We start from the raw sequence: 57671 nt of genomic DNA on the forward strand, positions 1-57671 counted from the left end.
CATCATAAAAATCGAATGCATATTGCTGTGCCTTTGAGCTGATCGCATTTATCAGCAGGCCAGTAAACAAAATAGTCCTCAAAATGTAGATACAAACGCTGCTTTTCAAATCGCACGATATTTGGTTACATTAAATTTACTTATTATTAATTTAAAAACAACAATTTCTTTATGTGGCTAATGTTGATTGTGCTTAACAAATAGTTAATATGGAACAGACTACAGAAAACTAAGTTTTAGAAAGTATGTTTTTTAATAAACTCCGATCACTTCGGTAATAAATTCTATAAATAACATTTCATTAATACCAATTTAATATGGCTGGCCTACTTTTGTGGCATAAATATTTGGTTAGTATTTATAAAGTTTAGGTTAGTTGATAATAAAAAACCCAGATGGATGTCTGGGTTTTTTTATTGCCTAAATTAAAGGTTCTTGCCAAGTTTTTCCAAAATCTCTGCAGGAATACTATGTGTATCAACTACTAAGAAACCATCTAAACAATCAGAGAACTTAGGGTCAATATTGAAAGAGATGATCTTTGCATTCAGGTTCATATACTGCCTTAATAATACCGGAATTTTAATATGGGTGTTTTCGATGTCCCCAATAATGCTATCCAGATCTTTAAAAGATTCGCTGCTGTCAACCAAGGTATCGGTAGAAATTGGCAATAAATCTGCTTTAAATTTGTTTCGCGGTTTAACATATTTGGCCATTTCATAATCGAAATGGTTTTTGGTAATGTAATCCACAATTAAGGCCTTGCTAAATTTCGAAAAATTGTTGCTGATACTTACCGGGCCAAACATATAGCGATACTGTGGGTTATCAATCAGGTATTTTAAAATTCCTTTCCACAATAGGAAAAGTGGCAGCGGTTTACCCTGGTACTCTTTTCTGATCCATGATCTGCCCAATTCAATCCCCTGTCTCAACATCGGGTAGAACTGATCTTTCATTTTAAAGAGTTCAGAAAGATAAAAAACCACGGCGCCCCATGCTTTCTAAAATCTCATCACCCTTCCCGATCCGGTAAGCGCCCACTATATTTTCTAAATCCTTATCCCATATAAATAGATGGTTATAGTAGATATCGTAATTGTCCAGGTCGATTTTTTTGTTGGTACCTTCGCCAACTTCACGGAAAGTGATTTCACGCAGGCGACCGATTTCCCTTAAAATATTCGGGATTTTTAAAGTTGGTACAATATATACCTCATAATTTTTCTCCGTCCAAACCCTAAAATCTTCCAGCGCCGCGACTTCATTTTTAATTAAGAGTCTCGAAGTTTCTTCAATTACCTCCGCAGGTTTCTTTTTAATCTTAAACAGATTTAACGGGTTAAAAAGTTTTTTCTCTGTATCTAAACCAATACCAAGCGCATAAGTACGGGCCCTTAAAAAGTCCATCAGCTTATTACTGCTGTTCATATGCGAAATTTCAGATACAGCTATTGGCTTACCTATCCGTACCTTAATGGTGCGGCCATGTTTATTTAAAAACTCCGATGGTAGTTTTGCGGTACGCAGGGTTGGGTGTATAAAACTTAAAATATTAAAGAAAACACCATTATTGCCATGGAAATAAATGGGTACAACAGGTACTTTAGCTTTGGCAATCAGTTTTCCAACCACGGGGTGCCACATCCTATCAGTTACCTGCTGCGCATCTAATTTGAAAGTAGAAACTTCTCCTGCAGGGAAAATGCCGATCGGTGTTCCGTTTCTAAGCAGGTCAAAAGTAGTTTTTAATCCGCTGATGCTGGAAGAATGCTGCACATTTTCGAAAGGATTTACCGCTACAAAGAACTCATCAAGGTTTGGTATTTTTTTCAAAATAAAATTCACCATTACCTTGGCATCGGGCCTAACCGTGCATAATAGTTTAACTAAAGCTAAACCTTCCACGCCGCCATAAGGGTGGTTTGCAATGGCAATGAAAGGGCCGGTTTTCGGAATGCTATTTAAATCATCATCGTCAAATTCGATAGAAACACCAATGGTTTCTAGTATCTTGTCTACAAATTCTAAGCCTTTAAAATGTTGATTTTGAGCAAATACATCATTAATGTCGTTCAGTTTCATGATCTCCATCATCAAACCTGCTAAACCTGGGACACCTAGCTTATCTATCTTTGTTGCTTTCGCAAACTCAGATGTAGTTATGATCTTCATATAAATTCTTAGATTGTTGATAGGCAAAACCTGTTCAGTTTTGCAATCCCAAAAATAAGATTTATATTTATAATCCACATGTCATATCGCATCAATGAGAACTTGGTTCAACGAAAATTTTGGTGTTAGCAAAAGTGAATTTAACGGGTTACTTTTCCTGGTGGCAATTATTCTTGTAATTAAGTCTATTCCAGTTATATATGGCTATTTCCAACCAGTTTTAAAGGATGATCCGAATCTTTTAGCACAAATTCAACAGATTAGCATAAACAGACCAAGCGCATGATCGTGCTGTGCGCGACCAGGTTGAAGCATCCAGCCGCAGAAAAACAGTTAAGCTTTTTAAATTTGATCCCAATACTTTAACTAAGGATGGTTGGGAAACTTTAGGCCTGTCAGCAAGACAGGCACAGTCGATTGTGAATTATACCGATAAGGGAGGCAGATTTTATAAACCTGAAGATCTTCAGAAAATGTACACCATTTCACCGGAAATGTATAAAAGGATATTGCCTTACGCCCATATACCCGAGTCAGTTAACCTTTCCAGAAACGAGTCCCCTTCCGAAAGAAAAGAATACGCTAAAAAAAATCCGGTTATTGTTGATATTAATACGGCAGACTCTACTCAATTAGATGACATTAAAGGCATTGGTGGAACGTTTGCCCTTAGAATTCTCAAATACCGCGAACGTTTGGGTGGTTTTTACAAAAAAGAACAACTTCTTGAAGTTTATGGTTTAGATTCTGCTAAATATGGTGAAATTAAAGATCAGATTAAAATTGGCAATGCCCCATTAAAAACGATCAATATCAATACTGCAAGTTTTGACGATTTAAAGCGTAATCCGTATCTTACTTTTAAACAGATCAATGCCATTATTCAATACCGCAGGCAGCATGGAAATTATACCGGCGTAGCTGATTTAAAAAAGATCATTCTTTTAAATCAGCAGGTGATTGATAAGATTACGCCTTATATTTCTTTTTAGAAAAAGTATTATTTTTTTGTTTGGAAAGCAGAAACGGTGTTCCATAGTAAAATTTCTTCCTGCTCTGCGCTTTACTCCGTTGCACTCTGTGTTCGCTGCGATCAGGTTTATTTACAAGGGACAGTGCTGTAAAACCCATGGAAATTTTAAAGGCATAGTAAAATTTTGCGCTTTGCAACCCCAAATCTCCTTACCGGCCGGGCCACCTAAACCCGATTAAGCGGAATAGCCCACAGCGCAGCGAGGACTATAAGCGAAAGCGGGACTGAAGCAGCCTAAACGCTTCCGAACCTGCTTTCCTGAAAATGAAAATATATTTTTCTTTTGGAAAGCAAAACCCGTATTTAAAGATTTTAGGCCGTTAATATTTTATCCTTATTCAATTGAAATCTATTTTTCGAAATATTCAGTCATCGTTGTAAAAAAGTAGAAAAAATTTTCTTTCTTAATTTTCAAGGTTTAAAATTAACCTATAAACTTATTGAACCGAATACCATTTCATTCTGTGAGGGCACAAATATTTAATGGTAATTAACTATCAAATAATTGTTTATAATTGCCTCAACTAACTATAAAAATATATTTAATGAGCGTAAGCTTCGATTTCTCAGCAACTGAAACTCAGCAAAGTGTAAAGGCTATGGTCCGCGATTTTGCAGAGAAAAACATCCGTCCACATATTATGGAATGGGATGAAGCACAGCATTTTCCTATAGAATTGTTTAAGCAGCTCGGCGGATTAGGCTTGATGGGCGTTTTGGTCCCCGAAGAATATGGCGGCTCAGGTTTAGGGTATCAGGAATATGTGGATGTGATTGTAGAAGTAGCCCGGGTTTGTGGTTCAATTGGCCTGTCATTAGCCGCACATAATTCTTTATGTACCGGCCATATTCTGGCATTTGCCAATGAAGAACAGAAGCAAAAATGGCTGCCTAAACTGGCAACAGCCGAATGGATTGGCGCATGGGGGTTAACTGAAGCCAATACTGGCTCGGATGCCTTAAGAATGATGACTACTGCTGTTGAAGATGGCGATGATTACATTATAAACGGTGCAAAAAACTGGATTACCCATGGTAAAAGTGGCGATATTGCAGTGGTGATGGTCAGGACAGGCGAGCAGGGAAGTTCAAAAGGGATTTCAGCCATTGTAGTAGAACGTGGTACACCGGGTTTTACTGCTGGAAGAAAAGAAAATAAACTTGGCATGCGGGCATCAGAAACCACAGAGATGATTTTTGACAATTGCCGTGTACCCAAAGCCAATCTGCTGGGCAATGTTGGCGAAGGTTTTAAACAGGCCATGAAGGTTTTGGATGGAGGAAGAATTTCTATTGCAGCCTTGTCTTTGGGAATTGCCAAGGGTGCTTTTGATGCTGCGGTGGCCTATTCCAAACAGCGACAACAATTTGGACAGCCAATATCCAGTTTCCAGGCCATTAGTTTCAAACTTGCTGATATGGCCACAGAAATTGAAGCAGCGGAGCTATTGATCCGCCAGGCCGCTGATTTAAAGAACAGGCATCTTCCAATGACAAAAGAATCGGCTATGGCAAAATATTTTGCTTCAGAGGTTTCGGTTAAGGTAGCTACAGATGCCGTTCAGATATTTGGTGGCTATGGTTATACCAAAGATTTTCCGGTAGAGAAATTTTATCGTGATAGCAAATTATGCACAATAGGCGAGGGCACATCAGAAATACAAAAGATTGTGATTGCCCGTGAAGTATTATCAAGGTAAAGGGTAGACGGTTAGGGTTTAAGGCTAATGTCAATGACTTAAAGCCCATACCCTAAACTTTACACCTTAGGCCATAAACCTTATTAAAAACCAAATATATTATGAGTAATCCGGACGGTTTAAACACCTCCGGATTTTTTTTGCTGAAAATTTTAAAACCTCCCGTCTGGATGTAATGTTTTTACTAAATACTAAATACTAAATACTAAATACTAAATACTAAATACTAAATACTAAATACTAAATACTAAATACTAAATACTAAATACATTAACAGTTTTCAGTTGGCGATTTGCAGTTACTAATAAATAGCTACTTAACTAATAAACTATGAACAGCGACTGGCAGTTACCAATGAACAAATGACTACTTAACTAATAAACTACAAAATGGCAAAATATTCAGAAAAAGCTGGTGAGAAAGTAGAAAAAACCATGCACGAAATGAAAGAAGGTAAGCTTAGAAGCGGATCAGGTAAAAAAGTCACTTCCAAAAAGCAGGCAATTGCCATTGGATTATCGGAAGCCAAAAAAGCAGGGGCAAAGGTGCCTAAAAAAGGTTAGGAGGTGGAAGGTTTATGGTTTAAGGTTAAAACTAAACATCGAAATAAAAATTTTCCCTAAACCCTAAACCCTAAACCCTAAACCCTAAACCCTAAACCCTAAACCCTAAACCCTAAACCCTAAACCCTAAACCCTAAACCCTATTGAGGTATATCCTTTGAAGTTAAAATGCTATCTACCACATAAACGCTAAACCCGCGCCATGGCAAGGTATGTTTATATTCTTTGTAGTGTAATTCATAAAACTTGCCACTATTGGCCATCATTTTTTCAGCGATTTCCTCATTGGCGATAGAAAATTCAAATTCGTTGTTTTGCAGGGTTCCTGTTTGTCGCGATTTTATGCCGCTCTGAATTAATTTGCCTTCATAGGTTTTAAATATGTAGCCTTTCTTCACTACATAGTTTAATTCGCCTGCTTTAACACCTTCTCCAAAAACAAAGAAATACCGATAGTAGCCGATTGCTATTAATGTAATTACGACTATTACAGCGATAATTGAGCCTACTTTTTTGCCTGTTGTCATAAATGTAATGTATATATAAATGTAGGTAAACAACAGTTTAGTTTAATCAATGATTGAAATAATTTTCTTTTTTATAAAATCTTTCTCGTTTTCAATATTTTGCTTACATTTGCAGCCCCGATAACCCGGGGAAATTTAAAAACCACGAGAGGAGGTATTTCAGCGTTATGATCATTATCAACATTAAAGACGGCGAATCATTAGATAAAGCCCTTAAACGTTTCAAGAAAAAGTTTGAAAAAACTGGTGTATTGAGAGAACTACGTAGTCGCCAAGCATACGAGAAAAAATCCGTTGCTCGCCGTACTGAAATTAAACATGCTGTTTACATTCAGAATATGAATCAAGATACAACTGCATAGTTGTTTAAGATATAAATACGTTGAAATCCTTCTGATGTTAAATCGGGAGGATTTTTTGTTTTAAAGGAATCAAAAACTTACAATAAACAAGTCGTTAATGATTTCTTTATATCAAAACTATTTGTAACTTCATATCAATGCCCATAAAACGTTATTGAATGTTGCAAAAAAGTTTTATTACCTATTTAACTCACGAGAAGCGCTATTCCCGGCATACCATTACCGCTTATCAAAAGGATTTAGATCAGTTTGAACTATTTATCCAGGCATCTGGAATGGACGTTACTGAAGTTAAACATCAACAGCTTCGTGATTATCTGGTTGAACTGATGGAGGATGGGCAATCAGAAAATACCATTAACAGAAAAATCTCTGCTTTACGGAGCTTTTATAAATTTTTACACAGATCAGGAGAAATCGATCAAAATCCTACGGTTCTAGTTAAAGCACCCAAAATACCCAAAAGGCTGCCGGTATTTGTAGATGCACAGAAAATGGATCATTTACTGGATTCGCAGAATTACTTTGATGAAAGTTTCCCATCTGTTCGCGATCATTTGGTTATCGAACTGCTTTTTGGAACGGGTATACGTTTAGCGGAATTATTGCAGTTAAAAGATACTGATATTGATCTTTATTCGGGAACGATTAAGGTATTAGGTAAAAGGAACAAAGAAAGAATCGTGCCGATAAACAAACAGCTTATCAATCAGGTAAATACCTATATTGAGTTAAAAAAGTTGCAAAACTTTAATAACAATTTACTAATATTAATCGTTACCAATACAGGTGCAGCGGCATATCCGAAATTAATATACCGTATTGTTACCTCATACCTAAACCATGTATCAACCAATGAAAAGAAAAGCCCCCACGTGTTGCGGCATAGCTATGCCACCAGCCTGTTAAATGCAGGAGCAGATCTAAATGCAATTAAAGAACTTCTTGGGCATGCCAGTTTAGCGGCTACCCAGGTTTACACGCATAATTCGATAGAAAGATTAAAAACAATTTATAAACAAGCCCATCCAAAGGCATAAAAAAAGGAGGAAAAATGAAAATCGGAGTTCAATCAATCCACTTCAATGCAGATAGTAAGTTGTTAGATTTTATACAAAAAAAAGCAAATAAGCTTGATCAGTTTTTTGACCAGATCATTAGCGGAGAAGTGTATTTAAAGTTAGAGAACGTAGAGGACGAGGCAAATAAAATCAGCGAGATAAAACTCATTGTACCGGGAGGTACCCTCTTTGCTAAAGAACAATGTAAATCATTTGAAGAAGCCACCGATCTGGCCATCGAATCGTTAAGAAAGCAGATTACTAAACATAAAGATAAAACACGTGCAAAATTAAGTGAGCACAAAGCAATTTTAAGTGAGATTGAAGCGACTGATTATTAGCAAAATCACTTAATTATAAAAAAAAGTAAAAGAGTGGCGCGGTTTAATGCGCCGCTCTTTTTTGTTTAGTTTGTTATACTTTTCGTCATGCTAAACTTCCGCCCGGACAGTTGTTTCAGCATCTTTTCTGCTAGGTAGACCCTGAAATAAATCAGATAACCTAAGTTCATTTATCCGCTAAATATAAATGCTTATTTTTAAATGTTTGTATTAATGAGATCGTCGTGCTGAATTTATTTTACAAGTAGTGCTAGTGTTTTTAATTGCCTTGTAGCTACTGCGTGGTCAGCATCTTTCTTGTTAAGCCGCCTTGCTATCAAGACCCTGAAACACCCGTCCGACTGATCGGGTGGAAGTTCAGGGTGACGACCATCATGCAATGCGCCTAATAATCCAAATTAAAGCATTATTAATCGAATTCAGGTGGATAGCTATCGGATTAGGGTGATGATAATTAACGAAATCGGAAGCTATTCGTACAATTTCTATAAACCAATTTTAATTTTCTATGCAATTCTCCGTACAAAACTCTATTCAAACCATAGAATTTAACCTTTATTTGGCTTAATTTTATTTTTTATCCGCAGTTAATAATTGTGATTACAGTTTGTAATCCTGTTAACATTGAAAACGACTATAAATAAATGAAAAAAATATTCGATTTTAAGAGATTGATTATGAAGCTTCTTAAGGTGTATGACGAGCTTTGATCTCCATAACTTCATTATTTTTTTTTAAAATTATTTTGAAGTGAAATATAAGTGTGTATATTTGCATTCCCTTTCGGAAACGGTGTCAGGCCAGGGAAGAAAAGGATAGTTCTGTGAAAAGATAAAAGTTTTAAAAAAACACGTTAATAGTATGAAAAATGAAGATTTTTCGTATCATTGCAGAAAATTTAAAGCCTCCTTAGCTCAGCTGGTAGAGCAACTGACTTGTAATCAGTAGGTCATTGGTTCGATTCCGATAGGAGGCTCTTTTTATGTTAAAGTGTTAGCATTTTAAAGTAAAAAACGGGGAGATACCAGAGCGGCCAAATGGGACAGACTGTAACTCTGTTGTCGTAAGACTTCGAAGGTTCGAATCCTTCTCTCCCCACACTTTAAATGAATGACCAAATGTTTTAATGGCAGAATAAATCTCTCATTCTTTCATTCAATCAATCACTAGTTTTAAAAGCGGAAGTAGCTCAGTTGGTAGAGCGATAGCCTTCCAAGCTATAGGTCGCGAGTTCGAACCTCGTCTTCCGCTCTAAAAATAAAGTGAGCAGTTAATGGTTGTCAGTTTGGTGGTTTACTAAAACTGAATGCTGAAACTAGAAACTAAAAAGCCGAAGTAGCTCAGCGGTAGAGCACTTCCTTGGTAAGGAAGAGGTCGTGGGTTCAAGTCCCATCTTTGGCTCAAGAATAATAAAGCTTTGTTAAATCTGTTTAATATGCAGGGTAGACAAGGTTTTTTGTGTTGCATTGCATCAAAACAATTAATAAAAATAATAAAAAGTTAACCTACTAATTAGTTATAAATAAAATGGCAAAAGAAAAATTTGACCGCAGTAAACCGCACTTAAACATCGGTACAATCGGTCACGTGGATCACGGTAAAACAACTTTAACAGCGGCTATTACAAAAGTTTTAGCTGATGCTGGTTTAACTGAGGCACGTTCATTCGATTCAATTGACTCTGCTCCAGAGGAAAAAGAAAGAGGTATTACAATCAATACAGCTCACGTTGAGTATTCAACAGCTAACCGTCACTATGCACATGTTGACTGTCCAGGTCACGCGGATTACGTGAAAAACATGGTTACTGGTGCTGCTCAGATGGACGGTGCAATTATCGTTGTTGCTGCTACTGATGGTCCAATGCCACAAACTCGCGAGCACATCCTATTAGCTCGTCAGGTTGGTGTACCTTCATTGGTTGTATTCATGAATAAAGTGGATATGGTTGATGATCCAGAATTATTAGAACTAGTTGAAATGGAAGTTCGTGAATTATTATCATTCTACGAATTCCCAGGTGATGATATTCCTGTAATCCAAGGTTCTGCACTAGGTGGATTAAACGGAGATGCTAAGTGGGTTGGTAAAATCATGGAATTAATGGATGCTGTAGATAGCTACATTCCAATTCCTCCACGTTTAACTGATCTTCCTTTCTTAATGCCTGTTGAAGACGTATTCTCAATTACTGGTCGTGGTACTGTTGCTACTGGTCGTATTGAGCGTGGTGTAATCAACTCTGGAGATCCAGTTGAGATCTTAGGTATGGGAGCTGAGAACTTAAAATCTACAGTAACTGGTGTTGAGATGTTCCGTAAAATCTTAGATTACGGTGAAGCTGGTGATAACGTAGGTTTATTGTTACGTGGTATTGAGAAAACTGATATCCGTCGTGGTATGGTAATCTGTAAACCAGGTTCGGTAACTCCTCACACTGATTTCAAAGCTGAGATTTATGTTTTATCAAAAGCTGAAGGTGGTCGTCACACTCCATTCTTCAACAAATATCGTCCTCAATTCTATTTCCGTACCACAGACGTAACTGGTGAGATCTCACTAGCTGAAGGAACTGAAATGGTTATGCCAGGTGATAACGTTACAATCACTGTTAAATTAATTAACGCGATTGCAATGGAAAAAGGTCTGCGTTTCGCTATCCGTGAAGGTGGTAGAACAGTAGGTGCTGGTCAGGTAACTGAAATCTTAGCTTAATTTTAAGCTACAACAATACAAAAAAGAGCTGGTTTAGGCTAGCTCTTTTTTTAAATACACGGGAATAGTTCAACGGTAGAATAGAGGTCTCCAAAACCTTTGATCAGGGTTCGAATCCTTGTTCCCGTGCTTAATATTGATTGAGTACAATAATGAGTGAATGATTGAATTTGAGGCTTAGTTTTCAAGTAATCATCCACTCATTTACTCATTCATTCATTCAATAATTTGATATGGCTAAAGTAGTTGAGTTTATAAAAGAATCGTACGATGAAATGACCCAGAAGGTTACATGGCCTACCTGGAGCGAACTGCAAAGTTCTGCAATTCTTGTATTGGTGGCTTCTTTAATTATTGCATTGGTTATTTTTGCAATGGATAAAGGATCTACATTTGTGTTAGATACTTTTTATAAATCACTTTCTAATTAATATTTACTAATGAGCGATCTAAAGTGGTACGTTGTAAGGGCGGTTAGCGGTAAGGAAAAGAAAGTAAAACAGTACATTGATGCTGAGATCAGCCGTTTAGGTTTCTCTCATTTGGTTCCACAGGTTTTAATACCAATGGAAAAGTATTACCAAATGAAAGATGGTAAAAAAATTGCCAAAGAACGTAACTTTTATCCAGGTTATGTTTTAATCGAAGCTACATTAGATGGAGAATTAGAACATATCATTAAAGGGATAAACAGTGTAATCGGTTTCTTGGGCGATAAAGCTGGTAATCCGATCCCAATGCGCCAGGCAGAAGTTAACCGTATTTTAGGTGTGGTTGATGAGATGAGTGAGCAAGGTGAAACCATGAATGTTCCTTATTATGTTGGTGAAGGCATTAAAGTAATGGACGGACCTTTCAATGGTTTTTCTGGTATTATCGAAGAGGTAAACGAGGAGAAGAAAAAACTAAAAGTAATGGTTAAAATCTTTGGTCGTAAAACACCACTTGAACTTAACTACATGCAGGTAGAAAAAGAATAGTAAAAATACTAGATATTAAAAAGCTCCGAATAATCGGGGCTTTTTTTATGGTCATAAATTTGTTGAAAATTGTGATCGTAATAGGTAATAATTTTTAACATCTTTTAGTTAAATATACCATAAACGAATTCAGATCTTGGTTTTGCATAAAAACTACAATAAAATTAATTTTATTAATACTATTGTTTTACTGTAAGTTAATCCATATCTTTGCAGTCCTTTAAGCTTTATAGGAGCTATAAGGAAATAAATGTTACATGCTTCCAATATTTAACATTGAGTTTTAAATAAACAAAAAACACAAAATGGCAAAAGAAGTCAGTGCAATGATCAAATTACAGATCAAAGGCGGAGCGGCAAATCCATCGCCACCAGTAGGACCTGCATTAGGTGCTAAAGGGGTGAACATTATGGAGTTTTGCAAACAGTACAACGCTCGTACCCAAGATAAAGCAGGTAAAGTATTGCCAGTTGTAATTACTGTTTATGCTGATAAGTCATTCGATTTCATCATCAAAACCCCTCCGGTAGCTATCCAGTTAAAAGATGCTACTAAATTACAGAGTGGTTCTGCTGAGCCTAACCGTAAGAAAGTTGGGTCGGTGACCTGGGACCAGATTAAAGTTATTGCTGAGGATAAAATGCCTGATTTAAATGCATTTACAATCGAATCAGCAATGAGTATGGTTGCTGGAACAGCACGCAGTATGGGAATCACCGTTTCTGGTGACGCACCCTGGAACAATTAATTAAAAAACAGTTTACAACAGTGGCGAAATTAACTAAAAATCAAAAAAAGGCACATGCTAAAATAGAAGCTGGTAAAGCTTATACTTTGAAGGATGCTGCTGCTTTGGTAAAAGAAATCACTACTACTAAATTCGATGCTTCAGTTGATATTGATGTATCTTTAGGAGTAGATCCGCGTAAAGCCAATCAAATGGTACGTGGTATTGCTACTTTACCACACGGAACAGGTAAAACTGTACGTGTTTTAGCTTTGGTAACTCCTGATAAGGAAGAAGAAGCGAAAGCAGCTGGCGCAGACTTCGTAGGTTTAGACGAGTATGTAGCTAAAATTGAAGGTGGTTGGACCGATGTAGACATTATTATCACTACACCAGCTTGTATGGCTAAGGTAGGTAAATTGGGCCGTGTTTTAGGTCCAAGGAACTTAATGCCTAATCCAAAATCTGGAACAGTAACCAACGAAGTTGGTAAAGCTGTAACAGAAGTTAAAGCAGGTAAAATTGATTTTAAAGTAGACAAAACGGGTATCATACACGCCTCGATAGGAAAAGTATCATTCCCAGCAGACAAAATTTATGAGAATGCACTTGAGATTATTCAAGTAATTTCTAAATTAAAACCATCTGCTGCAAAAGGAACTTATTTTAAGAGCATTCACGTGTCTTCAACAATGAGTCCTGGGATTGCAATTGAAACAAAATCAGTAGCGGGGATCTAATCATGAACAGAGAAGAAAAAAACGAAGTAGTTTTAGAACTACAAGGACAAATGCAGGAATTTGGCAATTTTTATATTGCTGATACTTCCAGCCTTTCTGTTGAGCAGATTAATAACATCCGTCGCAAATGTTTTGAAGGCGATATCGTAATGAAGGTTGCTAAAAACTCTTTAATCCGCAAAGCGATTGAAGGTTTAGATGGCGATGCTTCTGAGATATACGAAGCGCTTAAAGGTTCATCATCATTATTATTCTCAAAAACAGCTAACGCTCCGGCTAAGTTGATCAAAGCTTTGAGAAAAACATCTGATAAACCAGTGCTTAAAGCAGCGTTCATAGATTCATCAGTATATGTTGGCGATGACCAATTGAATAACTTAGTAAGCTTGAAATCAAGAGAAGAGCTTATCGGTGATATCGTTGGATTATTACAGTCGCCAGCTAAAAATGTTCTATCTGCACTTCAATCAGGCGGTAGCAAAATTGCAGGAATTGTTAAAACTCTTCAGGAAAGAGAAGGTTAACGGACACCTTAAGTTCGCAAATTAAACACAATTATTTTTACGTAAATTTTTAAAATCTTAATAAAATGGCAGATTTAAAAGCGTTTGCTGAGCAATTAGTAAACTTAACAGTTAAAGAAGTTAATGAATTAGCTCAAATCTTAAAAGATGAGTATGGTATTGAGCCTGCAGCTGCTGCTGTAGTTGCTGGTCCTGCTGCTGGTGGTGATGCACCTGCTGCTGCTGCAGAAAAAACATCTTTTGATGTAATCTTAAAAGAAGCTGGTGGTCAGAAATTAGCAGTTGTGAAACTTGTTAAAGACTTAACTGGTTTAGGTTTGAAAGAAGCTAAAGACTTAGTAGACGGAGCACCAAAAGAATTAAAAGCTGGTGTTGCTAAAGACGAAGCAGAAGCTCTTAAAAAACAATTAGAAGAAGCTGGAGCAGTAGTTGAGATTAAGTAATCACTTAACTTAGCTAAGCTAAAAATGTATTAGACACCGACTGAAAATGTCGGTGTCTTTACCTGTTTATAAACATCTCATTTTGTTTGGTTAATGAGCCTGTTTGAAATTCGAACCAAACAAATAGTTTATTCTTAAACTAAAATCTTTTAGTCCATTGGCAAAGACAGTCGAACAAAGAGTAAATTTTGCAACAAGTAAGCACATTATAGACTATCCGGATTTTCTGGATGTGCAATTGCAATCATTCAGAGAATTTTTCCAGATAGATACCACATCAGACGATCGCTCTAGCGAAGGTTTGTTCAAAGTGTTTGCTGAAAACTTTCCAATAACAGATTCAAGAAATATCTTCGTATTAGAGTTTCTTGATTATTTTGTTGATCCGCCACGTTATGATATACACGAGTGTATTGAGCGTGGATTAACCTACAATGTTCCATTAAAAGCAAAGCTTAAGCTTTCTTGTAATGATGTAGAACATGAAGATTTTGAAACCATTATACAGGATGTGTACTTAGGTACGATCCCGTATATGACACCAAAAGGTACATTTGTAATTAACGGCGCAGAACGTGTTATCGTTTCTCAATTACACCGTTCTCCAGGCGTGTTCTTCGGTCAAAGCCGTCACACTAACGGAACCAAATTGTACTCTGCACGTGTAATTCCTTTCAAAGGTTCATGGATCGAGTTTGCTACAGACGTTAATAACGTGATGTATGCTTATATCGATCGTAAGAAAAAATTCCCGGTTACCACTTTATTACGTGCTATCGGTTACGATTCTGATAAAGATATCTTGGAACTTTTTGATCTCGCTGACGAAGTGAAGGTTAGTAAATCGGGTTTAAAGAAATATATCGGTCGTAAATTGGCGGCAAGGGTATTGAAAAAATGGGTTGAAGATTTTGTTGATGAAGATACTGGTGAGGTAGTTTCTATCGACCGTAATGAAGTGATTCTTGAAAGAGAAACCGTTTTAGAAGACGAACACATTGATATGGTTATCGAAGCTGGCGTAAAAAGCATCATCTTATCAAAAGAAGATGGCGCAAGTCAGGCTGATTATACCATTATATATAATACCTTACAAAAGGACACCTCAAATTCAGAAAAAGAAGCTGTAGAAAACATCTATCGTGCTTTGCGTAACGCAGAACCACCTGATGAAGAAACAGCCCGTGGTATCATTGATCGTTTATTCTTTTCAGATAAACGTTACGATTTAGGAGATGTTGGTCGTTACCGCATTAACCGCAAATTGAAAATGAATACCCCTGATGAGGTTAAAGTATTAACAAAAGCTGATATTATTGCGATTGTGAAATACCTGATCAAGTTGATCAATTCAAAAGAGGAAGTGGATGATATTGATCACTTATCTAACCGTCGTGTACGTACAGTAGGTGAGCAATTGTACGCCCAATTTGGTGTTGGTTTAGCCCGTATGGCCAGAACCATCCGTGAGCGTATGAACATTCGCGATAACGAGGTGTTTACACCAACTGATTTGATTAACGCCCGTACGTTATCATCAGTAATTAACTCTTTCTTTGGTACCAACCAGTTATCTCAGTTCATGGATCAAACTAATCCATTGGCAGAGATTACGCATAAACGCCGTTTATCGGCTTTAGGTCCGGGTGGTCTATCACGTGAGCGTGCCGGTTTCGAGGTACGTGACGTTCACTATACCCACTATGGCCGTTTATGTACGATTGAAACGCCGGAGGGACCGAATATTGGTTTAATTTCATCACTTTGTGTGCATGCAAAAATCAATAATTTAGGTTTCATTGAAACACCGTACAAACGTGTTGAAGATGGTAAGGTAGTTGTAGACTCTGATGTTATTTATTTATCTGCAGAAGATGAAGATGGTAAAACCATTGCTCAGGCTAATGCAGAGTATGATGATAAAGGTAACTTTACTACACCACGTGTTAAAGCGCGTTACGAGGGTGACTTCCCGATTATTGAGCCTGAGAAATTAGACTTGATGGACGTTGCACCTAACCAGATTACTTCAATTGCTGCTTCGTTGATTCCGTTCTTGGAACATGATGATGCGAACAGGGCTTTGATGGGATCGAACATGCAACGTCAGGCCGTACCATTGTTACGTCCCGAGGCACCAATTGTTGGTACAGGTTTGGAAGGTCGCGTTGCACGTGACTCAAGAACCCTGATCAATGCAGAAGGTGACGGTGTTGTAGAGTATGTTGATGCTAACGAAATTACCATTAAATATGAGCGTAACGAAGATGATCGTTTAGTTTCATTTGAAGGTGATAGCAAAACTTACCGTTTAATTAAATTCAAAAAAACCAACCAGAATACTTGTATCAACTTGAAACCGATCGTTAAGAAAGGTCAGAAAGTAACTAAAGGACAGGTACTTTGCGAAGGTTATGCAACTGAAAATGGTGAATTGGCCTTAGGAAGAAACTTAAAAGTGGCGTTCATGCCATGGCAAGGTTTCAACTTTGAGGATGCGATTGTAATCAACGAGCGTATTGTTCGTGATGACGTTTTCACTTCATTGCATATCGAAGAGTTTGAATTAGAAGTACGTGATACTAAACGAGGAGAAGAGGAATTAACACCAGATATCCCGAACGTTTCTGAAGAGGCTACTAAAGACCTTGATGAAAACGGTATTATCCGTATCGGTGCTGATGTAAAAGAGGGTGACATTTTAATTGGTAAGATTACGCCGAAAGGAGAATCTGATCCTTCACCGGAAGAGAAATTACTACGTGCAATTTTTGGTGATAAAGCAGGTGATGTTAAAGATGCGTCTTTAAAAACTCCTCCTTCTATCCAGGGTGTAGTAATTGATACTAAGTTATTCAGCCGTGCTAAGAAAACTACAAAAGCTGAGGAAAAATCAGCGATTGAGAAATTAGACAAAGGATATAACAATATCACTGAGAAATTAAAAGCAGAATTAGTTGACAAGTTATTCGCTATTGTAAACGGAAAAACATCGCAAGGTGTATATAACATTTACAAAGAATTGTTAGTTGCTAAAGGTGCTAAGTTTACGCAGAAAATTTTAGCTGAGCTTAATTATGAGCACATCAGCCCTAACAAATGGACAACTGATGATGATAAAAATGAGCTGATTAAAATGTTGCTTCACAACTACGGTATCCGTGTTAACGAAGAGCTAGGTGCTTACAAACGCGATAAATTTGCGATCAGTGTAGGTGATGAGCTTCCTTCAGGAATCGTACAGATGGCAAAAGTTTATGTAGCTAAAAAACGTAAATTAAAAGTAGGTGATAAAATGGCAGGTCGCCACGGTAACAAAGGTATTGTTGCACGTATTGTACGTGATGAGGATATGCCTTTCTTAGCTGATGGTAGCCCGGTTGATATTGTGTTGAACCCATTGGGTGTACCTTCACGTATGAATCTTGGTCAAATCTATGAAACCGTATTGGCATGGGCCGGTAAAGAATTGGGGGTTAAATTTGCCACGCCGATTTTTGATGGTGCTACGCACGATGAGGTTGAAGAGTGGATTGCTAAAGCAGGTGTTCCTGCTTCAGGAAAAACCTACTTATACAATGGTTTAACTGGTGAGCGTTTCGATCAGACTACAACTGTAGGTATCATCTACATGTTGAAATTAGGTCACATGGTTGATGATAAGATGCACGCCCGTTCAATCGGACCATACTCATTAATTACACAACAACCATTGGGTGGTAAAGCCCAGTTCGGTGGTCAGCGTTTTGGTGAGATGGAGGTTTGGGCATTAGAGGCATTCGGTGCAGCTAATATTCTTCAGGAGATCTTAACCGTTAAGTCGGATGATGTAATCGGAAGAGCCAAAACTTACGAAGCCATTGTTAAAGGTGAAAACCTACCAACACCAGGTGTACCAGAATCGTTCAACGTATTGGTACATGAGTTACGCGGATTAGGTTTAGATATTACATTAGATTAATTAAGGTAGAAGGTTTAAGGTATAAGGTGAAAGGTTTTAAACCCTACGCCCTAAACCTTAAACCCTACGCCTTTAACCTTACATAAGTATGTCTTACAAAAAGGATAATAAATTAAAAAGCAATTTCACATCCATCACGATTAGCTTATCGTCTCCAGAGATTATTTTGGAACGTTCAAGCGGTGAGGTGTTGAAACCAGAAACCATTAACTACCGTACTTACAAACCTGAGCGTGATGGTTTGTTTTGTGAGCGTATTTTTGGTCCGGTAAAAGATTACGAATGTCATTGCGGTAAATACAAACGTATCCGTTATAAGGGTATTGTTTGTGATCGTTGTGGTGTTGAAGTAACTGAAAAGAAAGTACGTCGCGAGCGTATGGGACACATCGCTTTGGTGGTTCCTGTTGCGCACATCTGGTATTTCCGTTCTTTACCAAATAAAATCGGTTATTTATTAGGTTTACCTACTAAAAAATTAGATTTAATTATCTATTACGAGCGTTACGTAGTGATCCAGTCAGGCTTAATGGCTGAAGAAGGTATCAACTACATGGACTTCTTAACTGAAGAAGAATATTTAGATATCTTAGATAAATTACCTAAAGAAAACCAATATTTAGATGATAAAGATCCTAATAAATTCATCGCCAAAATGGGTGCTGAAGCATTGGAAGATTTATTAAAACGTATTGATTTAGACACTTTATCTTACGATTTACGTCACCAGGCTGCTAACGAAACTTCTCAACAACGTAAAAATGAGGCTTTAAAACGTCTTCAGGTAGTTGAAGCTTTCCGTGGTGCCAATACACGTATTGAGAATCGTCCTGAGTGGATGATTGTTAAAATTGTTCCGGTTATTCCACCAGAATTACGTCCGTTGGTTCCATTAGAAGGTGGTCGTTTCGCTACTTCAGATTTAAATGATTTATACCGTCGTGTAATTATCCGTAACAACCGTTTAAAACGTTTGATCGAGATTAAAGCACCAGAGGTAATTTTACGTAACGAAAAACGTATGTTGCAGGAAGCTGTAGATTCGTTGTTCGATAACTCACGTAAAGTTAACGCGGTTAAAACTGAAGGTAACCGTGCCCTGAAATCGCTTTCAGATATCCTGAAAGGTAAACAAGGTCGTTTCCGTCAGAATTTATTAGGTAAACGTGTGGATTATTCTGCTCGTTCGGTAATTGTTGTAGGTCCAAGCCTTAAATTACACGAGTGCGGTATTCCTAAAGATATGGCTGCTGAGCTTTACAAACCATTCATTATCCGTAAGATGATTGAGCGTGGTGTGGTAAAAACAGTTAAATCTGCTAAAAAAATCGTTGATAGAAAAGATCCATTGGTTTGGGATATTTTAGAAAATGTACTAAAAGGTCACCCGGTGTTATTAAACCGTGCTCCTACATTACACAGACTAGGTATTCAGGCTTTCCAGCCAAAATTAATTGAAGGAAAAGCGATCCAGTTACACCCATTAGTTTGTACCGCATTCAACGCCGATTTTGACGGTGACCAGATGGCTGTGCACTTACCATTAGGTAACGCAGCAATTTTGGAAGCCCAGGTATTAATGTTAGCTGCACACAACATCTTGAACCCTGCAAATGGTACGCCAATTACGGTACCATCACAGGATATGGTTTTGGGTCTTTATTATATTACTAAAGGCCGTAGAACAGATGAAACTAGAGTGGTTAAAGGACAGGATTCCGCTTTCTATTCTCCAGAGGAAGTTATTATTGCTTATAACGAGAAAGAATTAGACTTGCATGCGTTTATCAAAGTAAGGGTAAATGTTAAACAAGCTGATGGTTCTATCGTTAACAAATTAACTGAAACTACTGTAGGTAGAGTATTATTCAACCAGATGGTTCCTGAAGAGGTTGGTTATATCAATGAATTATTAACCAAAAAATCTTTAAGAGATATTATTGGTGAAGTAGTGAAAATGACTGGTATGGCGCGCGCTTCTCAATTCTTGGATGATATCAAAGAATTAGGTTTCAAAATGGCATTTCAGGGAGGTTTATCGTTCAATTTACAAGACGTAAACATTCCGGTAGAAAAACATACTTTATTAGAACAGGCAGCTGCTGAAGTTGAAGAGGTAAGAAACAACTACAATATGGGTTTCATTACCAACAACGAGCGTTACAACCAGATTATCGATATCTGGACCCGTATCAACAACAGGCTAACTACTTTTGTTATGACTCAGTTATCTTCAGATAACCAAGGTTTTAACTCAGTTTACATGATGCTTGATTCAGGTGCGCGTGGATCTAAAGAGCAGATTCGTCAGCTTTGCGGAATGCGTGGTTTGATGGCGAAACCACAAAAATCGGGTTCGGGTGGCGATATCATTGAAAACCCGATCTTATCAAACTTTAAAGAAGGTTTATCGGTATTAGAGTACTTTATCTCTACTCACGGTGCACGTAAAGGTTTGGCGGATACGGCGTTAAAAACGGCAGATGCGGGTTACTTAACCCGTCGTTTACATGATGTGGCACAGGATATGATTGTCAATGATGACGATTGTGGTACTTTAAGAGGTATGTACACAACGGCATTAAAAGACAACGAAGATATTGTTGAACCATTATATGAACGTATTTTAGGTCGTACATCATTACACGATGTATACAATCCTTTAAATGGCGAGTTATTGGTAGCTGCTGGTCAGGATATTGATGAGGACGTAGCAAAAGCGATTGAAGAATCGCCGCTTGAAGGTATCGAAATCCGTTCGGTATTAACCTGTGAGTCTAAACGTGGTGTTTGTGCATTATGTTATGGCCGTAACTTAGCATCTGGTAAACGTGTTCAAAGAGGTGAGGCCGTTGGTGTAATCGCAGCACAATCAATCGGTGAGCCGGGTACACAGTTAACACTTCGTACTTTCCACGTGGGTGGTACTGCATCAAACATTGCTGCAGAATCGAATATCGTAGCTAAGTTTGATGGTGTTATCGAATTTGAAAATATCCGTACCGTAGATACACAAACCGAAGATGGTACCGTACAGGTGGTATTGGGCCGTTCAGGTGAGTTTAGAATTGTTGAGCCAGGAAGCGGTCGTGTGATCGTAACCAACAACATTCCATACGGAGCTTTCTTATTTGTTAAAGAAGGTGATAAAGTAACCAAAGGCGACAAAATCTGTTCATGGGATCCATATAACGCGGTTATCCTCTCAGAATTTGCCGGTAAAGCACAATTCGATGCCATTATCGATGGTGTAACTTACCGTGAAGAATCTGATGAGCAAACTGGTCACCGCGAAAAAGTAATTATCGATACCCGTGATAAAACGAAAAACCCTTCAATTCAAATCGTTGACAAGAAAGGTGAGTTTATCAAAGGTTATAACATTCCGGTGGGTGCGCACGTTTCAGTTGATGAAGGCGAAGCAATCCAAACTGGTCAGATTATAGCTAAAATCCCGCGTGCAACAGGTAAAACCCGAGATATTACGGGTGGTTTACCTCGTGTAACAGAGTTATTTGAAGCCCGTAATCCATCTAATCCAGCTGTAGTAACTGAGATTGATGGTGTGGTAACTTTAGGTGGCGTTAAACGTGGTAACCGTGAGATCACAATCGAATCCAAAGATGGTGAAGTTAAAAAATACCTTGTTCCATTGTCGAAACACATCCTGGTACAGGATAACGACTTTGTGAAAGCAGGTATGCCATTATCTGATGGTTCAATTTCTCCTGCTGATATCCTTGCCATTAAAGGACCTGCTGCAGTTCAGGAATACTTAGTAAATGGTATCCAAGAGGTTTACCGCTTACAAGGTGTGAAAATTAACGATAAACACTTCGAGGTGATTGTTCACCAGATGATGCAGAAAGTTCACATCGAAGATCCTGGAGATACCATTTTCTTAGAAAATAATGCAGTAGACCGTTGGGACTTCTCGGAAGAAAACGATGCCATGTACGACAAGAAAGTTGTTGAAGATGCAGGTGACTCAACTGAATTCAAACCAGGTCAAATTGTATCATTACGTAAGTTAAGAGATGAAAATTCTCAATTAAAACGTAAAGATTTAAGACAGATTACGGTTAGAGATGCAAGACCGGCAACTGCAAGTTCTATCTTACAAGGTATTACCCGTGCGTCATTAGGTACCAAATCGTTCATTTCTGCGGCTTCGTTCCAGGAAACTACGAAAGTATTAAATGAGGCAGCGATTGCAGGTAAACGCGATAATATGTTAGGCCTGAAAGAGAACGTGATCGTTGGTCATTTAATTCCTTCAGGTACTGGTGTACGTGGTTACGAGCGTATCATTGTAGGTTCACAAGAAGAATACGATAAATTGTTAGCTTCGAAACAAGAAGAAGTAGAAGCTTAATATTTTTGATATTTCGTTTTAAAACTCCCTCCATATTGAGGGAGTTTTTTGTTTGGAATAGAATTTGTAACTTTAATAAAAAAATTAAAGCGCATGAGTGTTACAGAAATTCAACTCTTTCAGATATTAAAAGCTAAACTGGGCGAACAGGAAGCAGAGCAGTTGGTTTCTTTTGTGAAAGAAGAAGTAAGAGTTGAATTGGATAATAAGAAAGAGATTTTAGCAACAAAAGAGGATATTGGCAATACTAAGGAAGCGCTGGCTAATGCCAAAGCTGAAATTATTAAGTGGATGTTTATTTTTTGGATCGGCCAAATTGCAGTTACTGTGGGTATAATCTTAACTTACATTAAAAAATAGAAAGTCAAGAGTTTTAAGAATTTTCTTTAATATTATATTTTAAATTCCGCCACTAAGCAGCGGATTTTTTTATTTTTGAACCATTATGGAAGAACAACAAAACGAGAATCAATTAAACATAGAGTTATCAGAAGAAATTGCTGAAGGGATTTTTTCTAACTTGGCTATCATCACCCATTCCAATACGGAATTTGTATTGGATTTTATCCGCGTAATGCCCGGTATACCGAAAGCAAAGGTAAAATCGAGAATTATTTTAACTCCAGAACATGCAAAACGCTTGTTAGTAGCATTGGAAGATAACATACAAAAATTCGAAGCCGTAAACGGACGTATTAAAACACAGGAGGAACCGCCATTTCCGATGGGTTTTGGTGGACCAACTGCTCAGGCTTAAAGCGCATAAAATTCTTACGAACAAAAGTTTGTTTGTTATGTTAGCATAGTATATATTTGTGATATAACCATTTATAAATGAAAAAAATTTTATTGAGCGTATTACTTTCTGCACCATTATGGGTTTTGGGGCAGGGTTTCCAGGTTAATTTACAAGGTCAGAAGCAAATTGGTATGGCAGGTGCAGGTTCTGCACTGGCTTTAGATGAAGCTTCTGTATTTTATAATCCAGGTGCAGTAACTTTCTTAGAGAAAAACTCAGTTTCAGCAGGAGTAAACCCATTATTATTTAAATCAGCATTTAAACAAACAGGTGCTAATGTTCAAGAGGATGTGAAAAACAAAATTGCCCCTCCTTTCGAGTTTTATGCTGTTTGGGGTCCGAAATCGAATAAGTGGAAACTGGGTTTAGGTATTTATACTCCATTTGGTGGTTTAGTTGATTGGGGAAATGACTGGTCAGGTAGATATGCATTAACCTCATTAAATTTAAAAGCCATTTATTTCCAACCTACTTTAAGTATAAAAATTACCGATCGTATTGGTATTGGTGCTGGTTTTGTATACAACCATGGGGATGTTAATCTTCAACGGGCTTTACCTGTTAATTTTCCTGATGGACGGTCTGGACATGCTACTTTAGAAGGAACCGGAAAAGGTTATGGATGGAATGCAGGCTTGTATATTAAAACCTTGAGCAATATTTCATTTGCGCTCGTTCACAAATCCAAAGTAATTACCAAATTAGATAATGGTACCGCAGAATTTGATGTGCCAGGTTCATTAAGGTCCTCATTCCCTGCAGGAAATACATTTAGTGCTGAATTACCTCTACCTGCAACTACAAGCCTGGGTATAGGTATTCCACTATCGCAAAGTACTACATTGGCATTTGATGCGAGCTGGGTACAATGGCATATTTATCAGGATTTATCATTTGATTATGCTACCAATACCCCGGCACTGGCTGATACAAAATCTGCCCGTAACTATCGGGATGGTTCTTCGTTCAAACTAGGTATTAATCACCAGGCTTCAGAAAAATTAGCTTTAAGGGCTGGTGTAGGTTATGCACTTTCACCTGTACAGGATGGCTATGTAACACCTGAAGCACCAGATGCGGATCGTTATATTTTAAGTGCCGGTTTAGGTTATACACCTACCCGCCATTTCGAAGTAAATGCATCGTTCTTTTTTGAGGATGTTAAATCGCGTAAGCAAAAGAATATAGAAACAGGCCTAGATGGTACTTTTAAAACTTTGGTTTATGCACCAGGTATTTCATTAACTTATAAATGGTAGGAGAATTTCAGATGAAAAAATATATATTAAATAGTTTCATTGCTGCTGCCATTCTTTTCACCGCAGCCTGCAAACCAGAAATTGAAACACCTGCCGGTACCTCTGCAGGACAAGCAAATTTCAGCAAATACATTGCTGTAGGTAATTCATTAACGTCAGGTTATGCTGATGGAGGATTATATTTAGAAGGTCAAAAAGTCGCATATCCAAATTTAATTGCAGCGAAGATGTCTTCAGTAGGGGGAGGGGCTTTTACTTCTCCATTTTTTACTGATGCACAATCTAATGGTTCGGGATACATTAGTTTATCAGCCTTGGTTGGAGGTACGCCAACTTTGACACCAGTAGCAGGGGATGGTTGGCGAAATGCACCAACCAATAATCGGTTATTTAAGTATTCAGGTGAAATCCAAAATTTGGGTATTCCTGGTATGCGTGTCGATTTATCTTTCGATCCAACCCTTACTTTTAGTTTTGCTAATCCTTTTTTTGAGCGTTTATTAACTGATGCGCAAGTTGGCAAAACCAATTATTTTCAGTATATCCAGGGAAGAAACCATACTTTTTTCTCTATCTGGTTGGGAAATAATGATGTATTGGGTTATGCTTTAAATGGTGCGGTAACTGCTGTAGGTGATCCAACTACCGTATTAACAGATAAAGTAACCTTTTCATCATTGTATGCTAATTTGTTAAATGCCTTAACAGCTGGTGGTCAGAAAGGTATTGTCGCCACCATTCCTGATGTAACGGCTATTCCATATTTCAATACCGTTAAACCATCTCTGCTACTGGCTGCTGCCAAGGCCGCTAATCCCGCTGCTCAAGCCGTGTTTATTCAGACGGGCACTGGTACGGTAAGGGTAGCAACCGATGAAGATTTAATCCGTTTACCATTTCAATCGGCTGGTTTATTTGGTCAGGGCACAATTCCTTATGGTTTACACCCATTAAATCCGATTGCAAACAATTGGGTATTGGATAAAGATGAAGTGGCAAAAGTGAAAGATTATGTAAATAGTTATAACAGTAGCATTAAGTCTATTGCCACCAGTAAAGGTTTAGCTATAGCAGATACCTATGCTTATTTTAATCAGGTAAAAGCGGGCTTAATGGTGCAGGGTATTGGCATTAATGCTGCATTTATTTCAGGTGGTGCTTTCTCTTTAGATGGGATTCACTTAACCCCTCGTGGAAACGCGGTAATTGCAAATGTATTTATCGATGCTATTAATGCGAAATATGGTTCTACTATTCCTACGGTGGATGTTACACAGTATAGAGGAGTGAAATTTCCTGACAAATAACCTTTTGTTGTCTAATAAAAAGCCAATTCTAATTTAGGATTGGCTTTTTTAATTTAATCTTTTTGAAATTAATAATGGATGTTCGCAACCATTGATTTGATTTCTGTAGTTGCACTACAATCTGATATATAGGCTTTCATGATTACATCTCCTGTAAATTGTCCATTGGGCTTGACTACTACTTGAGAGGTTCCCTGACCACTGATCAGGTCAACGCCCGGGGGCATTACCCAATTCAGAGAAGAATATCTGAAAGGTGGTTGATTATTAGGGTTATAAGTCATGATAGGTGGGTTTCCAATTGGAGAAAATATATAATCATAACCGTAAAAAAGTGTGAAAGTTACTTCTTGTCCAACAGGCATATCAAGGTTACCGATCATGCCATTCTCGTAATTTGGATTATTGCCATAAATTGTTCTGGATCCAACTACATCGTCAATACTTAAGGTTCGCATGCCTAATCCAAAATAATTGGGTGTCATTGTCGCGTTCGTACATTCGGAATGGTCTAACCCAATAGTATGGCCAAATTCATGCGCCGCTACTGACGCTAAGTCTATTGTGCCTGGTTCAGGGCCAAATAACGATGCAGACCAATTTTCATCATCATCGAAGTGAATAACGCCATTTGTTGGATAAAAGGCATGAGCAAGCGTTCCTCCGGGGCCATCGAATGCATTATTTGCTCCATCACCATGATTTCCTTTGTACCAACCAACTTTAACATCAGCGTATTGAACCGAAGTAATATAGCTAATACTAACACTGATATTTGGAACATTAACGGCAAACCAAGCTCTGATTCCGTTAAAAACCTGATCTCGGGCTGTCGTTGCATCCATTACACTTGGATTGTTTAAAAATCCGACTTTTAAATTTTTACCCGGCTGAAAAATACTTCCTTGAGCAACCCATGAAGTTAAAATGTCATTTAATGGACTACCTTTAATGGCGGCAAGTTTAGTTGGACCCTTGGATAATGTGACTCCTGCCTGGGGAATCCAATCGTTAACAAACTTAATATTCTTATAAATGTCTAGCTTTTCTTTTTCGGCTAAAGTTTCATTTTTTTTACAAGAATATAGAAATGTCAGACTTAGTAATAAAGCCAAAAGCGTAAGGGGATAGTTTTTGTTTTCCATAGGTTTATATTTAAGTTTTCCTTACCAAACTTAAATATTATATTGGAGATGATGTAAATGTAACTAGATTATTAATATCTATTTATCTTACTAAGATGTAGTCTTAATTTTATTACTTGCAATTTTTAAATTGATGTAACTAATTATCAGTTTGTATTCATCAGGCTCGAACCAGTTAATCTCCTCATCTCTTCTGAACCAGGTCAGCTGACGTTTGGCAAAGCGACGGGTGTTTTGTTTAATAGCAGCTACTGCATCCTTAACTGATATTTTTTCGTCCAGGTAGTCAAAAAGCTCACTATAGCCTACCGTATTTAAAGCATTGTATTTCCTAAATGGTACAAGCGATTTTACTTCATTTACTAAGCCATCTGCCATCATCTGATCTACTCTTCTGTTGATCCGATCATAAAGAACAGCGCGATCAGTATTCAATCCAATTTTGATGATGTTAAACGGTCTTTCCTTTTTGGTTGCTGAAAGCATTGATGAAAGTTTTTGGCCTGTTGATAAATATACCTCTAAACCTCTGATCATTCTTTGTGGATTTTGTTGATCTACTTTTGCAAAATACTCAGGATCTAATTCGGCCAGCTGAGTTTGTATAACTGCTAGACCTTCTTCTTCAAATTGTTTATTTAATTTTTCCCTGATTGATAAATCGATCTCGGGCATGTCATCCAAGCCATTTATCAATGCATTTACATATAAGCCTGAGCCTCCAACCATAATGGCTACATCATGTTCCAGGAAAATTTCATTCAGCTTTTTTAATCCTTCAACCTCAAAATCTCCGGTACTGAATAGTTGTGATACTGAATGTGAATCAATAAAATGATGCTTTGCCACTGCTAATTCCGATGCACTGGGTTTTGCGGTGCCAATTGCCATTTCCCTAAAGAACTGCCTAGAATCTGCAGAGATAATTTTTGTGCCGAAATGTTGCGCCAGTTGAATGGCCAGGGCTGTTTTGCCTATGGCAGTAGGGCCAACAATGGATATTAAAGTTTTGTCTTTTTGTGAAGATGATTTAACTGCTGACATCGTTATTTTAAAAGAAAAAGTCAGATATGTTTTATACCTGACTGAAGTTTTTATCCGTTTAAGTAGATGCTGAAATAAATCCGATAGCTATCGGATCAGCATGACGATTAGAAGATTAATAATCATCTTTATGGCTATCATCTTCGAAGTTATCATCATCGGAAAATTCATCTCCAAATTCGTCTTCTTCATTTTCTTCATCTTCGTCCCTTTCTTCCTCGTTGATTCCCATATCGCCCATAGCTTCTAATTCGTCGGTATCTTCTGGTACAAAGTTCATTTCATTTAAGAAATCAAATTCGCTGGCAGCCGCCGCAGCACCTCTGGGATCAACCGCCTGTGGACTATTCTGTTCCATTATTTTTGGTGCCTCTCCAGTGCTTTTAGCTAAAAATGGATATTCGATATTAGGGTCAGCATCAAGAACGATTTTCACCAGTTCTACATGGAAATCATAAGGGCGATCGAAATTATAGACATAATAAAACTTTTGATGTGGATCTTCAATAAAACCACTCAATTTGGAATTTTCCATTAAAACTACACGATCTTTTTTACGTTCATTTGGTAGATAGGCAATTTCATCACCTTTTAGCCAATTATCGGTACTTACATAAAAAGATGAAGGTTTTTCGGCATTGTAACCTGTCGATCTGTGGATTGCTTTATGCAGATCTTCAAATGTTTGGTTTGATTTAATGTCGATCTCTCTCACAACATCATCAAAATCTTCAAAAGTAATTCTAAATTTATAAATAGCCATTATTTTATTTTGGAATCGTAAAAATAAAGTTAATTTGTAATTACCGCAAGCGTGGAATACCGTAAAAGGCACGGTATTTATATTGTTACGGCAATCAAATTATTTATTAACAGGATATAATCCCATTTGTTTTGCCTGATTAAGCATAAAATCAAACGCCTCCTGATAATCATTTTTGATCTCACCTTCCAGTATGGCCTCACGAATGGCATTTTTTATTAAGCCGACTTCTTTGCCTGCATCAAGGCCAAAAGTGTCCATAATATCGTTACCAGAAATTGGGGGTTGCCAGTTCCGGATTTTATCACGTTCTTCAACATCCTTGAGCTTCTGCTTTACCAGTTCAAAGTTGTTTCGGTATTTTGTTTTCTTGTATTCGTTTTTGGTGGTTACATCGGCATTGCAGAGCAACATTAGGCTTTCAATTTCTTCTCCGGCATCAAAAAGTAATCGCCTAACGGCAGAATCTGTGACAGTTTCCTGTGCCAGCACAATCGGGCGTAAATGAAGTTGAACCAATTTTTGCACATATTTCATCTTTTCGTTTAAGGGAAGTTTCAGCTGTGCAAATATTTTCGGAACCATGCGTGCCCCTCTATCTTCGTGGCCGTGAAATGTCCAGCCGTGACCTTCTTCAAAACGTTTCGTAGCAGGTTTGGCAATATCATGTAATATAGCCGCCCAGCGTAGCCATAAATCATCTGTATCCGCGCATATGTTATCCAATACTTCCAGCGTATGATAAAAATTGTCTTTATGTCCTTTTCCCTTAATAATTTCCACACCATAAAGCTGTGCCATTTGAGGGAAAATGAGTTGTAATAATCCAGTATCAAAAAGGTATTTAAAGCCTATTGATGGCTTTTTGGAGAGAATGATTTTATTCATCTCATCGGTAATCCGTTCTTTTGACACGATACCGATACGCTGTTTTTGTGCTTTTATCGCATTAAGCGCATTCTGATCGATATCAAAATTAAGTTGTGAAGCGAAACGGATGGCCCGCATCATGCGTAATGGATCATCAGAAAAGGTGACTTCCGGATCAAGTGGAGTACGGATCAGTTTATTTTCGAGATCTTTAATCCCATTAAACGGATCTAGCAATTCACCAAAGCAATCGGTATTCAAATTAATTGCTAAAGCGTTGATGGTAAAATCCCTGCGGAGCTGGTCGTCTGCTAAAGTACCGTCTTCAACAATGGGTTTGCGCGAATCAGAACGATAAGATTCTTTTCGGGCGCCTACAAACTCAATCTCTAAATCCTGAAATTTGATATTTGCGGTGCCGAAATTTTTAAAAACAGCCACCTTGGCATTTAGTTTTCTGCCAACAGCTTCAGCATAGGCTATTCCGCTGCCCACAACAACCACATCAATATCTTTTGAAGGACGGTCTAAAAATAAATCGCGAACAAATCCTCCGATTACGTATGCTTCGGTTTTGTTCTTATCGGCAATTTGTGATAAAGTTTTAAATATTGGATTTTGTAGATGTACCCCTAAATCCCTTAAAGGGGACTTGGAGTTCCCTTCGTTTAAATCAGACTGCATATGTAAGGGTAGTTTATTTGTTCAAAATTAAGCAAAACATTTGATCGGTAAAGACTATAAGATTCAAAGCCCTTTTAAAGATTGGGCTTTACTTTCGAATAAATTCAAACTGTCCGCCAGGCGAAAGTTTCATGATGGTTGATGGTTTTTTGCTGGTGCGATTTTCCTGTTCAAAATCAACCACATAATCAACAGCATTGATAATTTCGGGATCAATGTCGTCAAAGAATTTTGGAGACGGCTGTCCGCTTAAATTTGCAGAGGTAGAAACGATAGGTTTTCTAAAACGTTGGATTAATGGTGTACAAAAATCGTGTTTAACAATTCTGATACCTACACTGCCATCGGTATTTATTACATTTTGAGCCAGGTTTTTAGCGTTTGAAAAAACAATGGTTAGCGGGTTTTCTGCATATTCGATCAGATCGTAAGCCACTTCAGGTATTTCGGCAACATAGCTCTGCAGTTTGCTGTCTACGTCCAATAAAACAATTAAGCTCTTTTCTGCCGGACGGTTTTTTATTTTAAGTACTTTATCTACCGCTTCCGGATTCGTGGCATCGCAACCTATCCCCCAAATCGTATCAGTAGGATAGAGGATTACCCCGCCTGATTTTAATACTTCTAAAGCTTTGTTAATCTCATCTTTTAGCATTTGGCAAAGTTAATTTATTAAGGGGAAGTTTAGATAATCTTAATGTGTATTTCCTGTGGGATTAGATATTGCTATCTAACACATTGATATCAATAAAGGAATATTTAAGATCGTAACATAATTTTAATCTTTTATTTAATTCAACTAATGGGTTTAATCCAATAAACTGGTATTTTAGTAATAGGTTATTAAATAAAATATCAAAATGAAACACACACTTAAATGGGGTATGCTGTTTACTGTTGTAATGGCATTTACCAGTTGTATTTCTGTGCTTACCGCATCAGATTATGATAAGAAAATCGATTTTTCCAAGTTAAAATCCTTTGCTTACTACGAAAAAGGAATTGAGCATTTGGAATTGAACAACCTGGACAAGCCCAGGATGTTAAATGCCCTGGAAACTGCGTTGACCAAAAAAGGCTTTACAAAATCTAACCAGCCGGATTTTTTTAGTGAATATAGTGGTTTTAAGCGGTGTTAAAGCCAGGGCCGATTGGGGTTACAGCGGAGGAGGGTATCAATGGGATGCAACTTCGTTATCCTATCAATGGAGAAATTCGCAATTTGGTCCGCTCAATACAAGCAAATCATATCAAGATGGCACCATTATTATTGATTTCTTGAACCCCGAAACCAAGGCAATCATGTGGCACGGGATAGGGCAGGCTTTAATTTTGATGATTATGAGAATAGAGAAAACAGGATGAATCTCGCTGTTAAACAGATCTTGTCAGAATATCCTCCAATTTATTGATTTGATCCATTTAATCCAATTGTAAAATATTTAGTCAGAGTGATATAACATCAAAACATAATCAAATAGAAATCGTTTTATAGATAAAAATCTGATTGTAAAAAAATGTTAAATGATTTTATTTGGTTTGCAAGATCGTTATATTTATGTCAGGTTATTTATACAACAACGCACAAAATGAGAACAGCACAAAAATTATTAATGCTTTTTACAGTAGTATTGGCATTAGCAGGATGTACAACACTCCGCACCGCATCAGATTATGATAAAGATGTTGATTTAAGCGGTTATAAAACTTACAATTTTTACGATAAAGGTATTGCAAGGATTAAGCTCAACAATTTAGACAAGCGCAGGTTAATGGCTGCGGTTGAATCTGAAATGAATGCCAAAGGCTTTACAAAATCAGATCGCCCAGATCTGTTGGTTAATTTAGTAGTTGTTGCCCGCGAAAAAACCGATGTATATGGCCCTGGTTACTACGGTGGCTGGGGATGGGGCTGGCGTGGCGGCTGGGGAAATCCTTTCTGGGGTGGCGGTACCTATGTGAACCAATATATCGATGGAACCATTATTATTGATTTTCTGGATCCAGCCAAAAAGATTCTATTCTGGCACGGGCAAGGATCAGGTTTTAACCTTGATAACTTTAATAAAAGAGAACAACGTTTGTATACCGGTGTGAAAGAAATATTGGCACAATATCCGTCAAATGGTGTTACCGCAAAATAAGAAGTAAAATTAATCTTGAAGAGGGCTGTTGAATTTTAAATAATTCGAGCCCTTTTTGTTTTAGTACAGTCAGTTCCAACTTAAACCTGACATTCGCGGAAAGCCCGCAATCCGATCCTTTATCGGATGAGGACTTGTAGCATGGGCAGGACTAGCGTTTATAGTAGCAGGATCCTTACTTTTCAAATATAAAAACCAAATTTCTGCAATTACCCCCTAAATTACAGGCTCACAACACGCTGTAATACGGGAATGTTTGGCATGCGAAGGAATTGCTTTTAAAGAGATAGATAACAATCCATCAATTGCTTTGTGATTACAGAACTATTGAATTTTTGAACAAATTCCAGCCCTTTTTTCTTCATTTCCTTTTCCATCTGAGGGTTTTTCAGAATTTGATTAATGGCTTTTGCTAATCCGGTAGCATCATTAGGTGATATATAAAGGCTATCAGGGCCGCCAGCTTCCTCCAGGCACGAGCCTGTTGCAGCAACCACCGGAACGCTAGAATATAAGGCTTCAATGATGGGGATGCCAAAGCCCTCGTAAAAAGACGGGTAAACAAAAACGTTGGCCATTTGGTAAATGCCAGGCAAATCGGCGAAAGGAATGTTTTTTAAAAATAAGATCCTGTTTTTAAGACCAAGCTTTTTTATTTCCTTTTCTACACTTGTAAAATAAGCAGTTTGCTTACCTATCACCACCAGTTTGTATTCTTCGTCCACTTCTTTTAAAGCCTGGACAATCAATTTTAAGTTTTTACGCTCTTCAATGGTGCCAACATTCAGAATATATTTTTCAGGTAGTTTATAGGTTGCCTTAATCCTGCCTAATGTTTCTTTTCGAAAAGCTGTTTTAAAACTATCATCGCAGCTTTGGTAAATTACTTCAATCTTTTCTGGGTTGATTCCATATAAACCGATGATATCTTCTTTGGTTTTTTGGCTGATGGCGATAATCTTATTGGCACGTTTGCAGGCAGATTTACTTTTCCATTCGTACAATTTACGGTCGATAAATTTATAATACTGCGGATATCGAAGGAAAATTAAATCATGTATGGTCACGATTGATTTAATTCTTGTATGCTGTATGGCTAATGGAATTTCGTGACTAAGGCCGTGAAAAATCTGGCATCCGTCTTGAGTTAAGTCTTTTAGAATATTTAACGTTCTCCATAAAAAACTTCCATTTTTGGGTAGTTTTAATCTGATATTTCCCTTTTCAAAAAAAGCATCTATCTGTTTGGCCGATTTTACTTTTGGAGCATAAACCAAATACTCGTGTTCCGGAAACTGATCCGCCAAATGCTCAATTAAAGAACGGCTGTAATTACCAAGTCCGGTTAAGTTATTAGCAGCACGCTTGCCATCGAATCCTATTTTCATTAGAGGTTTAAGGTTTGAGGTATAAGGTATAAGGCCTTGATGTTACCTCACACCCTAAACCTTACGCCTTTAACCATTTAAACGGCTACATTATTTTCTCTTAACGCATCGTTAAGTGAGGTTTTCTTATCTGTGCTTTCTTTACGTTTACCGATAATTAACGCACAAGGCACCTGATATTCGCCAGCTGGGAATTTTTTGGTATAACTTCCTGGTATTACAACTGAACGTGCAGGAACAACACCTTTATATTCAACAGGAGCTGGACCAGTAACATCTATAATTTTAGTTGATGCGGTTAAAACTACATTGGCACCAAGAACTGCTTCTCTTTCCACTTTAACGCCTTCTACAACAATAGCCCTCGAACCTAAAAAGGCATCATCTTCGATAATAACCGGAGCGGCTTGTACAGGTTCTAAAACACCACCAATACCTACACCACCACTTAAGTGAACGCGTTTACCAATTTGTGCACAGGAGCCAACAGTAGCCCAGGTATCAACCATGGTACCTTCATCAACGTAAGCGCCGATGTTCACGTACGATGGCATCATGATTACACCTTTTGCCAAATACGAACCATAACGTGCGCTTGCCATAGGCACCACACGAACACCAGTTGTTTTGTAATCGGTTTTTAATTCCATTTTATCATGGTAAACAAAAGGACCGCTTTTAATTTCTTTCATCTCGCGGATCGGGAAATACAAAATTACTGCCTTTTTTACCCATTCATTAATTCCCCAAGAGTTTAAAACTGGTTCAGCTACACGAATTTCACCCTTGTCTAAACCTTGAATTACGGTTTCGATGGCTTCGCAATAGTTGCTATATTGTAAAAGTGTTCTGTCTTCCCAAGCGGCTTCAATTAATTTCTTTAAATCTGAATACATGATGTTTTTAAATTTTACGCAAAATAAATCAATTTTTGTTTATTAAAGGGTTTATTGTATAAATTGTTTTGTTCTTGGTTAACTGGTTAATCGTTTGAATTGGTTAACTGACTAACCGGTTTAAACAGTTAACCTAATTACGTACTTTTGTATTTGATGACAGAGATAGAAAAACTTCGGATAGATAAATATTTATGGGCAATCAGGTTATTTAAAACCAGGAGCCTGGCTACTGATGCCTGCAAAGCGGGTAGGGTGAAACTTAAGGGGCAGAACATTAAACCTTCTGCTATTGTAAAAGTTGGTGATGTTTATCAGGTGTCAAAAGGTATTGAGAAGAAAATTATCGAAGTGGTAGAACTTTCGTATAACAGAACAGATTCGCCAACAGCCTTAACGAAATATAAAGATTTAACGCCTGTTGAAGAAACACATGCTTTTAAATCTATGTTTCATGCGCCAAGTTTGAAGAGAGACAAGGGCGAAGGGAGGCCGACCAAAAAAGACAGAAGAGAGACTGATGATTTATTAGACAATTTTTTTGAATAAAATTTGATTTTTTGTATAATTACTTTTATAATTACGTAAAAAAAAACACTGACGTATTTTAATTTTTACCTAAAATTTAAAAGTCATGAAAAAAATCCTATTTATTTTAACCGCTTTATTCTTCTCAACGGCAACTTTCGCAGTCGAGAACCACACTCAAAAAAGCACTAGTAAAGATAAACTAGATGCTTATGCTATTAACCTCAAAAAGCAACAGCACAGGAAAAAAGAACTAAAAGAAACCTTTACTGATAACTGCGGGGTTGAATGGACTGTAACAGCATCATGTAACAATTGTAGTGCGCAGGCCCTGCAAGATGGGATAGATCAATGGAAATCAGATCATTACAACGCCAGTACTGGTTGTTATAACGGCCCTATCGTAGCTGAATAAACTTGTCGTGTTTTTTTCATCAGAACTATTGTCTATTAATGGTTCTGATGTTTTTTATTTTCAATTTGTTATCAATTCATCAAAAACAGAACATGAAATATTTATTCGTGATCGTGATTTGCTCTTTAAGCATTAAAAATTTTGCACAGGATATTGAAACTGAAATTACTGATGGGGTAATTTATAATTTTACGCATGTTTTAGATACCGCTGACCGAGAAAAAGCTATTAAAGAACAAATGGTTTTGTTTTATTCAAAAAGCGCTTCTCTGTATAAAAGTTACAAAGAAATTTTAGATGGCATAGAACGAAACAGGCGATATGCAGAGGCTGAAAGTAAAGGTTTAGGCAGTGTAAATACTTCAGGCTTGAAGCCGGCTTCGGGAAATGCTATTTTTTTTAACTATCCCATTAAACAACTTCTGGAATATAAAAGAATTCTAAGTAAAAAATACTTAGTCACTAATGATAGCTGGAATATTCAGTGGACAATAAAGAACGAGACTAAAAAAATCGGAGACTGGATATGTCAGCGAGCGGATTGCCGTTTTAGAGGGCGTAATTATATCGTCTGGTTTTGTAATGACATACCTTATCCGTTCGGGCCATGGAAGTTAAATGGCTTACCAGGCTTGATTATGGAAGCTAATGATGATCGTTCAGAAGTATTTTTTAAATTTGTGGAATTTCTAAAGCCGGGAGCTAACGGATTTGAATCTGCTTTTGCATTGCCTAAAAACTATAATAGTGTAACTCAGGCAGCATATAAAAAGTTAGTAAAAGCTTACTATGATAATCCTGATCTTTTCTCAAATCCCAATGCTGAGGCTACGGTTGTAGCCGTAGATGCAAATGGCAATACTCCTGTATTTAAAAAACCTGTGCCTATAAATAATCCAATCGAAAAAAGTGACCATTAAATTAAGTTGCATTTCATTGGTTGTTGCAATGATTTTCACTTTTTTAAATACTTACGCCCAAACAAAATTTCAGGGTAAGGTTACCGACTCGCTGGGGAAGCCGATAATTGGTGCAAATATCATTGTGGTTGAGAGAAATACCTCGATCGGAAAAATATACAAGACCACTGATTATCAGGGTTTTTTTAGCATTACTATTCCAGATTCTTTGCCACAGAAAAATTTATTTTTAAAAATTACAGCGATTGGTTATGTTGGGATACAAAGAACATTGAACTTACTTTCAAAAAATGAACATATTACTTTAAAAGAGAATATTGTATCATTAAAGCAAGTTGTTATTAAAACAGATAAACCGATAATCAGAAAAAATGCAGATACGCTAAATTATTTGGTTAGTGATTTCAGATATAAATATGATAGAACTGTAGAAGATGTTCTTAAAAATATGCCAGGAATTACTGTTGAGAAATCAGGGCAGATTAGTTTTAATGGAAAGCCCATATCTAATTTTTATATTGACGGCGACAATGTTTTAGGTGGTAGATATAACCTGGCCACTAAAAATGTTCCGGGAGATCTGGTTGATAAAATACAAGTGATACAAAATGATCAGCCGATAAAACTTTTACAAGGAGTTGTTAATAGTGAAAATGTAGCCATAAATTTAAAACTTAACAATAAGGCTAAGATCAAATTTATCCATACAGCTGAAGTTGGAGCAGGCGTAAAAAATAAATATAATGGTCAATATAATACAATAGCATTCAAACCCAGATACAAAACCATTAATATCTTAAAAACAAATAATAATGGCGTAGACTATGAACCAGAAGTATCGTCGTTGTTCGGAAATGAAAATAGTTCTGGTAATGTTAATTTAGATTTAGGAATGATTAGTCCACCACCAATCAACAAACAAACTTACTTTAACAACAATAGTTTATTGGTTGGTACTAATGACTTTTTTAAATCTAAGTCAAATGATTTAACTCTAAAGTTAGGGGTGAATTATTTGTACTCAAAAAATAGAGAGCTCGCTTCAAGTCGCACAGCCTATTACCTCCCGAATACAGAATTGATCAGGTTTGAAAATAAAAACAGTGTAATTAATGAACATCATATCACTTTTAATGCCAACATTAATGTTAATACCTATAAAAGCTATATCGAGAATGATTTATCTGTTAATTTGCATCGTCGTACAGCGGATGGAGACTTTGTTTTAAATAATAATAGGCTTCTACCTGATCTCTATTCCAGACTAAATGGTTTTGAAAATAATTTCAGGATTTTAAAAAACATTGGTAAGAGTTTTTATAATTTTTATTCAAAAACCAGCTTTAATAAAGACTACCAGATATTGGATTTACCAAATGGCTTCGAATATCTGCAATTTAACCAGCCAGTGAATCAGTTGAAAAGTTTACCATTTTTTAAAACTGATAATTCCATTTCTTTTAAAAGGAAATCTAAAAATATTTATCAGGATTATAGTTTAGGTTTTTCCATCGACAGGCAGCAGTTAAATACTAATATTTGGATCGAAAATTCAAATGGCTTTGATGGACTACAAGATTCTCCATATATCAATCGTTTAAAGTGGACTAATTTTGAAGTTTATTTTAAGCCGGAATTCAGGTATCAGAGTAGTAACAAAAAAAATGAATTTGTTTTTCAATTGCCTTTAAGTGCTACAGATATTACATATAATGATTCGGAAAATAAACTGGATAATCACTCGACTACTATTCGTTTCAATCCTAATTTTTTGTTCAAAACCTCGCTGGGACGAGAAGAAGAGAAACTCAATTTCAGATACAATTATGACAGGCGACTTGGTACTATAGCCGACATCTATCAGGGATTAATTATTACTGACTACCTAACGCTCTCATCCAATCAGGGGAATGCATTGAGGCAATCGGAAAGCCATCGATTGGGGGTAAATTTTGAATCAATAAATAACGTCAAAATCCTGTTCTTCAATGCGAATATTTCTTTTGGCTTAAGAAGGGACAATTTTATTGAAGACCGTTCTATAACAAATAATTATAATCTTAACAGTAATTTGGGGATTTCTAATTACACTAAAACATTTGGTCTGAATTCAAGCATGAGTAAATACCTGTTTAATCTAAAGTCGACAGCTAAAATCGGTTATAAATTGGACCTTTCATCAAGACAGATATATCTGAATGAGAAGTTGCTCCGGTCAAATAATATTATTCATGGCATCTCTTTTAATTTAAATAGCAGACCTTTTGATTTCCTGAGATTAAAATATATGGCTCAGTATAATTTGTTGACCAATAATATACCTGGTGTGGTTAAAACAAATAATAAGTCATTTAATCAGGATATGACTATGGACTTTAATCTGATAGACAAGATCAATATTCAGTTTGATTTACAGCATCAGATAATTCATTCCAATCAGAATGTAACCAATGAGTTTGTTTATTTAAGTTCAGGTATCATATACAAATTGAAAAATGAAGCAGATTTATCATTAAATCTGGATAATATTTTTAACAACAGAAATTATGATGCTATTCTGGTCAGTGATTACAGTACTTTATATAGTAAATATAGACTAAACCCGCGAATCATACTGGTGAAAGCAAATTTTAGATTTTAGCGTAAAGCATATTTTATTATCATAATCGTTAACTTATTTTAAGATTTATATCAGAATACCTCATCCGGTAACTCATCATGGCTGTTTTACCTAATCTCTCAATTAATTTATAATTAGCAATGGCACCCACTGCTGCACCCACAAATGGTAACATCTGCGCCAATTTGGCCAAATCGATATAATCCCGGTATTGTTGCTGAAAAGTGAGCCAATCAAATTCATCAATATTGGTGGGTAATAAATGCGCTTTATCATCCCAGTCCTGCATTTTTATGAAAATATTCTGACTTTCTTCTTTACTTGAAAAGGCCAATTGGAAAATGTGTAAAATATATAAACGTTCGCGGTAGTCTTTAACATCATAGCCGTAAACAGCAGCTATATCAAAAAGCATTTTTATTTTTATGCCCAGTAATAAGGGGAAATCAGCCAGACTCATTAAAAAACCACCAGCGCCTGTAATTCCGCCTTCTGCAGCACCTGTTTTTTTATAATTTTCAATCTTTTGCTTAATTAATGCCTCCCGGTGCATCAAAGTTAAATCGGTAATGGGTTTCGAAGTGGTAAAGGTAGAACCAAATAATACCGCCTTAACCATTTGTTTTATGGCAGAGGTTATGGCATCATGAACCTTGTCAGGTATGTAGCTGTTTATTTTCTTCTGAACTTTATCAGTCACCTTATTTAAAAGAGAAGGTTTCTGTAAAGCTTTAAACTTCCAGAAATTAAGTTCGCTATTGATTTTTTGTTCATAGGTCATGCTTACTATCATGCAATAATTATTCCTTAAAATTTGACAAAAAAAACTTATGAATAATGATAAATAAACTATATATTTAGTTTATAATTCAAATCTAATCCTTTCATGATGAAAACCTTAAAATTGTTCTGTTTACTGGTGTTGGCTGCGGGAGCAGTTAATGCACAGGGAGTAAAATTTTCTGCTGATCAACCTGCGGCAGGAAGTACCGTTAAATTTACCTATGATCCAAAAGGAACCAATCTGGAAAATCTGGCCGATGTAAAATGTACAAGTTATACTTTTTTTAATACAACCAATCCGAAAAGCAAGAAAGTTGAGCTGGTAAAAGAGGGGGCAATTTATAGAGGGGAAATTTCCACTCCAGATAGTGTTACTGTGGTTGGACTTGCTTTTTCCGGTGGCGATCAGAAAGATGAAGCTCCTGCCGGTTATGTCCTTGAATTTACCAAAGGTGGAAAAGTACCTGCTGAAGCCTATCTTAACGAAGCCTTTTTATACGGATTGGCCGGGAATTATTATTTGGGACTTACCATTGATCCTGAAAAAGCAGTTTCTTTATATCAGCAGGCATTCGCCTTAAAGCCGGAGCTGAAGAAGAAAAACCTACAGCAATACCTATCACTCGAGTATAAAGCAGATAAGGATAAAGGGACAAAACTCATCAACGAGAATATTTCGGCTTTATCTAAATTGAGAGAAGCTAAAGAAGAGGATTTGAGTACTGTTATCGGGTTGTATTCGCTTTTAAAGAAAAAAACACAAGCGGATTCAGTTAAAGCCATTGTGCTTAAAAAATATCCAACTGGAAACTATGCCTGGAATGATGGAATGAATGCACTTTATGGTGCGAAAGATCTTGCTGCGCAAATACAGAAAGCAGAAGAATTGATCTTAAGATTTAAACTCGATCAAAACAAAAAAGCTGATGTCGGCAAACTGAATGCTGTTTATGGCATGATGGCAAATGGCGCGTTAAAAGCGAAAGATCTTGATAAGTTTCAATATTATGCGGAGAAAGTAACCGACAAAATGACCCAGGCAAGTCTTTACAATAGTTTTGCCTGGGAAGCTGCCGAGAAAAAGGAAAATGTAGATTTGGCTGCAAAACTTTCCAAACAATCGCTCGAGCTTATAGACGCATCACGTAATGATGAGCTGCCAAAATATTACAATACCAAAGAAGATTACCTCAAGTATCTAGATGGCGCTTATGGCATGTATGCCGATACTTATGCTTTACTGCTTTTTCATCAGGGCAAAATTAAAGAAGCATTGGCTGCACAAGAGAAAGCCTTACCGATGTATACAAGTGTTCCGCCAGATGTCTCAGAACGTTATGTTACCTACCTGATTAAAGATGGACAGGATAATAAAGCCTATACGGAGGCAGAAAAACTAATCAAAGATGGTAAGGCCACCGATTCTTTAAAGGCTCATTTTAAAAGACTTTACAGCAGTTTAAAGAAAGAAGGAACTTACCAAACCTATATTGCCAGCTTAGAAAAAGCCGCTTCAGAAAAAGAAAGGGCAGCATGGGCCAAAAAAATGATCAATATCCCTGCACCTGCATTTTCACTAACGAATTTAAAAGGCGAAAAAGTTAGTTTGGCCAGCTTGAAAGGTAAAATAGTGATTTTAGACTACTGGGCAACCTGGTGTGGCCCTTGCGTAGCGTCTTTTCCGGGTATGCAAAAAGCCATGGCTAAATATTCTGCCAACCCCAATGTGGTATTCTTGTTTGTAAATACCTGGCAAAATGAGGACAACAGGGAAAAAGTGGTTGCCGATTTTATTGCCGAAAAGAAATATAATTTTAATGTGCTTTACGATACTAAAAATGCCAAAGACTCCTCAAAATTTGATGTAGTAAGTGCTTATAAAGTTGATGGAATCCCTACCAAATTTGTCATAGATGGTGATGGTAACATCAGGTTTAAAGCTGTGGGATTCTCAGGTTCTGATGATGGCGTAGTGAAAGAAATAGACGCCATGGTGGGATTGCTAGCTGCTAAAGAATCGAGTAAATAAACGCCTCGATTTAACAACAAAGGCGCTGAATTATCGGCACCTTTTGTTGTTTAGTAATCAACCCGCAATGGCGAGTTTTCCCATAATCTAAAGGCTGCTAAAGCTTCGTCGCGCATTAGCTGGATTATTGGTAGGCTTCTGCTTTCCATTGCTTTATCAAGCTCATCATAAATGAATTTATCGCTAAAACCAATATGATCAGCATCTGCTTTGGTGTTTGCATAATAGATTGCTATCAATTTTTGCCCAATAAATAGCACCTAAACACATTGGACAAGGTTCGCAGCTAGTATAAATTACACATCCACTTAAATCGAAAGTATTTAATTCGATACAGGCCAATCTGATGGCCGAAACCTCTGCATGTGCCGTCGGATCATTTGTTGAAGTAACTTTATTGGCCGATTTGGCAATCAGTTTACTCTCTTTTACAATTACTGCGCCAAACGGCCCACCTATGCAATCACTTACATTCTGTACCGATAGGTCGATAGCCATCTGCATATATTCTTGGTGTTGTTTTTCCATGTTGTTCTATTTAAGTGGATGGCTTGCTTGCCAAATGATCTGAAAACTAGGTGCAAAAAAAATGCCCCGATTTGGGTCAGGGCATCCAGATTTGAATATCTTTTAGTTTATTTTTTGCTGTATTCTGCATTTAAGCCTTTAATTACTTCTGAAGTCACATCTAAACTTTCATCGGCAAATAAAATGGAACTGTTGCCTTTTGAGTAAGTTAAAACCATTTTATAACCTTTTTCTTTAGCATAACCCTTCAGGTAATCAGCCACTTTATCATAAAGCTTTTCATTTTCAGCAGCTTGCTCATTTTGTAAAGCACCACCAGCGTTTTGTTGGTAAGTTTGTAACTCTTGTTGTTTCCTTGCCAACCGCTCTTCAGTACTTTTGCGTTGATCGGCCGATAAAGTTTGCGCTGATTTCTGGTATTCTGCTACCTCTCTTTGAAAAGCCTGACCTTTAGCCTGCATGTCTGCCTGAGCACTTTTACTTTTGCCTTCAAATTTCACTTTAAGATCTTTGAAGTATTCATATTTTGTAAGTAACGAGTCGGAGTTTACAAACACAATTTTCTCCGCTGGAGAAACCGGTGCAGTAGTACCCTCTGTTTTTTTAGTTTCCGTAGTTTTAGTTTCTTTGTTCTGACATGCAGAGAAAGCAGTTATCAAAGTTGCCGTTGCAAGTAAACCAAAGGTTTTAAAGGTTCTTCTTTCCATTCTTGTTTAATAAATTTTAGCAAACTTATATAAATTAGTTTTGATATGCAATTTAAAGAAAGGGCTATTGTGATAGAAGGGTGCTTTGCGTTTTGCGCAGTGTAAGCATTTAATTTACTAATCGCTAAGCGCCTAACGCCAGTCGCTCAATTTGGGTAGCATTGATCTGAAAAGCAATGGCTGTGTCTCAAACGGCTGCTTGCCCTGCTGTTTGCTTTATTGCATGCCCGCTGCGATCAGTTTTAGGTGGCGCAGGATGTGCAACTATCTGGGTTGCATGATGCCTATAGCAAATTTGTAGCATCAAACGTTCCTAAGGAATGAAAACGCCAATTAAATAATTGGCTACCCATGAATCGTCCATAACGGAACGGAAGGCAAGTATTTGTTAAGTCCCTGGCGCAGGCCGCTTATCACTGATTAAAACCGTAATCATTAATAACCAGCATCAATGAAGCAGCGGCTAATTTTTGCTATTGTGAAAAAAAACCATAGGGACACTTGCCCGTTAAAAAAAAACGAGATGTTTTTTCATTCCCGGGGGAACATTTCGTGGATAATCCATTCAAAGGCACCACCAATTTGGCCTCCTAAACCCGATAGAAATGTAAAGCTCCTGCTTCTTCAGCGGGACTTATAATGGAAAGCGGGAGGAGACATAGATTGAAATGCTGGTTTTGCTTTTCAACCCCCTTTTAATCCAATAATAGAGGCTTTTGCCTCAATCCCTTAACAGCCAAAAATTATCCACATATTAGTTTAAGTGGCAAAATTTCCGTATTTTTGATACTTATTGTTTTTAATTAAAATATGAGCGAAGAACAGGATTTAAAGTCAAATTATTCGGCAGATAATATACAGGTTTTAGAAGGTTTGGAAGCGGTGCGTAAGCGCCCTTCTATGTATATAGGTGATACTGGTGTAAAAGGTTTGCACCACTTGGTTTACGAAGTTGTAGATAACTCTATTGATGAGGCATTAGCCGGTCATGCAGATACCATTGATGTTCGCATTTTAGAAGGCAACTCCATCAGGGTTGAAGATAATGGTCGTGGTATTCCGACCGGAATTAACACAAAAGAAAATAAGTCTGCCCTTGAAATCGTAATGACGGTTTTACACGCGGGTGGTAAATTTGATAAAGATACGTACAAAGTATCAGGAGGTTTGCACGGTGTAGGAGTAAGTTGCGTTAACGCCTTATCTACAGATCTAAAAGCAGAAGTACACCGCGAAGGTAAAATCTGGATGCAAGAGTATAAAATTGGCGTTCCGCAGTATGATGTGAAAGAAGTTGGTACTACTGATAAACGTGGTACGATTGTAACATTCACTCCAGATCCTACCATTTTTACACAAACTACCGAATATAAATACGATACTTTAGCCGGCCGTTTACGTGAATTAGCTTTCTTAAATAAAGGGATTAAATTAACGTTAACTGATGAGCGTGAAAAACTGGATGATGGCACTTTCTTTTCAGAAACATTCCATTCAGAAGGTGGTTTAAAAGAGTTTGTAGCTTTTTTAGATGATACACGTACATCTATTCTTGCAGAGCCGATTTATATTGAAGGAATCAAGAATGGTGTTCCTGTTGAGCTGGCTTTCCAGTACAATGACAGTTATGCAGAAAATGTTCATTCTTACGTAAATAACATCAATACCCACGAGGGTGGTACACACATTGCCGGTTTCCGTAGGGGATTGACCCGTACTTTAAAAAACTATGCCGATAAGGAAGGTTTATTAAAGAATGTAAAAATGGAAATCACCGGTGATGACTTTAGAGAAGGTTTAACCGCAGTTGTTTCGGTAAAGGTACAAGAACCGCAATTTGAAGGACAAACCAAAACCAAACTTGGAAACAGTGAGGTAATGGGATCGGTTGATGTTGCGGTAGGAGAGGCTCTGGGTAATTATCTGGAAGAAAACCCGAAAGAAGCCAAAATGATTATCAATAAGGTAATCTTGGCGGCTACTGCACGTGCCGCAGCCCGTAAAGCACGTGAAATGGTGCAACGTAAAAGTGTAATGGGTGGATCAGGTTTACCTGGTAAATTGGCCGATTGCTCAGATAGTGATCCGGAAAGATGTGAGATTTTCCTGGTTGAGGGTGACTCTGCGGGTGGTACCGCTAAACAGGGTCGCGACCGTAACATACAGGCAATTTTACCTTTAAAAGGTAAGATTCTGAATGTGGAGAAAGCGATGGAGCATAAAATCTATGAAAACGACGAGATCAAAAATATGTTTACCGCTATCGGTGTTAGCATCGGTACACCTGAAGATAATAAAGCTTTAAATTTAACCAAACTCCGTTACCACAAAATTGTAATCATGACGGATGCCGATATCGACGGGTCGCACATTACCACGTTGATTTTAACATTCTTCTATCGTTATATGAGGGCCTTGATCGAAGCAGGATACGTTTACATTGCATCTCCACCGCTTTATCAGGTTAAAAAAGGTAAAGATTTTGAATACTGCTGGAATGACGCACAGCGCGATGCCGCGGTACAACGTTTAAAAGGTGCGGGTAAAGAAGATAGCGTACATATTCAACGGTATAAAGGTTTGGGAGAGATGAATGCTGAGCAACTTTGGGATACTACACTAAACCCTGCTACACGTACCTTAATGCAGGCCACCATTGAAAGTGCAGCAGAATGTGATCATACTTTCTCGATGTTAATGGGAGATGAGGTTGCTCCACGTAGAGATTTTATTGAGCGTAATGCAAAGTATGCAAAAATTGATGCTTAATTCTTAAATCCCGTCATAGGATTTTAATGTTGAACCCTCTTCAAGACAAGCTTGGGGAGGGTTTTTGTTATTTGTGTCGTTAGTTTCTCCAACTGCGGTTGGAGGCATGATAATGGTTTAAGATGTTACTCCCTTAAACTATATCTGATTTTTCTCATCATTGAATAACCTGAATTCAATGACTTTTGTTAAAAATAGTACGCTAAAGGCGATTGATTTCGCTCTATTCGTCGTGCCGAATTATTTTACAAGTAAGGAATAGTGTTTTCAATGGCCTTGTAGCTACCGCATGGTCAGCATCTTTTTATCATGAAAGACCCTGAAATGAATTACCTTCGGTGAGCTCGCTAAGGCTTGGTTCAGACTCTGAATTGAAAACATCTTACAGGGATCATTTAAACTGGATTTTTAATCGAATTCAGGTTAATAGCACTTTAGACAGCAACTCTGACTACAAAAAACAAGAAGCTGTCTCAAAAGTGAGGCAGCTTCTTTTGTTTTAAGGTAATTTTTTGGTATCTTAAAGGCATGGGAGGCAAAGTAGTCTTTAAGGAATATGACCCTGACCAGTTGACATTCTTACCGTACAAACTGGAAGAATTGGTACCGGCAGGTCATCCGGTACGGATCGTTAAACACGTGGTTGACCAGGTAGACGTCAAACCGATCAACCGCAAGTATAAAGGTGGCGGAGCATCAAGCTTCCATCCCCGACTGATGCTGAAGTTGCTGGTTTACGGTTATCTGACCAATACTTATTCCTCCCGTAAGCTGGAAGATCAAGCGGCACAGAACGTTCATTTCATGTGGCTATTAGGTATGAAAAAGCCTGACCATAACACGATCAACCGTTTCCGAAGCGAGAAATTATCAGGTGTCCTTCAGCAGATCTTCTCACAGATCGTGTTGTTATTACAGCAGGAAGGCATTGTTTCATTGAAGGAGGCCGTGTTCACTGACGGAACCAAGATCGAGTCAGCGGCAAACAGGTACACCTTTGTATGGGGCAAAAGCATCAAAGCGAATAAAGAGAAGATGAAGGCCCAGCTTGATGAACTATGGGGTTACGCGCAGAGCATTGCCGCAGAGGAACTGAAGGATACAGCCCCTTTAACTTTTGAAGAAGTAAATCCGGAGAAAGTAAAGGAAACTATTGCCAGGATCAATGCAGCCTTAGATGATAAACAAGAGGTAGATAAGAAAGTAAGGCAAAAGCTGAACTATGCAAAGAAGCACTGGCCGGAGAACCTAAAGAAGTATGAGGAGCAGGAAAAGTTGTTGGCAGGCCGCAACAGCATGTCCAAGACCGACCCGGATGCCACATTCATGCGGATGAAAGAAGACCATATGCTAAACGGACAGCTTAAACCAGCCTACAACCTGCAGATCAGTACACAGCAGCAGTTCATAATTAACTACTCACTTCACCAGACCTCAACCGATTACCAAACCCTGCAATCACACCTTGAGGGGTATGAAACCCTTTATAATGAAAGGCCAAAAGCCATAGTAGCTGACGCAGGTTATGGCTCGGATGAGAACTATGGCGTACTGGAAGAAAAAGGTATCGAAGCCTATATCAAATACAATACCTTCGACAAGGAACAAAAAAATGGCCTCAAGGCGTTCAGTAACGATAGCTTGCATTACAACCAGGCGGAGAACTACATGGTGTGCCCAATGGGTCAGCGAATGAAACATATCGGTGAGGGGCAGCGGGTCACCTCATCGGGCTTTGTACAGCTAATAAGCCGTTACCAGGCGCCGAACTGTGAGGCTTGCCCCATGCGGGGTGTATGTAATAAAGCAGCAGGCAACAGGATTGTTGAAGTCAATCACGGCCTGAGAAAACACAAGCAGGCAGCGAAGGAAAGATTAAATACCGAACAAGGAATTAAATATCGGAAACGACGGCCCGCTGATGTAGAACCGGTATTTGCCCAACTAAAGCATAATCACGGCTTCAGGCGCTTTCTGCTGAAGGAACTGTCCAAAACCGAGGTCGAAATAGGCTTATTGTCCATCGCTCATAACCTCAGAAAGTGGAAAGCCTAAGAAAAAAGGCTTTTTACCTGGTAACACGCTCTTAACCATCAAAAAGAATGAAAGCAGGCTCATACAATAATCTTTTCTGATAGACTAGCTAAATCGATTGAAATAAAAAACCGCCTCATAATTAACTTATGAGACGGCTTCTTTGTAATTATACAACTATAGCAAACGGCTACTCTATATCCAAAGAAAAACCATTGTGCTTAACTAACCATCCCGGTAAAGAGATTTATTTTAGGCATTGTGGGGTGATTTACAAGATGTAATATGATCCCACTTGAGCCAATTCCGTTTGAGGTTTATCCTCATGGATTTTATTATCATCCAACATCTGGCAAAGATCGCGTTCAATGGTTCTGCAGATGGTTGTAGTTGGGGTATCCGTAGGCTTATTCTCAAAAGGATCCTGAAGGTGAACCGCCATTTTTTCTACCAGTAAAAAGAATGCAGCAATTGCCACCACTAAAGGAACTTCCATATAGCCAAAGTATTCTAGCAATCCAAAAGGCAATAATACAATGAATAGATGGATAGACATGTTGATATACTTACTGTAAGTTACCGGAAAAACAGTGTTTTTAATTCTTTCCGATCCACCCATATGGTTACATAAACCTGTTATTGTTTTATCTATTTCTATCTGTTGATATTTATTGATCCAGCCTTCCTGTAATGCTCTTTTTAAATCCATGGCATGTAACTCTAAAATGGTAGCCGTTACATTTTTACGTTTCTTAATGAAATCAAATTCTTCTGCAGAAAGGTATTCTTCTAAACCTTTTCGGGGATTAAAACCCCGCAAAGCCTGACTTAAGGCATAACACCAGGCAATCTGCCGTTTTACAAACCTGGCTTTAAATTCTTCAATTTCGTCTAATTCATAGGGATTTTCTACAAATGACAAGATCTGGCGCGATAAGGTTCTCGAATCGTTAACGATGGCGCCCCAAAGGATCCTGGCTTCCCACCATCTATCATAGGCCTGGTTAGAGCGAAAGGCTAATAAAAGCGAAATGATTGTTCCTAGTAATGCGGGTACTGCAACAGGAATAGAAATGCGGGTAACGTGAAGGTTCTCATACAAAATCACAATACCTATAGAGTAACCAATAACAAAAAGAAGCTCTTTTTTGATCTTTCCGAATATATAAGTGAGCGGAATATTATTTCGTAATAGCATAATATAAAGTTTAATGGTTGGTAATTAAGAATTTGCTTCCTGCAGCTGCGTTTCGTGTATTTTTGTATCAATTAAATTTTCACTGGCATGAACAGTCAGAGCGTTTAATAAAATTACTTCACAGCCTGCTCGTTCTGTTAATATTTTAGGGTCGATACTATATTTGTTGATTGGTGTAAAATTGTATCCCCTTAAGTAAGCAATACATTCTACATTAAAAGCTTCGATAAAATTTTTAAAAGCCGCTACTGTACTGCCATAAAAGTATTCAATTCCAATGGTGTTGATCTGATTAGGGTACTTTGTCTTTGCCTGATTGATTTGCTGATAAAATTCATCACTAACATTCTCATAGTCGCGGCTACGGCGACTCAACATTAACATATCCGTTATGGAATCAGATAATTTAAAGGCATGTACAAAAATGATATTTAATATTTCATTTTTTTGATGTTGTACTAGCGCATCAATAATTTTTATACTTTCTAATTTAAAGTCGGTTGGAACTAATACTGTTTTCATCTCTATGTCTTGTTTAAATGAATTGAAATATTATTTATACAAGTTTACCCGCATATTATTATAGCGAAATAAGAGCGAGATTAAAACGAGATTAGAATGTACTCCTTTTTAGAATAGTTGAGTAGTTCATTAGCCATTGGTTCATTTGTATGGAAGCCAAATGCATGATTTAAACTTTTGGCTGAATTGTTATGTTGTTAAGAATTGTCCCATTATTAAAACCAAATTACAATTAACCAGTTTAAACGATTTTAACAGTTAACCTGATACCGGTAACAAAACTTTAATTTCAGTTCCAACCCCTTCCTGCGATTTAATGGCAATACTTCCCCGGTGCAAACGGATAATGTTTAAGGAAAGTGGCAAACCAACCCCATAACCTTTAAATTCATTGGTGTTAGATGCCCTATAGAAAGGCTCAAAAATATGCTGGATATCGGTCTGTGGGATGCCAATACCACGATCTGTTACCGAGATGGAAAGCATATTCATATTACTTTCTATACTAATGCTTACTAAATTCTCGTTAGAATATTTGCAGGCATTGTTCACAATGTTACTTATAGCCAGTTTCATCAGGTTTTTATTTATCCGCAATGAAAGCAGCTCATCATTATCTGGAAGTCTACTAAAGTCGATCTCTATTTTACTGTTGGGATGTACCTGGTTTACAGACGCTTTAATTTCCCATAACAATTCGTCCATCCGTACTTCTTCCCAAGGCTGGTTTTTTCCATTGAAACCTGATTGTGCCAAACCCAATAAACTGGTTAAAATATGCTCTAACCTTTCTGCTTCATTCTTGATTTTTGATAATGCTTTTTCCTGTTTGTCCTTATCCGATATGTTTTTCATGGCTAGTTCAACCTCTCCGCTAATGATGGTTAAAGGTGTCCTTAGTTCATGTGAGGCATTACTGATAAAATTATTCTGCGTTTCGAAAGCTGTCTCCAGACGGTTGAGCATGTTATTAAAGGTTTGGGCCAATTGTGACATTTCATCATTTCCTTTTTTAACATCTAATCTTAAATGTAAATTTTCGGCCTTTATTCTTTTTACACTTTTAATGATTTTTCGCAGTGGCATTAACATGTAGTTGGAAAATTTCCATCCCACCACAAATGACAGTATTACAGAAAGGAAAAAGCCAATGATTAAAATTCTTTGCAGGTCTTTTAACTCACGGAAACCAACAGGATCATTTGCAGAGACGATAACGATGTAACCTCCGTTCGAATTTTTAAAGAATTTACCAGCATAAAAGTGATTCTCTGTACGATAACGGGCTACATAACCTGCATTTATCCGGTTATAAAAACTGGCTGGTAATTCGCGGTCTAGTTTATTGGTTGGTTTTCCCGCTTCAACGATGTATTCTTTTTCAGATGGCAGGCGCTCCAGGTATCTGTTGCGCATTTTTGCGTAAACTTTATTATTGTCATCTTCGTAGAGTTTAATTTGGGCAGCAATATTCACCCTTGCTTCTAACCGCTTATAAAAATCTTCAAAGGCAAATTCATTAGAAAAATACCAAACAAAACCACTCAATAAGGAGATAATAACTGCAGATAAAATGGCAAAGAGTAAAGTGATTTTCTTGGCTATCTCCATTTATTTTTCCTTTAATATATAACCTAAACCTACCGCGGTATGGATTAGCTTTTGATCTGCATTTTTATCTATTTTTTTGCGGAGATAATTAACATAAACATCCACCACATTGGTACCAAGGTTAAAATCGATATCCCAAACGTTTTCCAAAATGTCTATTCGGGATAAAATTTTAGATTTGTTTTTGGCCATATACTCCAATAGCCGATACTCGGTTGCGGTAAGTACGATTTCCTGCTGGTTTCTTTTTACGGTTTTTGCGCTTAAATTGATCTGCAGGTCGCCTATAGAAATAATCTGATCTTGCGAAACTGCTCCGTGGTATCGCCTCAGCAGCATTCGGATCCTTGCAAAAAGCTCAGCGAATTTAAACGGCTTGATTAAATAATCATCTGCACCATTATCCAGCCCGTTTACCACATTTTCAGTAGTGCCCAAAGCGGTAAGCATAATAATAGGTGTATTGGGTTTTTGTTCCTTAATGATTTTGCAGAGTTCCAAACCGTTTATTCCAGGTAACATGATGTCAAGGATAATCAGGTCAAACTGATTTTCTAATGCCATCTGTTTTCCGATTAGCCCATCAGGGGAAATACTTACGGTAAATCCTTCGTCTGTTAAACCTCTCGAAATTACAGATACAACGCTCGGTTCATCTTCTACAAGTAATAAATTCATTTGATGGAAAAGTAATCTAAAAAACAGGAAATTGCAAAATATTAATTGATGGACAGAAGAGCTTTAATACTTTTTTAACCCAAAGCAGGGATAATTGTTTGATTGGGTTTCTATTGAAATAACAAAAAGAACTATCGACAGGATACAATAAAATGGTAGTCATTGCGAGAAGGAACGACGAAGCCTGCCGGCAACAGGCTGGCAATCTTTCATGTTGGTAATTTTTCCTATCAACCTCAGATCGATTATTCGCTAAATATAAATAGCTAATTTTTAGATGCCTATAATAATGAGATCGTCATGCTGAATTTATCTTACAAGTAGATATGATGTTTTCGATTGCCTTGTAGCTACTTCGTGGTCAGCATCTTTCCTGTTAAACCTCCTTGCTATAAGACCCTGAAACACCTGTCCGACCTGGCCGGGCGGAAGTTCAGGGTGACGACCGTTTATGCAAGGTGCAAAATAGCCCAAATTAAAGCACATTATTAATCGAATTCAGGTAATTAAGATTGCTTCCCCGAAAAGTCGGGACTGGCTATCGGCCTAAAAAGTCTATTCTCAATGACGATACCACGGTGAGGTGGATTATGTTGAATTATACTTCAACTAATATTCCGTCAAAAATATGGCGTGCTTCCGTGGTAAAATTTCTAATTCCCTTTCTCTGATTTCTCTTTCAGTGATTTCAATCCATCTTCAAAATCTTTGCCGATCATTTTATCCATAAATAAGCCAAACCATTTGTTGATGATGCCTTTGCTTTCTCCACTCATGGTCCAGGTTACTTTATGTCCGTTTCCGGCTTTTTCTATGTCGAAACGAGTATCTGCAATGCTTTCCATGGGCTTGATGAATTTCAGTTCCATGTCAACCATTTTATTCGCCTCTACTTTATTGATCAACATTTGTCCCGTACCATTTTTTTCTCCATTCCATTGGTACAGGTGACCAGGCTGAGCAACAGCACCAGTGATGGTGATTTTGGCTTTTGGATCCATCTTAGACCAGGCATTCCACTTATAGAATTCATGATAGTCAGCAATGTTTTTATAAATGATACTGTCGGGTGCAAGAATGGTGATACTCCGATTAACCGAATAGCTTTTTGGAAGAAAAAAACTGCCCCCAATAATGATTACTGCCAGCACGGCAATAATGCTCAAAAAGATTTTGAGAAATTTCATAACATAATTTTAGTTTGGTTAACTAAATTTATAAATAAAGCAGTTGAATTCAAAGCAGATCAACCTAAACAATTTTGATTTTCGATGAGGGAGTATTGATTTTAAAGTGCATCAGATCTGCAATAGATTGTGCTTTTTGTTTAATCAGTTCTGCATTGGGGCCTGCAAATAAATCGTCTACATTTTGAAAAAAGAGATCTTTCCAAATTTCAAATTGTTCATGCTGCAATGGCGTTTGTTTGTTAAGCGCAAAATGGGTTAACATGGGGTTCCCTTTATAAATTGCTTTACCGAAAAGGATACTTTCCCAAAAATCGTACATTTTCGGAAGGTGGCGACTCCAGTCTACTTTGGCAACATCAGTAAATATCGGGCCTATCTGTAGGTTAAGCGCAACATTCTTGTAAAATGTATCCACCAAAACGATGATATCTGCTCGATCATGAATATCTTTTTTCATGGTGCAATGATTTTAAATTTAAGAAACCTAGTGCAACTAATATCAGGAATTTAATGGTATCAATAACGATATACAGGATATGATGATAAGTTTTTACGGGGGCATGGCCTGCCAAAACCAGTTTTGCCCTTTCATCAAGTAATGGCAATAACCAAAAACTATCTATCATTAACAGGATGGTAACCGAAAAAAGCAAAATACTGCAAATGTTTTTTAATGGTGCTGGTAAAGAGCAGGCTAGAATGATAAGTAGCAATACAATTTCTATTTTATTTAGTGCCTGAAAAACCAACTGCCCTATGCCTAGGCCCAATCGGATGGTAATTCCTGGCGCCTGAAATTTTAATGGAGCTTCTAAAAAGCTAATTCCGCAAATTAATCCGGCCCAAAAAATAACACAAAAAATTGCGATTAACTTCTTCATTCAGTGCAAATATCAGATTGAACCACGCTTGAAAGAATGATTAAAGTCATTAATTGGGTTATTTCTGTTTGTAAAGCCGTAACCGCAATTTTTTATAATCGATAACAGCACTATACTGAATCAAAATGTCGCCACCAATGATACCAATTATGGGTGGGTGGCCAAACTGTTGGTAGGTATCGCTAACTGATTGAAGATCGAAGGCAACGGTTTCATAATCCCTGATTTTTAAGGTCCCGATTTTTAAAAGGGGAATTGTAGCCTGAATGGTAGTTGTAGTCGTAAAAAGTGTAGCCGCGTTAATCTCATCCGATACCTTTAATGTTTCAGCAAGGTGCTGTTCAATCAAAGATTTATCAAACACACTCCTTGAAGCGCCGGTATCCAGTACGGCCAGATGTTTCTCTTTGAAAACAACAACTTCCATCAAAAGATGGAAGCCGTCATCCTGTAAGTTAATCAGTTTTAAAGGGACTGAAATGGCTTTCATAGCAAATGTTTTGAAAGCCTAAATTAGGCTAATTAACCCGAAAACCATGTCAGGTAATCGTTATTTGTTTTTGATCATGTTTTTTACAAATTCCATTTCTGTATCGTAGCCGCTTAAATATTCTTCAATTTTTGGCTGTATCTCATTATCTGGCATTACCCCACGACCAAAAGGGATACCATTTTGTTTTTCTTCAACAACAAATTTAATGAGTGGGATCCGGCCGGTTAATTTAGAATTTGGCAGGGTATAATTAATAAAAAAGCCGCTGGTATTGCCATAATAGCTACCACCTGTTTCTTCGCCGATGAAACGGGCGTTGGTATAGTTTTTTGCCAGTGCTGCAAATTCCGAACCTCCTGAAAAAGATAAACCACTGATGAGGATATATAAATCGCCTTTGAAACGAATGGTCTGTGGCGTATCGCTTTTGTACTTTTCAGGAAGATCCAGATAACGCCCATCGTTGCTGCGATAAAATTCGCCTCTCAAATCTTTCTCGAAATCATCCCGTGAGTTTTTATCGCGATATTCGGTATAATCGAGAAACGAATAAGTAAAAGATGGGATTTCAGCGTATTTGTATTTTGGATATTCTTTGTCGACCAGGTACGACATCAGGTGGTCTTCCATGGCCTGCGCGCCGCCTTCGTTTCTCCGGATATCAATAATCAAATGTTTTATTTTACGATCAGCAATGTTCTGAAAACCCTTGGCTAAGAATTCTTTAAAGCCCTTTCTGCCGCCTGTATAATCGTTGGTCGAAAATGTATTAACGGTTAGTGTTGCCGTGCTGTTCAGTGTGTCTATCTTTAATGCAGCGGGTTCTTTATAATTGTAATTTGGGATAGATTTTGATTCTTTTGATACAAATTTTCCGTATTGCTTAAAACTTAAAGCTGGTATCTCGTTATAGTTAATCTTTTCACTGGTTTTTGGGTTAATCAGTTCAACATCAAAAAAATTGGGCTGTTGTTCAAAGAAACGCAGGTAATATTTGGAAAATGCTGTTTCTATCCAATGGTATTTGCTTGTGGTATTATAACCATCGGCTGGTTCAATTGTTAGAAGCTTCTCCAGAATGCTTTCAATGCTGTTGCCATTAATTTTAGAAATCAACATTCCTTTGGTTTTGTAATTGCCCAGATCGTTCAGGATGTAAACCTTTTTATCCAAAATCTTTACCAAAAACGGAAAGTACTTACCATGTTGCCTGATGTAATTACTCGTTTCTTCGGAAGGTTGGATTGCGCAATGGCCCTCTTTGGTATAGGTAACAACGGGCGCAACAATCTGATAAAAATCCAAAGCGTTCATCTGATCTTTTATCTTGCTTTTTTGCACATTACAAAGGCTATCAAATTGCGTGTAGGTATTGTACCACAAACCAATATGTGTTTCTATAAAAGCATTTTTCAGGATATCGAAATCTTGATGAAGGGCTTTGTAACTTAAGTTTTTTAACTTTTTCGGCGGGCTTTGTACCACAACCGAATAGTGACCCTCTTTTGAATTGGTGCTTTCGGATAGCGGTTTAACCGTAAGTATAAAGTTTTCCGTACTGTCTGGCGAAAAGACGATTTTTTCGCTGCCGAACCGGCCATTTGGCGAATCTACATCTTGTATGGTTTTGCCATGATGATCTTTTAATGTTACCGTAACATCTATTCCTTTTTGCTCAACTGTGATCAGGTAGTAAAAATCTTTTTTTAAATGGAAGCTGAACGAAGTTTCTTCACTCTGTTTGATGTTTAAATCAGCAGTAGTTTTATCTATTTTGATTGGAATAAGGTTTCGACCTACTTGCGCACGTACTGCGAGGCTGAAAAACAAAATAATAAGGATGGTAAGGCTATCTTTTTTCATTTTTTGTGAGCTATGATAGCAAAATTAAAGCTTAAATGCCTTCATCCGTTGTACGATATTGCAATTGGATTTAAGCCCTTTTATATTCGGATGGTGTTACTCCGGTAAACCTTTTAAAATGCCTTGAGAGGTGCGCCACATCATAAAAGCCGGTTTCGATAGCCACCTCCATTAAATCTGTTTCTTTAGTGAGCAGCTTTTTGCATTTTTCTATACGCTGTAAAAGGATATAATTGTTTGGCGTTAAACCCGTTTCGTGTTTAAATAAACGCAGGAATTTATATTTATCCAATCCGAAACGTTTTGCGCTGTCTGTTAATGAGAATTTTTCCATTAGGTTTTCACCGATAAAATCCTGAAATAATATTGTTTTCTTATCATTGAAATACATACTGGAGGCATAACGGGCAACCAATCTTTCTAGGACGTGTAACAACTCTTTTTCGAGATTAAGCGCTGAATTGTTAAAGTGTTTGGACAAATAATGAAAGCAGTTCACCAGGTCCCGATCGTAAATGATTTTATCTTCAAAAAATACATCGCGACCTTTGTTTAAGGTTCTGAGCACATCAGGCGCAATGTAAAATGTAAAAAATGAATTGCCCAGTTTATTGTCGCAAGGTGTTGCATGTACTTCGTTTGGGTTGGTAATTGAAATTGTTCCAATAGGTGCCTGTAGAAATTTATCGTTGAGCTTGGTATAAAAAGTCTGATTTAAGATCAGCGTAATATTAAAGTTGTTGTGTGTATGAAAGGGAAAATCAATGGTGTGTTTTCTAGCGTTTAACAACTCCAGACCATCCAAAATCGGGATTTTATGGTAGGTACTGATGTTGTGTGTATCAGTTAGTGTATTATCTACATCTTTGATTTTCAATTTTAAATTGTTTAAATTAATGGACTAGATAGAATCGTCATCTTGACTAAAACGCAGTGTAATGGCCGCCAGCGCGGACAGGCCTGCCCTTACAGGCGGGGAGGAATCTATGTAGACGGATTTCTATAGTTAGATTTCTCGACTTCGTTGCACTCCGCTCCAAAAGACGATTCAATGATTTTAAACCAGCTTCATTTCTGCCAGTACACTGTTCATATTTCTTACCGCATCAGCACTTTTGTTAAATGCTGCCTGTTCATTTTCGGTTAGTTTAAAATCGATGATTTTTTCCCACCCATTACGGCCGATAACTACCGGTACACCCAAACAGATATCGTTTTGTCCGTATTCTCCTTCAAGTGAAACGCAGCAGGTAAACAGTTTTTTCTCATCGCGTAAAACAGCTTCAACCAATGCCGCACCTGCAGCGCCTGGAGCATACCAGGCCGATGTTCCGATTAAACCTGTTAAGGTAGCACCACCAACCATGGTATC

Annotated in this window: 51 protein-coding genes, 5 tRNA genes and 1 pseudogene (1 of these 57 running past the window's edge); 34 read left to right on the plus strand and 23 right to left on the minus strand. The window is 37.5% G+C overall.

The features are described from left to right. Window positions 1–425: 425 nt before the first annotated feature. Window positions 426–2178: pseudogene (locus PGN18_RS16405) on the minus strand (lysophospholipid acyltransferase family protein). 293 nt (window positions 2179–2471) lie between these two features. Between PGN18_RS16405 and PGN18_RS16410 the strand changes: the two are divergent. The 3 genes from PGN18_RS16410 to PGN18_RS16420 all read left to right on the plus strand — a co-directional run bounded on the left by PGN18_RS16410 (window position 2472) and on the right by PGN18_RS16420 (window position 5474). Next, window positions 2472–3170: a ComEA family DNA-binding protein gene (locus PGN18_RS16410; RefSeq protein WP_335320698.1), complete on the plus strand. Its 699-nt coding sequence runs from the start codon at window positions 2472–2474 to the stop codon at window positions 3168–3170. A gap of 586 nt (window positions 3171–3756) precedes the next feature. Beyond that, window positions 3757–4911: an acyl-CoA dehydrogenase family protein gene (locus tag PGN18_RS16415; RefSeq protein WP_335320699.1), complete on the plus strand. Its 1155-nt coding sequence runs from the start codon at window positions 3757–3759 to the stop codon at window positions 4909–4911. A gap of 389 nt (window positions 4912–5300) precedes the next feature. Beyond that, window positions 5301–5474 (plus strand): DUF6496 domain-containing protein, encoded by a 174-nt coding sequence (locus PGN18_RS16420; RefSeq protein ID WP_335320700.1) that lies wholly within the window; start codon window positions 5301–5303, stop codon window positions 5472–5474. A 140-nt stretch (window positions 5475–5614) separates the two neighbouring features. Here PGN18_RS16420 and PGN18_RS16425 read toward each other — a convergent pair whose 3' ends face one another. Then, window positions 5615–6001 carry a hypothetical protein gene (locus PGN18_RS16425; protein WP_335320701.1) on the minus strand — a complete coding sequence of 129 codons (387 nt, stop codon included), beginning with the start codon at window positions 5999–6001 and terminating at the stop codon, window positions 5615–5617. A 167-nt stretch (window positions 6002–6168) separates the two neighbouring features. Here PGN18_RS16425 and rpsU point away from each other — a divergent pair, with 167 nt between their 5' ends. From rpsU to PGN18_RS16530, 21 genes are all read left to right on the plus strand, one after another. After that, complete coding sequence (gene rpsU / locus PGN18_RS16430) at window positions 6169–6363, plus strand: 30S ribosomal protein S21 (protein WP_086549247.1); 195 nt, start codon at window positions 6169–6171, stop codon at window positions 6361–6363. A 158-nt stretch (window positions 6364–6521) separates the two neighbouring features. Next, window positions 6522–7403 carry a tyrosine-type recombinase/integrase gene (locus tag PGN18_RS16435; protein WP_335320702.1) on the plus strand — a complete coding sequence of 294 codons (882 nt, stop codon included), beginning with the start codon at window positions 6522–6524 and terminating at the stop codon, window positions 7401–7403. Between the two features lie 14 nt (window positions 7404–7417). Further along, complete coding sequence (gene hpf / locus PGN18_RS16440) at window positions 7418–7765, plus strand: ribosome hibernation-promoting factor, HPF/YfiA family (protein ID WP_090982779.1); 348 nt, start codon at window positions 7418–7420, stop codon at window positions 7763–7765. A 903-nt stretch (window positions 7766–8668) separates the two neighbouring features. Further along, window positions 8669–8741, plus strand: a tRNA-Thr gene (locus PGN18_RS16445). A 39-nt stretch (window positions 8742–8780) separates the two neighbouring features. After that, window positions 8781–8863, plus strand: a tRNA-Tyr gene (locus tag PGN18_RS16450). A gap of 80 nt (window positions 8864–8943) precedes the next feature. Next, window positions 8944–9016: transfer RNA gene (locus PGN18_RS16455), tRNA-Gly, on the plus strand. Window positions 9017–9094: 78 nt separating this feature from the next. Next, window positions 9095–9166 (plus strand) — tRNA-Thr (locus PGN18_RS16460). A gap of 126 nt (window positions 9167–9292) precedes the next feature. Beyond that, entirely contained in the window at window positions 9293–10480 is a 1188-nt protein-coding gene (gene tuf / locus PGN18_RS16465; protein WP_010601091.1) for an elongation factor Tu, read from the plus strand. A 58-nt stretch (window positions 10481–10538) separates the two neighbouring features. Next, window positions 10539–10609 (plus strand) — tRNA-Trp (locus tag PGN18_RS16470). Between the two features lie 104 nt (window positions 10610–10713). Then, the gene (gene secE / locus PGN18_RS16475) at window positions 10714–10911 is read left to right on the plus strand and encodes a preprotein translocase subunit SecE (protein WP_335320703.1); all 198 of its coding nucleotides are present in this window, start codon (window positions 10714–10716) and stop codon (window positions 10909–10911) included. A gap of 9 nt (window positions 10912–10920) precedes the next feature. Further along, on the plus strand, window positions 10921–11460 hold the full coding sequence (gene nusG, locus PGN18_RS16480; protein ID WP_025143263.1) for a transcription termination/antitermination protein NusG: 540 nt from the start codon (window positions 10921–10923) through the stop codon (window positions 11458–11460). A 305-nt stretch (window positions 11461–11765) separates the two neighbouring features. After that, window positions 11766–12209 (plus strand): 50S ribosomal protein L11, encoded by a 444-nt coding sequence (gene rplK / locus PGN18_RS16485; protein ID WP_010601094.1) that lies wholly within the window; start codon window positions 11766–11768, stop codon window positions 12207–12209. 20 nt (window positions 12210–12229) lie between these two features. Continuing rightward, window positions 12230–12928: a 50S ribosomal protein L1 gene (gene rplA, locus PGN18_RS16490; RefSeq protein WP_025143259.1), complete on the plus strand. Its 699-nt coding sequence runs from the start codon at window positions 12230–12232 to the stop codon at window positions 12926–12928. Window positions 12929–12930: 2 nt separating this feature from the next. Next, window positions 12931–13452, plus strand: a complete 522-nt coding sequence (gene rplJ / locus PGN18_RS16495) for a 50S ribosomal protein L10 (protein WP_090502367.1) — start codon at window positions 12931–12933, stop codon at window positions 13450–13452. Window positions 13453–13517: 65 nt separating this feature from the next. Then, window positions 13518–13895 carry a 50S ribosomal protein L7/L12 gene (rplL, locus tag PGN18_RS16500; protein WP_010601097.1) on the plus strand — a complete coding sequence of 126 codons (378 nt, stop codon included), beginning with the start codon at window positions 13518–13520 and terminating at the stop codon, window positions 13893–13895. Between the two features lie 157 nt (window positions 13896–14052). Beyond that, a complete protein-coding gene (gene rpoB, locus PGN18_RS16505; RefSeq protein ID WP_335320704.1) occupies window positions 14053–17856 on the plus strand; it encodes a DNA-directed RNA polymerase subunit beta in 3804 nt (1267 codons plus the stop codon). Window positions 17857–17944: 88 nt separating this feature from the next. Beyond that, window positions 17945–22231: a DNA-directed RNA polymerase subunit beta' gene (gene rpoC, locus PGN18_RS16510; protein WP_090982783.1), complete on the plus strand. Its 4287-nt coding sequence runs from the start codon at window positions 17945–17947 to the stop codon at window positions 22229–22231. Between the two features lie 93 nt (window positions 22232–22324). Further along, window positions 22325–22591, plus strand: a complete 267-nt coding sequence (locus PGN18_RS16515) for a hypothetical protein (RefSeq protein ID WP_335320705.1) — start codon at window positions 22325–22327, stop codon at window positions 22589–22591. 85 nt (window positions 22592–22676) lie between these two features. Continuing rightward, complete coding sequence (locus tag PGN18_RS16520; protein WP_335320706.1) at window positions 22677–22988, plus strand: DUF3467 domain-containing protein; 312 nt, start codon at window positions 22677–22679, stop codon at window positions 22986–22988. A 77-nt stretch (window positions 22989–23065) separates the two neighbouring features. Beyond that, on the plus strand, window positions 23066–24289 hold the full coding sequence (locus PGN18_RS16525; protein ID WP_335320707.1) for an OmpP1/FadL family transporter: 1224 nt from the start codon (window positions 23066–23068) through the stop codon (window positions 24287–24289). Window positions 24290–24300: 11 nt separating this feature from the next. Beyond that, window positions 24301–25596: an SGNH/GDSL hydrolase family protein gene (locus PGN18_RS16530; protein WP_335320708.1), complete on the plus strand. Its 1296-nt coding sequence runs from the start codon at window positions 24301–24303 to the stop codon at window positions 25594–25596. A 68-nt stretch (window positions 25597–25664) separates the two neighbouring features. Here PGN18_RS16530 and PGN18_RS16535 read toward each other — a convergent pair whose 3' ends face one another. The 5 genes from PGN18_RS16535 to PGN18_RS16555 all read right to left on the minus strand — a co-directional run bounded on the left by PGN18_RS16535 (window position 25665) and on the right by PGN18_RS16555 (window position 30757). Continuing rightward, window positions 25665–26741, minus strand: a complete 1077-nt coding sequence (locus tag PGN18_RS16535) for a matrixin family metalloprotease (protein ID WP_335320709.1) — start codon at window positions 26739–26741, stop codon at window positions 25665–25667. A 90-nt stretch (window positions 26742–26831) separates the two neighbouring features. Next, window positions 26832–27785, minus strand: a complete 954-nt coding sequence (gene miaA / locus PGN18_RS16540; protein WP_335320710.1) for a tRNA (adenosine(37)-N6)-dimethylallyltransferase MiaA — start codon at window positions 27783–27785, stop codon at window positions 26832–26834. Window positions 27786–27900: 115 nt separating this feature from the next. Next, window positions 27901–28548, minus strand: coding sequence for an IS1096 element passenger TnpR family protein (locus tag PGN18_RS16545; protein WP_335320711.1), 648 nt, complete (start codon window positions 28546–28548; stop codon window positions 27901–27903). Window positions 28549–28647: 99 nt separating this feature from the next. Then, on the minus strand, window positions 28648–30102 hold the full coding sequence (locus PGN18_RS16550; protein WP_335320712.1) for a CCA tRNA nucleotidyltransferase: 1455 nt from the start codon (window positions 30100–30102) through the stop codon (window positions 28648–28650). A gap of 88 nt (window positions 30103–30190) precedes the next feature. Then, window positions 30191–30757, minus strand: a complete 567-nt coding sequence (locus PGN18_RS16555; protein WP_335320713.1) for an L-threonylcarbamoyladenylate synthase — start codon at window positions 30755–30757, stop codon at window positions 30191–30193. Between the two features lie 205 nt (window positions 30758–30962). Here PGN18_RS16555 and PGN18_RS16560 point away from each other — a divergent pair, with 205 nt between their 5' ends. The 3 genes from PGN18_RS16560 (at window position 30963) to PGN18_RS16570 (ending at window position 32246) form a co-directional block, all read left to right on the plus strand. Further along, window positions 30963–31241 (plus strand): DUF4136 domain-containing protein, encoded by a 279-nt coding sequence (locus PGN18_RS16560; protein WP_335320714.1) that lies wholly within the window; start codon window positions 30963–30965, stop codon window positions 31239–31241. Then, window positions 31222–31467 (plus strand): hypothetical protein, encoded by a 246-nt coding sequence (locus PGN18_RS16565; protein WP_335320715.1) that lies wholly within the window; start codon window positions 31222–31224, stop codon window positions 31465–31467. The genes PGN18_RS16560 and PGN18_RS16565 overlap by 20 nt, the downstream gene beginning before the upstream one ends. A gap of 224 nt (window positions 31468–31691) precedes the next feature. Continuing rightward, window positions 31692–32246: a DUF4136 domain-containing protein gene (locus PGN18_RS16570; RefSeq protein WP_335320716.1), complete on the plus strand. Its 555-nt coding sequence runs from the start codon at window positions 31692–31694 to the stop codon at window positions 32244–32246. A gap of 278 nt (window positions 32247–32524) precedes the next feature. On the opposite strand, the gene PGN18_RS16575 is transcribed toward PGN18_RS16570, so the two are convergent. Together PGN18_RS16575 and PGN18_RS16580 are read right to left on the minus strand one after the other, a co-directional pair. Then, window positions 32525–33634, minus strand: a complete 1110-nt coding sequence (locus tag PGN18_RS16575; RefSeq protein ID WP_335320717.1) for a glycosyltransferase family 4 protein — start codon at window positions 33632–33634, stop codon at window positions 32525–32527. 77 nt (window positions 33635–33711) lie between these two features. Further along, window positions 33712–34530 (minus strand): 2,3,4,5-tetrahydropyridine-2,6-dicarboxylate N-succinyltransferase, encoded by an 819-nt coding sequence (locus PGN18_RS16580; RefSeq protein ID WP_335320718.1) that lies wholly within the window; start codon window positions 34528–34530, stop codon window positions 33712–33714. A 156-nt stretch (window positions 34531–34686) separates the two neighbouring features. On the opposite strand from PGN18_RS16580, the gene PGN18_RS16585 reads away from it, so the two are divergent. The 4 genes from PGN18_RS16585 (at window position 34687) to PGN18_RS16600 (ending at window position 39034) form a co-directional block, all read left to right on the plus strand. Next, entirely contained in the window at window positions 34687–35079 is a 393-nt protein-coding gene (locus PGN18_RS16585) for an RNA-binding S4 domain-containing protein (RefSeq protein WP_335320719.1), read from the plus strand. An 85-nt stretch (window positions 35080–35164) separates the two neighbouring features. Beyond that, the gene (locus tag PGN18_RS16590; protein ID WP_335320720.1) at window positions 35165–35473 is read left to right on the plus strand and encodes a hypothetical protein; all 309 of its coding nucleotides are present in this window, start codon (window positions 35165–35167) and stop codon (window positions 35471–35473) included. A 92-nt stretch (window positions 35474–35565) separates the two neighbouring features. Then, window positions 35566–36393, plus strand: a complete 828-nt coding sequence (locus PGN18_RS16595) for a GLPGLI family protein (protein WP_335320721.1) — start codon at window positions 35566–35568, stop codon at window positions 36391–36393. Continuing rightward, entirely contained in the window at window positions 36383–39034 is a 2652-nt protein-coding gene (locus tag PGN18_RS16600) for a hypothetical protein (RefSeq protein WP_335320722.1), read from the plus strand. The genes PGN18_RS16595 and PGN18_RS16600 overlap by 11 nt, the downstream gene beginning before the upstream one ends. Before the next feature lie 28 nt (window positions 39035–39062). Here PGN18_RS16600 and PGN18_RS16605 read toward each other — a convergent pair whose 3' ends face one another. Then, window positions 39063–39806 (minus strand): EcsC family protein, encoded by a 744-nt coding sequence (locus PGN18_RS16605; RefSeq protein ID WP_335320723.1) that lies wholly within the window; start codon window positions 39804–39806, stop codon window positions 39063–39065. Window positions 39807–39899: 93 nt separating this feature from the next. Between PGN18_RS16605 and PGN18_RS16610 the strand changes: the two genes are divergently transcribed. Beyond that, entirely contained in the window at window positions 39900–41825 is a 1926-nt protein-coding gene (locus PGN18_RS16610; protein ID WP_335320724.1) for a TlpA family protein disulfide reductase, read from the plus strand. A gap of 198 nt (window positions 41826–42023) precedes the next feature. Here PGN18_RS16610 and PGN18_RS16615 read toward each other — a convergent pair whose 3' ends face one another. After that, the gene (locus PGN18_RS16615) at window positions 42024–42353 is read right to left on the minus strand and encodes a nucleoside deaminase (RefSeq protein ID WP_335320725.1); all 330 of its coding nucleotides are present in this window, start codon (window positions 42351–42353) and stop codon (window positions 42024–42026) included. 107 nt (window positions 42354–42460) lie between these two features. Beyond that, on the minus strand, window positions 42461–43060 hold the full coding sequence (locus PGN18_RS16620; RefSeq protein WP_335320726.1) for an OmpH family outer membrane protein: 600 nt from the start codon (window positions 43058–43060) through the stop codon (window positions 42461–42463). 810 nt (window positions 43061–43870) lie between these two features. Between PGN18_RS16620 and gyrB the strand changes: the two genes are divergently transcribed. Together gyrB and PGN18_RS16630 are read left to right on the plus strand one after the other, a co-directional pair. Then, complete coding sequence (gene gyrB, locus PGN18_RS16625) at window positions 43871–45829, plus strand: DNA topoisomerase (ATP-hydrolyzing) subunit B (RefSeq protein WP_335320727.1); 1959 nt, start codon at window positions 43871–43873, stop codon at window positions 45827–45829. A 528-nt stretch (window positions 45830–46357) separates the two neighbouring features. Continuing rightward, on the plus strand, window positions 46358–47884 hold the full coding sequence (locus PGN18_RS16630; protein ID WP_335320728.1) for an IS1182 family transposase: 1527 nt from the start codon (window positions 46358–46360) through the stop codon (window positions 47882–47884). 250 nt (window positions 47885–48134) lie between these two features. On the opposite strand, the gene PGN18_RS16635 is transcribed toward PGN18_RS16630, so the two are convergent. From PGN18_RS16635 to mdh, 11 genes are all read right to left on the minus strand, one after another. Continuing rightward, window positions 48135–49061 (minus strand): bestrophin family protein, encoded by a 927-nt coding sequence (locus PGN18_RS16635; RefSeq protein WP_335320729.1) that lies wholly within the window; start codon window positions 49059–49061, stop codon window positions 48135–48137. A 24-nt stretch (window positions 49062–49085) separates the two neighbouring features. Then, entirely contained in the window at window positions 49086–49583 is a 498-nt protein-coding gene (locus tag PGN18_RS16640; RefSeq protein ID WP_335320730.1) for a hypothetical protein, read from the minus strand. 258 nt (window positions 49584–49841) lie between these two features. Further along, window positions 49842–51194 carry a sensor histidine kinase gene (locus PGN18_RS16645; protein ID WP_335320731.1) on the minus strand — a complete coding sequence of 451 codons (1353 nt, stop codon included), beginning with the start codon at window positions 51192–51194 and terminating at the stop codon, window positions 49842–49844. Then, entirely contained in the window at window positions 51195–51872 is a 678-nt protein-coding gene (locus PGN18_RS16650; RefSeq protein WP_335320732.1) for a response regulator transcription factor, read from the minus strand. 653 nt (window positions 51873–52525) lie between these two features. Then, window positions 52526–53059 carry an SRPBCC family protein gene (locus PGN18_RS16655; protein ID WP_335320733.1) on the minus strand — a complete coding sequence of 178 codons (534 nt, stop codon included), beginning with the start codon at window positions 53057–53059 and terminating at the stop codon, window positions 52526–52528. A 64-nt stretch (window positions 53060–53123) separates the two neighbouring features. Next, window positions 53124–53519, minus strand: coding sequence for a group III truncated hemoglobin (locus PGN18_RS16660; protein WP_335320734.1), 396 nt, complete (start codon window positions 53517–53519; stop codon window positions 53124–53126). Then, on the minus strand, window positions 53500–53943 hold the full coding sequence (locus tag PGN18_RS16665; RefSeq protein ID WP_335320735.1) for a hypothetical protein: 444 nt from the start codon (window positions 53941–53943) through the stop codon (window positions 53500–53502). Before PGN18_RS16665 ends, PGN18_RS16660 begins: the two co-directional genes overlap by 20 nt. A 58-nt stretch (window positions 53944–54001) precedes the next feature. Continuing rightward, window positions 54002–54433 carry an aspartyl protease family protein gene (locus tag PGN18_RS16670; RefSeq protein WP_335320736.1) on the minus strand — a complete coding sequence of 144 codons (432 nt, stop codon included), beginning with the start codon at window positions 54431–54433 and terminating at the stop codon, window positions 54002–54004. Window positions 54434–54493: 60 nt separating this feature from the next. Next, window positions 54494–56299 (minus strand): S41 family peptidase, encoded by a 1806-nt coding sequence (locus PGN18_RS16675; protein WP_335320737.1) that lies wholly within the window; start codon window positions 56297–56299, stop codon window positions 54494–54496. A 70-nt stretch (window positions 56300–56369) separates the two neighbouring features. Continuing rightward, on the minus strand, window positions 56370–57176 hold the full coding sequence (locus PGN18_RS16680) for an AraC family transcriptional regulator (RefSeq protein ID WP_335320738.1): 807 nt from the start codon (window positions 57174–57176) through the stop codon (window positions 56370–56372). A 180-nt stretch (window positions 57177–57356) separates the two neighbouring features. Beyond that, a protein-coding gene (gene mdh, locus PGN18_RS16685; RefSeq protein WP_335320739.1) for a malate dehydrogenase crosses the window boundary here: on the minus strand, window positions 57357–57671 show its end. Its footprint extends 624 nt past the window's final position; the window shows 315 of its 939 coding nt (coding positions 625–939); its start codon lies off the right edge, out of view; the stop codon is at window positions 57357–57359.

It is taken from the genome of Pedobacter terrae (assembly GCF_036946585.1).
In the GTDB taxonomy this organism is placed as follows: domain Bacteria; phylum Bacteroidota; class Bacteroidia; order Sphingobacteriales; family Sphingobacteriaceae; genus Pedobacter; species Pedobacter terrae_C.

Excerpts from the sequence above, each read along its gene's own strand:
- PGN18_RS16580 (WP_335320718.1), bottom strand. The coding sequence starts at position 34,530 with ATGTATTCAGATTTAAAGAAATTAATTGAAGCCGCTTGGGAAGACAGA.
- PGN18_RS16570 (WP_335320716.1), top strand. The coding sequence starts at position 31,692 with ATGAGAACAGCACAAAAATTATTAATGCTTTTTACAGTAGTATTGGCA.
- nusG (WP_025143263.1), top strand. The coding sequence starts at position 10,921 with ATGAGCGATCTAAAGTGGTACGTTGTAAGGGCGGTTAGCGGTAAGGAA.
- PGN18_RS16535 (WP_335320709.1), bottom strand. The coding sequence starts at position 26,741 with ATGGAAAACAAAAACTATCCCCTTACGCTTTTGGCTTTATTACTAAGT.
- gyrB (WP_335320727.1), top strand. The coding sequence starts at position 43,871 with ATGAGCGAAGAACAGGATTTAAAGTCAAATTATTCGGCAGATAATATA.
- PGN18_RS16595 (WP_335320721.1), top strand. The coding sequence starts at position 35,566 with ATGAAATATTTATTCGTGATCGTGATTTGCTCTTTAAGCATTAAAAAT.
- PGN18_RS16650 (WP_335320732.1), bottom strand. The coding sequence starts at position 51,872 with ATGAATTTATTACTTGTAGAAGATGAACCGAGCGTTGTATCTGTAATT.
- PGN18_RS16640 (WP_335320730.1), bottom strand. The coding sequence starts at position 49,583 with ATGAAAACAGTATTAGTTCCAACCGACTTTAAATTAGAAAGTATAAAA.
- PGN18_RS16415 (WP_335320699.1), top strand. The coding sequence starts at position 3,757 with ATGAGCGTAAGCTTCGATTTCTCAGCAACTGAAACTCAGCAAAGTGTA.
- PGN18_RS16585 (WP_335320719.1), top strand. The coding sequence starts at position 34,687 with ATGACAGAGATAGAAAAACTTCGGATAGATAAATATTTATGGGCAATC.
- rpoC (WP_090982783.1), top strand. The coding sequence starts at position 17,945 with ATGTCTTACAAAAAGGATAATAAATTAAAAAGCAATTTCACATCCATC.
- PGN18_RS16435 (WP_335320702.1), top strand. The coding sequence starts at position 6,522 with ATGTTGCAAAAAAGTTTTATTACCTATTTAACTCACGAGAAGCGCTAT.
- PGN18_RS16515 (WP_335320705.1), top strand. The coding sequence starts at position 22,325 with ATGAGTGTTACAGAAATTCAACTCTTTCAGATATTAAAAGCTAAACTG.
- rplJ (WP_090502367.1), top strand. The coding sequence starts at position 12,931 with ATGAACAGAGAAGAAAAAAACGAAGTAGTTTTAGAACTACAAGGACAA.
- PGN18_RS16525 (WP_335320707.1), top strand. The coding sequence starts at position 23,066 with ATGAAAAAAATTTTATTGAGCGTATTACTTTCTGCACCATTATGGGTT.
- PGN18_RS16660 (WP_335320734.1), bottom strand. The coding sequence starts at position 53,519 with ATGAAAAAAGATATTCATGATCGAGCAGATATCATCGTTTTGGTGGAT.
- PGN18_RS16545 (WP_335320711.1), bottom strand. The coding sequence starts at position 28,548 with ATGGCTATTTATAAATTTAGAATTACTTTTGAAGATTTTGATGATGTT.
- PGN18_RS16575 (WP_335320717.1), bottom strand. The coding sequence starts at position 33,634 with ATGAAAATAGGATTCGATGGCAAGCGTGCTGCTAATAACTTAACCGGA.
- PGN18_RS16550 (WP_335320712.1), bottom strand. The coding sequence starts at position 30,102 with ATGCAGTCTGATTTAAACGAAGGGAACTCCAAGTCCCCTTTAAGGGAT.
- PGN18_RS16610 (WP_335320724.1), top strand. The coding sequence starts at position 39,900 with ATGATGAAAACCTTAAAATTGTTCTGTTTACTGGTGTTGGCTGCGGGA.
- PGN18_RS16670 (WP_335320736.1), bottom strand. The coding sequence starts at position 54,433 with ATGAAAGCCATTTCAGTCCCTTTAAAACTGATTAACTTACAGGATGAC.
- PGN18_RS16425 (WP_335320701.1), bottom strand. The coding sequence starts at position 6,001 with ATGACAACAGGCAAAAAAGTAGGCTCAATTATCGCTGTAATAGTCGTA.
- PGN18_RS16675 (WP_335320737.1), bottom strand. The coding sequence starts at position 56,299 with ATGAAAAAAGATAGCCTTACCATCCTTATTATTTTGTTTTTCAGCCTC.
- PGN18_RS16620 (WP_335320726.1), bottom strand. The coding sequence starts at position 43,060 with ATGGAAAGAAGAACCTTTAAAACCTTTGGTTTACTTGCAACGGCAACT.
- secE (WP_335320703.1), top strand. The coding sequence starts at position 10,714 with ATGGCTAAAGTAGTTGAGTTTATAAAAGAATCGTACGATGAAATGACC.
- PGN18_RS16630 (WP_335320728.1), top strand. The coding sequence starts at position 46,358 with ATGGGAGGCAAAGTAGTCTTTAAGGAATATGACCCTGACCAGTTGACA.
- PGN18_RS16520 (WP_335320706.1), top strand. The coding sequence starts at position 22,677 with ATGGAAGAACAACAAAACGAGAATCAATTAAACATAGAGTTATCAGAA.
- PGN18_RS16605 (WP_335320723.1), bottom strand. The coding sequence starts at position 39,806 with ATGATAGTAAGCATGACCTATGAACAAAAAATCAATAGCGAACTTAAT.
- hpf (WP_090982779.1), top strand. The coding sequence starts at position 7,418 with ATGAAAATCGGAGTTCAATCAATCCACTTCAATGCAGATAGTAAGTTG.
- PGN18_RS16560 (WP_335320714.1), top strand. The coding sequence starts at position 30,963 with ATGAAACACACACTTAAATGGGGTATGCTGTTTACTGTTGTAATGGCA.
- PGN18_RS16590 (WP_335320720.1), top strand. The coding sequence starts at position 35,165 with ATGAAAAAAATCCTATTTATTTTAACCGCTTTATTCTTCTCAACGGCA.
- rplK (WP_010601094.1), top strand. The coding sequence starts at position 11,766 with ATGGCAAAAGAAGTCAGTGCAATGATCAAATTACAGATCAAAGGCGGA.
- PGN18_RS16555 (WP_335320713.1), bottom strand. The coding sequence starts at position 30,757 with ATGCTAAAAGATGAGATTAACAAAGCTTTAGAAGTATTAAAATCAGGC.
- PGN18_RS16420 (WP_335320700.1), top strand. The coding sequence starts at position 5,301 with ATGGCAAAATATTCAGAAAAAGCTGGTGAGAAAGTAGAAAAAACCATG.
- miaA (WP_335320710.1), bottom strand. The coding sequence starts at position 27,785 with ATGTCAGCAGTTAAATCATCTTCACAAAAAGACAAAACTTTAATATCC.
- PGN18_RS16655 (WP_335320733.1), bottom strand. The coding sequence starts at position 53,059 with ATGAAATTTCTCAAAATCTTTTTGAGCATTATTGCCGTGCTGGCAGTA.
- PGN18_RS16530 (WP_335320708.1), top strand. The coding sequence starts at position 24,301 with ATGAAAAAATATATATTAAATAGTTTCATTGCTGCTGCCATTCTTTTC.
- PGN18_RS16665 (WP_335320735.1), bottom strand. The coding sequence starts at position 53,943 with ATGAAGAAGTTAATCGCAATTTTTTGTGTTATTTTTTGGGCCGGATTA.
- PGN18_RS16635 (WP_335320729.1), bottom strand. The coding sequence starts at position 49,061 with ATGCTATTACGAAATAATATTCCGCTCACTTATATATTCGGAAAGATC.
- PGN18_RS16645 (WP_335320731.1), bottom strand. The coding sequence starts at position 51,194 with ATGGAGATAGCCAAGAAAATCACTTTACTCTTTGCCATTTTATCTGCA.
- PGN18_RS16615 (WP_335320725.1), bottom strand. The coding sequence starts at position 42,353 with ATGGAAAAACAACACCAAGAATATATGCAGATGGCTATCGACCTATCG.
- rplL (WP_010601097.1), top strand. The coding sequence starts at position 13,518 with ATGGCAGATTTAAAAGCGTTTGCTGAGCAATTAGTAAACTTAACAGTT.
- tuf (WP_010601091.1), top strand. The coding sequence starts at position 9,293 with ATGGCAAAAGAAAAATTTGACCGCAGTAAACCGCACTTAAACATCGGT.
- rpsU (WP_086549247.1), top strand. The coding sequence starts at position 6,169 with ATGATCATTATCAACATTAAAGACGGCGAATCATTAGATAAAGCCCTT.